Annotated in this window: 54 protein-coding genes (1 of these 54 running past the window's edge); 27 read left to right on the top strand and 27 right to left on the bottom strand. The window is 70.6% G+C overall.

Annotation, left to right across the window (positions count from 1 at the left end; translation table 11 throughout):
* The 7 genes from ACZ470_RS24650 to ACZ470_RS24620 all read right to left on the bottom strand — a co-directional run.
* Window positions 1-5742, bottom strand: the 5' portion of a protein-coding gene (locus tag ACZ470_RS24650; protein ID WP_468430460.1) for a type I polyketide synthase. Its footprint begins 171 nt before the window's first position; 5742 of the gene's 5913 nt are visible here — the first part of the coding sequence; it begins with the start codon at window positions 5740-5742; its stop codon lies beyond the left edge, outside the window.
* Window positions 5739-6806: an enediyne biosynthesis protein gene (locus ACZ470_RS24645; RefSeq protein ID WP_468430458.1), complete on the bottom strand. Its 1068-nt coding sequence runs from the start codon at window positions 6804-6806 to the stop codon at window positions 5739-5741. Before ACZ470_RS24645 ends, ACZ470_RS24650 begins: the two co-directional genes overlap by 4 nt.
* Window positions 6807-6808: 2 nt before the next feature.
* The gene (locus tag ACZ470_RS24640) at window positions 6809-8659 is read right to left on the bottom strand and encodes a CRTAC1 family protein (RefSeq protein ID WP_468430726.1); all 1851 of its coding nucleotides are present in this window, start codon (window positions 8657-8659) and stop codon (window positions 6809-6811) included.
* Window positions 8660-8715: 56 nt separating this feature from the next.
* Window positions 8716-9705, bottom strand: coding sequence for a DUF1702 family protein (locus tag ACZ470_RS24635; protein WP_468430456.1), 990 nt, complete (start codon window positions 9703-9705; stop codon window positions 8716-8718).
* 81 nt (window positions 9706-9786) lie between these two features.
* Window positions 9787-10782 (bottom strand): DUF1702 family protein, encoded by a 996-nt coding sequence (locus tag ACZ470_RS24630; RefSeq protein ID WP_468430454.1) that lies wholly within the window; start codon window positions 10780-10782, stop codon window positions 9787-9789.
* A 102-nt stretch (window positions 10783-10884) separates the two neighbouring features.
* Complete coding sequence (locus ACZ470_RS24625; RefSeq protein WP_468430452.1) at window positions 10885-11328, bottom strand: winged helix-turn-helix transcriptional regulator; 444 nt, start codon at window positions 11326-11328, stop codon at window positions 10885-10887.
* A gap of 87 nt (window positions 11329-11415) precedes the next feature.
* Entirely contained in the window at window positions 11416-12624 is a 1209-nt protein-coding gene (locus ACZ470_RS24620) for an IS701 family transposase (RefSeq protein ID WP_468430450.1), read from the bottom strand.
* Between the two features lie 277 nt (window positions 12625-12901).
* Here ACZ470_RS24620 and ACZ470_RS24615 point away from each other — a divergent pair, with 277 nt between their 5' ends.
* Entirely contained in the window at window positions 12902-13546 is a 645-nt protein-coding gene (locus ACZ470_RS24615) for a TetR family transcriptional regulator (RefSeq protein ID WP_468430448.1), read from the top strand.
* A 478-nt stretch (window positions 13547-14024) separates the two neighbouring features.
* Here the strand turns inward: ACZ470_RS24615 and ACZ470_RS24610 are convergent, their stop codons facing one another.
* Window positions 14025-15005 (bottom strand): NAD-dependent epimerase/dehydratase family protein, encoded by a 981-nt coding sequence (locus ACZ470_RS24610; protein WP_468430447.1) that lies wholly within the window; start codon window positions 15003-15005, stop codon window positions 14025-14027.
* A complete protein-coding gene (locus tag ACZ470_RS24605) occupies window positions 15002-15628 on the bottom strand; it encodes a ScbR family autoregulator-binding transcription factor (protein WP_468430445.1) in 627 nt (208 codons plus the stop codon). Before ACZ470_RS24605 ends, ACZ470_RS24610 begins: the two co-directional genes overlap by 4 nt.
* Before the next feature lie 118 nt (window positions 15629-15746).
* Between ACZ470_RS24605 and ACZ470_RS24600 the strand changes: the two genes are divergently transcribed.
* A complete protein-coding gene (locus tag ACZ470_RS24600) occupies window positions 15747-16688 on the top strand; it encodes a ScbA/BarX family gamma-butyrolactone biosynthesis protein (protein ID WP_468430443.1) in 942 nt (313 codons plus the stop codon).
* 363 nt (window positions 16689-17051) lie between these two features.
* Entirely contained in the window at window positions 17052-18500 is a 1449-nt protein-coding gene (locus tag ACZ470_RS24595) for a hypothetical protein (protein ID WP_468430442.1), read from the top strand.
* Here ACZ470_RS24595 and ACZ470_RS24590 read toward each other — a convergent pair.
* Entirely contained in the window at window positions 18404-19156 is a 753-nt protein-coding gene (locus ACZ470_RS24590; RefSeq protein WP_468430440.1) for a DUF6008 family protein, read from the bottom strand. The two genes, ACZ470_RS24595 and ACZ470_RS24590, sit on opposite strands and share 97 nt — an antisense overlap.
* Window positions 19157-20086: 930 nt before the next feature.
* Here ACZ470_RS24590 and ACZ470_RS24585 point away from each other — a divergent pair.
* Together ACZ470_RS24585 and ACZ470_RS24580 are read left to right on the top strand one after the other, a co-directional pair.
* On the top strand, window positions 20087-20731 hold the full coding sequence (locus ACZ470_RS24585) for a hypothetical protein (protein WP_468430438.1): 645 nt from the start codon (window positions 20087-20089) through the stop codon (window positions 20729-20731).
* A 48-nt stretch (window positions 20732-20779) separates the two neighbouring features.
* On the top strand, window positions 20780-21205 hold the full coding sequence (locus ACZ470_RS24580; protein ID WP_468430436.1) for a hypothetical protein: 426 nt from the start codon (window positions 20780-20782) through the stop codon (window positions 21203-21205).
* A 15-nt stretch (window positions 21206-21220) separates the two neighbouring features.
* Here the strand turns inward: ACZ470_RS24580 and ACZ470_RS24575 are convergent, their stop codons facing one another.
* On the bottom strand, window positions 21221-21820 hold the full coding sequence (locus ACZ470_RS24575) for a hypothetical protein (RefSeq protein ID WP_468430434.1): 600 nt from the start codon (window positions 21818-21820) through the stop codon (window positions 21221-21223).
* A gap of 586 nt (window positions 21821-22406) precedes the next feature.
* Between ACZ470_RS24575 and ACZ470_RS24570 the strand changes: the two genes are divergently transcribed.
* The gene (locus ACZ470_RS24570; protein ID WP_468430432.1) at window positions 22407-23063 is read left to right on the top strand and encodes a hypothetical protein; all 657 of its coding nucleotides are present in this window, start codon (window positions 22407-22409) and stop codon (window positions 23061-23063) included.
* 2 nt (window positions 23064-23065) lie between these two features.
* Complete coding sequence (locus tag ACZ470_RS24565; RefSeq protein ID WP_468430430.1) at window positions 23066-23620, top strand: hypothetical protein; 555 nt, start codon at window positions 23066-23068, stop codon at window positions 23618-23620.
* A 411-nt stretch (window positions 23621-24031) separates the two neighbouring features.
* On the opposite strand, the gene ACZ470_RS24560 is transcribed toward ACZ470_RS24565, so the two are convergent.
* On the bottom strand, window positions 24032-24478 hold the full coding sequence (locus tag ACZ470_RS24560; protein ID WP_468430428.1) for an anthrone oxygenase family protein: 447 nt from the start codon (window positions 24476-24478) through the stop codon (window positions 24032-24034).
* A gap of 91 nt (window positions 24479-24569) precedes the next feature.
* Between ACZ470_RS24560 and ACZ470_RS24555 the strand changes: the two genes are divergently transcribed.
* Window positions 24570-25148 (top strand): TetR/AcrR family transcriptional regulator, encoded by a 579-nt coding sequence (locus ACZ470_RS24555; RefSeq protein WP_468430426.1) that lies wholly within the window; start codon window positions 24570-24572, stop codon window positions 25146-25148.
* A gap of 16 nt (window positions 25149-25164) precedes the next feature.
* Here the strand turns inward: ACZ470_RS24555 and ACZ470_RS24550 are convergent, their stop codons facing one another.
* Complete coding sequence (locus tag ACZ470_RS24550) at window positions 25165-25941, bottom strand: TSUP family transporter (RefSeq protein ID WP_468430424.1); 777 nt, start codon at window positions 25939-25941, stop codon at window positions 25165-25167.
* A 171-nt stretch (window positions 25942-26112) separates the two neighbouring features.
* Between ACZ470_RS24550 and ACZ470_RS24545 the strand changes: the two genes are divergently transcribed.
* Both ACZ470_RS24545 and ACZ470_RS24540 read left to right on the top strand, forming a co-directional pair.
* Window positions 26113-27276: a ParA family protein gene (locus tag ACZ470_RS24545; RefSeq protein WP_468430422.1), complete on the top strand. Its 1164-nt coding sequence runs from the start codon at window positions 26113-26115 to the stop codon at window positions 27274-27276.
* The gene (locus tag ACZ470_RS24540; protein WP_468430420.1) at window positions 27273-28373 is read left to right on the top strand and encodes a ParB/RepB/Spo0J family partition protein; all 1101 of its coding nucleotides are present in this window, start codon (window positions 27273-27275) and stop codon (window positions 28371-28373) included. The genes ACZ470_RS24545 and ACZ470_RS24540 overlap by 4 nt, the downstream gene beginning before the upstream one ends.
* Window positions 28374-28418: 45 nt before the next feature.
* On the opposite strand, the gene ACZ470_RS24535 is transcribed toward ACZ470_RS24540, so the two are convergent.
* Both ACZ470_RS24535 and ACZ470_RS24530 read right to left on the bottom strand, forming a co-directional pair.
* Window positions 28419-29093 (bottom strand): hypothetical protein, encoded by a 675-nt coding sequence (locus ACZ470_RS24535; RefSeq protein WP_468430419.1) that lies wholly within the window; start codon window positions 29091-29093, stop codon window positions 28419-28421.
* A gap of 82 nt (window positions 29094-29175) precedes the next feature.
* Window positions 29176-30120 (bottom strand): helix-turn-helix transcriptional regulator, encoded by a 945-nt coding sequence (locus ACZ470_RS24530; RefSeq protein ID WP_468430417.1) that lies wholly within the window; start codon window positions 30118-30120, stop codon window positions 29176-29178.
* A 97-nt stretch (window positions 30121-30217) separates the two neighbouring features.
* On the opposite strand from ACZ470_RS24530, the gene ACZ470_RS24525 reads away from it, so the two are divergent.
* Window positions 30218-30577 (top strand): VOC family protein, encoded by a 360-nt coding sequence (locus ACZ470_RS24525; RefSeq protein WP_468430415.1) that lies wholly within the window; start codon window positions 30218-30220, stop codon window positions 30575-30577.
* A 44-nt stretch (window positions 30578-30621) separates the two neighbouring features.
* Here the strand turns inward: ACZ470_RS24525 and ACZ470_RS24520 are convergent, their stop codons facing one another.
* The gene (locus tag ACZ470_RS24520) at window positions 30622-31092 is read right to left on the bottom strand and encodes a MarR family winged helix-turn-helix transcriptional regulator (RefSeq protein ID WP_468430414.1); all 471 of its coding nucleotides are present in this window, start codon (window positions 31090-31092) and stop codon (window positions 30622-30624) included.
* Window positions 31093-31216: 124 nt separating this feature from the next.
* Here ACZ470_RS24520 and ACZ470_RS24515 point away from each other — a divergent pair, with 124 nt between their 5' ends.
* Both ACZ470_RS24515 and ACZ470_RS24510 read left to right on the top strand, forming a co-directional pair.
* On the top strand, window positions 31217-32095 hold the full coding sequence (locus tag ACZ470_RS24515) for a dioxygenase family protein (protein ID WP_468430412.1): 879 nt from the start codon (window positions 31217-31219) through the stop codon (window positions 32093-32095).
* 81 nt (window positions 32096-32176) lie between these two features.
* The gene (locus ACZ470_RS24510) at window positions 32177-33112 is read left to right on the top strand and encodes an NADP-dependent oxidoreductase (RefSeq protein WP_468430410.1); all 936 of its coding nucleotides are present in this window, start codon (window positions 32177-32179) and stop codon (window positions 33110-33112) included.
* 4 nt (window positions 33113-33116) lie between these two features.
* Here ACZ470_RS24510 and ACZ470_RS24505 read toward each other — a convergent pair whose 3' ends face one another.
* The gene (locus tag ACZ470_RS24505) at window positions 33117-33950 is read right to left on the bottom strand and encodes an SDR family NAD(P)-dependent oxidoreductase (protein WP_468430408.1); all 834 of its coding nucleotides are present in this window, start codon (window positions 33948-33950) and stop codon (window positions 33117-33119) included.
* Window positions 33951-34047: 97 nt separating this feature from the next.
* Here ACZ470_RS24505 and ACZ470_RS24500 point away from each other — a divergent pair, with 97 nt between their 5' ends.
* Both ACZ470_RS24500 and ACZ470_RS24495 read left to right on the top strand, forming a co-directional pair.
* Window positions 34048-34659 carry a TetR family transcriptional regulator gene (locus ACZ470_RS24500; RefSeq protein WP_468430407.1) on the top strand — a complete coding sequence of 204 codons (612 nt, stop codon included), beginning with the start codon at window positions 34048-34050 and terminating at the stop codon, window positions 34657-34659.
* A gap of 191 nt (window positions 34660-34850) precedes the next feature.
* A complete protein-coding gene (locus ACZ470_RS24495) occupies window positions 34851-35384 on the top strand; it encodes a hypothetical protein (RefSeq protein ID WP_468430405.1) in 534 nt (177 codons plus the stop codon).
* On the opposite strand, the gene ACZ470_RS24490 is transcribed toward ACZ470_RS24495, so the two are convergent.
* Entirely contained in the window at window positions 35360-35803 is a 444-nt protein-coding gene (locus ACZ470_RS24490; protein ID WP_468430403.1) for a hypothetical protein, read from the bottom strand. The genes ACZ470_RS24495 and ACZ470_RS24490 overlap by 25 nt on opposite strands.
* A gap of 141 nt (window positions 35804-35944) precedes the next feature.
* Between ACZ470_RS24490 and ACZ470_RS24485 the strand changes: the two genes are divergently transcribed.
* Window positions 35945-37120, top strand: coding sequence for a tyrosine-type recombinase/integrase (locus tag ACZ470_RS24485; RefSeq protein ID WP_468430401.1), 1176 nt, complete (start codon window positions 35945-35947; stop codon window positions 37118-37120).
* A 33-nt stretch (window positions 37121-37153) separates the two neighbouring features.
* On the opposite strand, the gene ACZ470_RS24480 is transcribed toward ACZ470_RS24485, so the two are convergent.
* Window positions 37154-37795 carry a hypothetical protein gene (locus ACZ470_RS24480; protein ID WP_468430400.1) on the bottom strand — a complete coding sequence of 214 codons (642 nt, stop codon included), beginning with the start codon at window positions 37793-37795 and terminating at the stop codon, window positions 37154-37156.
* Between the two features lie 383 nt (window positions 37796-38178).
* Between ACZ470_RS24480 and ACZ470_RS24475 the strand changes: the two genes are divergently transcribed.
* Together ACZ470_RS24475 and ACZ470_RS24470 are read left to right on the top strand one after the other, a co-directional pair.
* Entirely contained in the window at window positions 38179-39141 is a 963-nt protein-coding gene (locus ACZ470_RS24475) for a C40 family peptidase (RefSeq protein WP_468430398.1), read from the top strand.
* A 215-nt stretch (window positions 39142-39356) separates the two neighbouring features.
* Window positions 39357-40529 carry an RICIN domain-containing protein gene (locus ACZ470_RS24470; RefSeq protein ID WP_468430396.1) on the top strand — a complete coding sequence of 391 codons (1173 nt, stop codon included), beginning with the start codon at window positions 39357-39359 and terminating at the stop codon, window positions 40527-40529.
* Window positions 40530-40557: 28 nt separating this feature from the next.
* Here ACZ470_RS24470 and ACZ470_RS24465 read toward each other — a convergent pair whose 3' ends face one another.
* Together ACZ470_RS24465 and ACZ470_RS24460 are read right to left on the bottom strand one after the other, a co-directional pair.
* A complete protein-coding gene (locus ACZ470_RS24465) occupies window positions 40558-40956 on the bottom strand; it encodes a PIN domain-containing protein (RefSeq protein WP_468430394.1) in 399 nt (132 codons plus the stop codon).
* Entirely contained in the window at window positions 40956-41231 is a 276-nt protein-coding gene (locus tag ACZ470_RS24460; RefSeq protein ID WP_468430392.1) for a hypothetical protein, read from the bottom strand. The genes ACZ470_RS24465 and ACZ470_RS24460 overlap by 1 nt, the downstream gene beginning before the upstream one ends.
* A gap of 271 nt (window positions 41232-41502) precedes the next feature.
* On the opposite strand from ACZ470_RS24460, the gene ACZ470_RS24455 reads away from it, so the two are divergent.
* On the top strand, window positions 41503-42405 hold the full coding sequence (locus tag ACZ470_RS24455) for a hypothetical protein (protein ID WP_468430390.1): 903 nt from the start codon (window positions 41503-41505) through the stop codon (window positions 42403-42405).
* Between the two features lie 51 nt (window positions 42406-42456).
* Here ACZ470_RS24455 and ACZ470_RS24450 read toward each other — a convergent pair whose 3' ends face one another.
* From ACZ470_RS24450 to ACZ470_RS24435, 4 genes are read right to left on the bottom strand one after another with little or no spacing between them, the layout of a single operon-like run.
* Complete coding sequence (locus ACZ470_RS24450; RefSeq protein ID WP_468430388.1) at window positions 42457-42831, bottom strand: PIN domain-containing protein; 375 nt, start codon at window positions 42829-42831, stop codon at window positions 42457-42459.
* A complete protein-coding gene (locus ACZ470_RS24445) occupies window positions 42828-43082 on the bottom strand; it encodes a hypothetical protein (RefSeq protein WP_030834432.1) in 255 nt (84 codons plus the stop codon). The genes ACZ470_RS24450 and ACZ470_RS24445 overlap by 4 nt, the downstream gene beginning before the upstream one ends.
* Before the next feature lie 48 nt (window positions 43083-43130).
* Entirely contained in the window at window positions 43131-44003 is an 873-nt protein-coding gene (locus ACZ470_RS24440) for an NAD(P)-dependent oxidoreductase (protein ID WP_468430386.1), read from the bottom strand.
* The gene (locus ACZ470_RS24435) at window positions 44000-44887 is read right to left on the bottom strand and encodes an NAD(P)-dependent oxidoreductase (RefSeq protein WP_468430384.1); all 888 of its coding nucleotides are present in this window, start codon (window positions 44885-44887) and stop codon (window positions 44000-44002) included. The genes ACZ470_RS24440 and ACZ470_RS24435 overlap by 4 nt, the downstream gene beginning before the upstream one ends.
* A gap of 156 nt (window positions 44888-45043) precedes the next feature.
* Here ACZ470_RS24435 and ACZ470_RS24430 point away from each other — a divergent pair, with 156 nt between their 5' ends.
* The 3 genes from ACZ470_RS24430 to ACZ470_RS24420 all read left to right on the top strand — a co-directional run bounded on the left by ACZ470_RS24430 (window position 45044) and on the right by ACZ470_RS24420 (window position 46481).
* Window positions 45044-45394 carry a winged helix-turn-helix transcriptional regulator gene (locus tag ACZ470_RS24430; RefSeq protein ID WP_468430382.1) on the top strand — a complete coding sequence of 117 codons (351 nt, stop codon included), beginning with the start codon at window positions 45044-45046 and terminating at the stop codon, window positions 45392-45394.
* Window positions 45395-45570: 176 nt separating this feature from the next.
* Window positions 45571-45882: a hypothetical protein gene (locus ACZ470_RS24425; RefSeq protein ID WP_468430380.1), complete on the top strand. Its 312-nt coding sequence runs from the start codon at window positions 45571-45573 to the stop codon at window positions 45880-45882.
* Between the two features lie 41 nt (window positions 45883-45923).
* A complete protein-coding gene (locus tag ACZ470_RS24420) occupies window positions 45924-46481 on the top strand; it encodes a peptidase inhibitor family I36 protein (protein ID WP_468430378.1) in 558 nt (185 codons plus the stop codon).
* A gap of 7 nt (window positions 46482-46488) precedes the next feature.
* On the opposite strand, the gene ACZ470_RS24415 is transcribed toward ACZ470_RS24420, so the two are convergent.
* Window positions 46489-47136 carry a winged helix-turn-helix transcriptional regulator gene (locus tag ACZ470_RS24415; protein WP_468430377.1) on the bottom strand — a complete coding sequence of 216 codons (648 nt, stop codon included), beginning with the start codon at window positions 47134-47136 and terminating at the stop codon, window positions 46489-46491.
* Between the two features lie 125 nt (window positions 47137-47261).
* Between ACZ470_RS24415 and ACZ470_RS24410 the strand changes: the two genes are divergently transcribed.
* Window positions 47262-47549 (top strand): DUF4287 domain-containing protein, encoded by a 288-nt coding sequence (locus ACZ470_RS24410; RefSeq protein WP_468430375.1) that lies wholly within the window; start codon window positions 47262-47264, stop codon window positions 47547-47549.
* A 112-nt stretch (window positions 47550-47661) separates the two neighbouring features.
* Here the strand turns inward: ACZ470_RS24410 and ACZ470_RS24405 are convergent, their stop codons facing one another.
* Window positions 47662-49155: an MFS transporter gene (locus ACZ470_RS24405; protein WP_468430373.1), complete on the bottom strand. Its 1494-nt coding sequence runs from the start codon at window positions 49153-49155 to the stop codon at window positions 47662-47664.
* A gap of 221 nt (window positions 49156-49376) precedes the next feature.
* On the opposite strand from ACZ470_RS24405, the gene ACZ470_RS24400 reads away from it, so the two are divergent.
* From ACZ470_RS24400 to cmdF, 4 genes are all read left to right on the top strand, one after another.
* On the top strand, window positions 49377-50648 hold the full coding sequence (locus ACZ470_RS24400; RefSeq protein WP_468430372.1) for a cytochrome P450: 1272 nt from the start codon (window positions 49377-49379) through the stop codon (window positions 50646-50648).
* A 47-nt stretch (window positions 50649-50695) separates the two neighbouring features.
* A complete protein-coding gene (locus ACZ470_RS24395) occupies window positions 50696-51721 on the top strand; it encodes an FkbO/Hyg5 family chorismatase (RefSeq protein ID WP_468430370.1) in 1026 nt (341 codons plus the stop codon).
* Window positions 51718-53271 carry a class I adenylate-forming enzyme family protein gene (locus ACZ470_RS24390; RefSeq protein ID WP_468430369.1) on the top strand — a complete coding sequence of 518 codons (1554 nt, stop codon included), beginning with the start codon at window positions 51718-51720 and terminating at the stop codon, window positions 53269-53271. Before ACZ470_RS24395 ends, ACZ470_RS24390 begins: the two co-directional genes overlap by 4 nt.
* Window positions 53272-53355: 84 nt before the next feature.
* Window positions 53356-54966: a tyrosine 2,3-aminomutase gene (gene cmdF / locus ACZ470_RS24385; RefSeq protein ID WP_468430367.1), complete on the top strand. Its 1611-nt coding sequence runs from the start codon at window positions 53356-53358 to the stop codon at window positions 54964-54966.
* Window positions 54967-55073 lie beyond the last annotated feature (107 nt).

Here is a 55073-nt window from a genome sequence, read left to right as displayed (position 1 = left end):
GATCCCGGCCTTCTGAAGGCACTCCACGGCGCTCCACACCCGCGTGGCGGCGGTGTCGGGCGCCTCACCCGTCTCCTTGGCGACCAGCTGCGCCACCGGGGCGTGCTCGCCGAGCAGCCCCTGCCATTCGGCCGCCGAGCGCATGCTGACCGCTTCGATGTCGCAGGCCACCTCGGAGCTCGAGACGGCACTGAGAGTCACCCCGAGCCCGTGTGCCGCGGACATCGACAGGTGCCGGTCCGACGGCAGTTCGGGACGACCGTCGGGCCGGTGGCTGACCGTCACCGGGGCGCCCAGGGCGCGGGTCGCCGCGTCCGTCGTGAAACTACGGCGCTGGGTCACCGAGCCGGCGGGCTGTCCGCCGTGCGGCTCGACGGCGACCGCGATGCGGGCGTCCAGGACGTCCTCGAGCGTGCGCTCCAGGTACGGGCCGAGCAGCGGCGCGACCCAGGGTCCTGCCCCGTCGGTGCGGCGCACGGCGTGCAGGGTCAGTCCCTCCCAGCGCTCGACGACGGTGCCGTCCTCGTCCCGTACGGCGATGTCGTAGACGTAGGTGTTGCCGTCGCGGCTGCGCTCGACGGCCGTGTACCTCAGCCGCTCCGGCACGTGGTCGCCGGAGCCGAGCGGATGGATCCGCTCGACGCCGGACGGCAGCAGGGTGGCGTCGGGCACGCAGACCTGGTTGCCGTGCATGAGCGCGTCGCGCATGCCCGGGTCGGCCAGCAGCAGCTGCCCCGGCAGGAATCCGGCGAACCAGCCCTCGGGGTGCCGCCGCACGTCGACGTCGGCGTCGACGTGCCGGGCCGCGGCCCGGTGGAAGCGGCGCAGCCGCTGGAAGCGCTCGCCCTGGAAGAGCAGCCCGCCATACAGGTCGGCGGCCGGGTCGAGCGGGACCGGCACGGTGCCCTCCGGCACCTGCTCGGGCGGTCCGTCCGGGGCCTGGGCCCCACCGAAGACGAGCCGGGCCCGGAAGTGCTCGGCGACGAAGCCGGTGTCCTCGGCGTGCACGGCGACGTCGACGGTGTCGCGGCCGGTGACGGTGGCGGCGACCCGGATCCTGGTGCTGCCGTTCGGCGGCACCACGATGGGCCGCAGGAACTGGGCGCCCTCGATGACGGGGGTGCCGTCCCAGCCGGTCGCGGCGGTCGCCACCTGCGTCATCGCCTCCATTCCCATGACGGCCGGCAGCAGCAGGTTCCCGTCGAGCAGATGGTCGGCCAGGTAGGGGTCGGTGCCCGCGTTCAGTTCCACCTCGGTGACGAGTTCGACGCCGTGGTAGCGCACGAGCGGGTTGCCGGTGAACCGCAGCAGCGGCAGCGGCGGCAGGTCGCGGCGTACGGTCTCGATGCCCTCGGTGCGGCCGCTGACGACCGTGACCACGGGGGCGTCCGGGTCGGAGATCAGGCGCAGCAGGATCTCCACGCCCTGGTCGGGCGAGACGGGCGTGATGCCCTCGCGGGAGAGCGACTCGACGACGGAGAGCTTCTCGCCCATGCCGACGCCGGACCACACCGACCACTCCACGCATCGCGCGCGCAGCCCCGGATGGGTGCGGGCGGTCTCCTCGGTGAGGTCCGCCAGCCACTCGTTCGCGGTGGCGTAGTGGGCCTCGCCGCGCAGTCCCGCCCGGCCGATGATGCTGCCGAAGGAGACCAGCAGCTTCAGCCCGTCGGCCCCCACCGCGTCGAGGACGGTGCGCAGACCGTCGACCTTGGGTGCGAAGGTGCGGCGGAAGTCCTCCGCGTCCAGCTCGGTCAGGGCGGCCGGTTCGTTGCGGCCGGCTCCGTGCAGTACGCCGGTGATCCTGCCGAGGTCCTTCTCCAGCTCGGCGACGGCCGCCGCGGTCCGCTCGGGGTCGGTGACGTCGGCGCGGGCGTACCGCACGGCGACGCCGCTGTCCGCCATCCGGGCCAGGTTCTCGGCGAGTTCGGTGTCGGCGGACGGGTCCGACCGGCCGAGCACGGCCAGCTTCGCGCCGGTCCTCCGGGCGACGGCCAGGGCGCACTCGGCGGAGATGCCCTTGCCGCCGCCGGTCACCAGCAGCACGTCCGTGGCGCCCAGCGGGAGGTCGGTGGTGTCCTGCTCGGCCGGCAGGGCCCGCAGGGTCGGCACGCGCCGCACCCCGGCCGCGTCGTAGTGGGCCTCGCTGAACCGCCCGGTCGCGCGGACCTCGGCGACGACACGTGCCACCGCGCCCTCGTTGAGCGGGGTCTGGACGATCGTGGTGCGCAGGTGCGGGGCCTCCTGGTGCAGGGTCTTGGCCAGGCCCGCCGCGCCGCGTCCGTCCTGCACCAGGACGAACCGCCGCTCCCGCGCGCCCGCCAGGGCGCTCTTGGCGGCGGCGAGCACCTCCTCCACCTCCTGCCGGGAGCATCCCCGGGGCAGGACGGCGAGGACGCCGCTGCCGGTGCCGGCGCCTTCCAGCGCCGTCCTCAGGTCCTGGCCGAAGGTCCCGTCGGCGGCGCCGAACAGTTCCCACGCTCCGTCGGTCCCGTCGGCGCCGGCCGGCGGCGCGGCCACCTCCACCAGGTCCACGGCGAACGGCCGCGCCCAGGGGGCGGCGCCCGCCACGGTGGCGGCGCCGGCGGTGTCCTCGGCCGCCGCGCCGGTGCTGACCAGGGTGTCCAGGGCCTCGGCGAGTTCGGCGAGGCTGGCGGTGGCGAAGTTGGTCGACAGCTGGGTCGGCGCGATCCCGAGGCGGGTCGCCGCGAGGTTGACGATCTGGCCGACGGTGATGGAGCTCAGGTGCAGGTCGTCCAGGAGCCGGCTGTCGGGGTCCACGAGTTCGGCCGGAAGCTCGGCGCGTTCGGCGACCAGGGCCCGCAGCATCTCCAGGGCGGGCTCCCGCTCCTCCGTGGCCGGTTCCGCGACGGCCGGGGACGCCCCGCCCGTGGAGGCCGCCGCGGGCACGGCGGCCGGAGCCGCCTGGGCGGCGGAGGTGCGTGCCGGTGCCGCGGTCGCGCCGGCCGGGACCTGTGCGGCCGCCGGGCGCGGTGCGCGGACGGCGGGCACGACGTCGCGCGGCGCCTGCTCGCACGGGCTGGCCAGGAAGGAGAACTCCTGCCCCACCTCCAGCGGCCGGATCAGCCGGTCCCGGAAGAGGCCCTCGAGCGCGACGGGCGCGCCGATGACGAACGCGGCGCCCGCGACGCCGAGGAGGCCGCGCAGCGACTCGTCGTCGGTGTCCAGCGCGACGGCCGGGACGTCCGTGGCCGCCCGCGCGATGCCGCTGAGCACCCGTCCCGGACCGACCTCGACGAACAGGTCGGTGTGCCGGGCCGCCTCGCGGACCGCCTGGGTGAAGCGGACGGGAGCGGTGATCTGACGGCTCAGCAGCGCCGGTACGTCGGTGTCCTGCTCCAGTTCGGCGCCGGTGACCGTGGAGACCACCCGGCCGCCGACCTGCCCGAGGCGCGCCTCGGCCAGCCAGCTCCCGAACGACTCGGCCGCCGGGGCGACCAGGGGCGAGTGGAAGGCGTGGGAGACGGCGAGCCGGGTGCAGCTCACACCGGCCTCAGCGGCCCGGCGCTCGACGTCCCGGACCGCCTCGACGGTGCCGGCGACCACGGTCTGCTCGGGTCCGTTGTATCCGGCGACGACCACGTCGAGGCCGGTGATGAGGTCCTCCGCCCGCTCGGGGGAGGCGCCCAGGGAGGCCATGGTGCCCGTGGCACTGTGCCGGGCCATCGCCCGGCCCCGCACGCGCGCGGCCTCCAGCAGGGTCTCCTCGTCGAAGGCGCCCGCCCAGTGCAGGGCCGACAGCTCACCGAGGCTGTGCCCGACGGCGACCGTCGCCTCCAGGCGCAGCGTGTCGAGGACCCGCAGGCCGGCGGCGGACCCGGCGGCGATGCGCGGCTGGGCCACCTCGGTGGCGACCGTGTCGCCGCCGCTCGGCAGACCGGCCCGCTCGAAGAGGTCGGCGGCCTGCGTGAATCGGCGGCTCAGCGCGCCTCCGCCGGTTCCCTTCCCGGAGCCCTGCCCCGGGAAGAGGAACCCGATCCGGGCGGGGCCGACGGCCTTGCCCAGGAAGCCGCGCGCGTCCGCGGCGATGTGGGTGCTCTCGCCGTTCTCCAGCAGTCCGGCCAGGTGCCGCAGGCGCCGCTCGGCGTCCTCCGGGGAGGAGACCACCACGGCCGCGCGGTGCGGCCTGCCCCGCAGGTCGCGCTGGAGGGTGGCCGCCAGGTCGGCCACCTGGCCGTAGGACAGACGGGCGACGAAGTCGGCGACCTCGGTGATCCGGGTGCGCAGGTTCCGGGGGGAGTCGGCGTCGAGGACGAGGAGTTCGCAGTCCTGCGGGGCGTGGGCCGGCACGGCGGGCCGGCGGCTCACGGACGGACGGCGCCGGGTGGCGGGTTCGTCGAGGACGACGTGCGTGTTGATGCCGCCGAAGCCCATGGCGGTGATGCCGGCGCGGCGCGGCGCGTCCTCGGGCCACGGCTCCGCCTTGCGCAGCGCCTTGAGGTTGGCCTGCTCGCCGGTGAGCAGCTCGTGCGGGTCGACGGTGCCGATCGACGGCGGGACGGTGTGGTTGTCGAGGGCCAGGGCGGCCTTGATCAGGCCCGCGACGCCGGCGGCGGCCTTGGTGTGGCCGATCATGCCCTTGACGGAGGTGATGGCGGCGACGGGGAGGTCCGGGCCGCCGGCCGCGGCGCGCTCCTCGGTGAGCGCGGTGAGCTCGGTGGCGTCGCCGACGGCGGTGCCGGTGCCGTGGCCCTCGAAGAGGCGAACCGTTTCGATGCCGAAGCCCGCCCGTTCGTAGGCGCGCCGCAGGGCCAGCCGGTAGCCGCTGACCTCGGGGCGGGTGATCCCGCCCTGTCCGTCGGAGGAGACCCCCCAGCCCGCGATGGTGGCGTAGACGCGGTGCCCCGCCGCGAGGGCGTCCTCCTCGCGCATCAGGACGACGATTCCGCAGCCCTCGCCCGGCCAGAAGCCGTTGGAGCCGCGGTCGTAGAGCCTCATCTCCCCCTTGGCGAGGGCGCCCGTCTTCGCGAAGCCGATGATCTCGAACGGGTCGATGGACAGGTCCACGCCGCCGGCGACACCGACGTCGATGTCGCCGGACAGGAGCGCGGTGCCCGCCGTGGTGACCGACAGCAGGGAGGAGGAGCACGCGCCGTCGACGGTGTATCCGCCGCCGCCCAGGTCGAAGTGGTTGCAGATGCGGCCCGCGATGGTGTTGGCGAGCCCTCCGGCGAGGGAGTCCTCGTCGATGGCCGGGAACGGCTCCTTGTACGAGGTCTCCACCTCGGCGAGGAAGTCCGCGATGCGGGCGTCGTCCCAGCCGTCCTGCCCGGCGAGGGCCGAGGCCATCACCCGCCGTACGTAGGGCCAGCGCAGCCGCATGACGTTCGCACGGGAGAACTCGCCGGTGAGCGTGTTGCCCACGACCACTCCGGTGCGTTCGCGGGGCAGCCCCTCGCCGCCGGGGAATCCGGCGTCGGCCAGGGCCCGTCCGGCGGTGTCGAGGGCGAGCCAGTGCGTCATGTCCGTCGAGCGGAAGGTGCTGCCCGCGATGCGGTGGGCGACCCGGTCGAACTCGTAGCCCTCGATGACGGCGGCGTTGCGCGCGTAGAAGGTGTCGGGGGTGGCCGGGTCGGCGTCCCAGTAGTCGTCCAGGTTCATCCGGACGTCGGGCAGCCGGCGGAAGGCACGCCGCCCGGCGACGGCGTTGTCCCACAGTTCCAGGGGTGAGTTGGCGTCGGGGTAGCGGCACGCTATGCCGACGATGGCGATCCTGCTCATGCGGTCACTGGCTCCTTTCGAGTCGGGGCCGAGTCCGCGGTCGGGCAGGCGCAGGCGTCCGCCGGGCAGTCGCACGCCGGGGCGGGCTCGGTGTTCCGGTCCGTGGTCCGCTCGCCCGCGGCGTCCCGGTCCACGGCCTGTTCGACGGCGGCCAGGGCCAGGGCCTCCTCGGCGCGCCGCTTGGCCACGACGTCCGCGATCCACAGGAAGCCGCCGCGGAGGGCGCAGACCAGTGCGGTGGCGAAGAAGAGGCCGTAGGCCACGCTCATGGCGGTCAGGACGCCGTACATCGCCGCGACCCCGCCGCCGAAGGCGATCTGTCCCCACTTGGAGGACGGGGTCGTACCGGGGTCCGTGATCATGTAGTTGGTGAAGAGCACGAACGCGACGCCGGTCATCATCGCCAGGGCCGCCGGGATGGACGTGCCGAACATCAGGCCGCGCACGACGGCCTGGAGGGCGAAGCCGCCGACCCAGGCGAGGATGAGCCACATGCGCTCGGTGAGCTTGGCGTTGAGCATCGTGCCGAGGGTGATGATGATCGCCGGGACGAGCCAGTCGAAGCCGCCGTCGAGGTACTCGGTGAACTGGTACGGCGGTGCGATGGAAGCCCACGGGAACAGCAGCAGGATGACGGCGATGCCGAAGTTCGAGGGGTTCATGATGTGCCGCATACGGCCCTTGACGGGGGCCCTGAGCACCCACTTGGTGCCGACGGCGACGATGACGCCGAAGAGCATGACCTCGATGACGTCGTTGACGTAGGAGAGCATGTTCACCGCGAGTGCGGTGATGTGGGCCGGCAGCAGGAACTCCACCAGGCCCTTGAAGCCGTTGCCGAGGAAGCGGGGGGCGCGGCCCTCGACGCGGGCGCCGATCGTCTCCAGGACGATCTCCAGCGTGTAGGCGGTGGCCAGGGCGATGAAGGGCCAGGTCCAGGGCTGCTCGAAACCGAGCACGGTGTAGCCGAAGACGTTGAGCACGGAGATCGAGATCGCGAATCTCCGCAGCGCCGTGACGACCTTCGTGCTGTGGCGCGGGGTGGCGGTCTGGGACGGGGACATGATCACTTCTCCTTGGCCTGTGTGCCGAGCTCGAAGCCGTGCCGGCCGGGCTCCATGCGCAGCTCCTGCTCATGGACGTCACCGTTGCGGTCGCGCCAGGTCAGCAGGACGGGCAGCGGTCCCTGGACGCCCTTGCCCAGGCCGATGTGCACGTCGGTGCTGCGCTTGCCCGAGTGACCGCCGCCGCCGTCGAGACGGGCGACGCGCTTGGTGCCGTCGGGCAGTTCGACGCAGACCTCGGCGCCGACCACGGGCGCGCCGTCGGGGTGGGTCAGCGCCAGTTCCAGGGAGGAGCCGGGGTTCTCGCTGACGTTGCGGAAGAAGGCCGGCTCGCCCCACTGCCGGGCGACGGCCAGGTCGAGGCGGCCGTCGCCGTCCACGTCGGCGGTGGCGATGCCGCGGGTCGGGACGGGCTCGCCGATGCCGAGCTTCTGGGACAGGTTGGCGTAGCGGCCGGTCTCCTGGTCCTTGGCGAAGAACCGCATCCGCTGGCTGCCGGCCAGGTCGTCGCCGACCTGGACGTTGGGCCACCACTGCGGGTTGGCGACCAGGGCGTCGTTGGCGGTGGCCAGCTCCTGGAGCTGCGGCCAGCGGTTGTGCTTGCCCTTGACGAAGCCGAGGGCCTGGGTGATCTCCAGGTTCCCGTCGTTGTCGAAGTCGCCCATCTTCACGTCCCAGCCCCAGCCGGACCAGGCGAGCCCGAGGGAGGAGGACTTGTCCTCGTAGGGCGCCTCGCCCTCCAGGAAGCTGCCCCGCAGTTCGGGCTTGCTGTCGGCCTGGTTGACGAAGGCGAAGTTGGACTCCTGGATGCCGAACGACGTCGTGATGTTGCTGACGAACATGTCGTACAGGCCGTCGTGGTTCAGGTCGCCGAAGTCGACGCCCATGCCCTTGAAGGAACTGCGGCCCAGCTCCTTGGACTTGGGGATGGTTCCGGAGTGGTCGGACTTGACCTCGCGGAACTTGATCTCACCGGGGCGGGAGACGTTGTGCAGCAGGGCCGAGGTGCCGAAGTCATGGGCGAGGTAGACCTCCGGCAGCCGGTCGCCGTCGAGGTCGGCGGCCGAGGCGCCGAGGGACCAGCCCTTGTCCAGGCCCTGCGGGATGGAGCCATCGGTCTTCTCGTACCCGTCCTCGGTCCAGCGGAAGAAGTGACCGCCGCCGCCGTTCTGGGCGTGCGAGAGGGAGTCGTTCATGGTGACGCCCCCGTCCTTGGAGGGGTCCAGGACGGGGCTCTCGGGGAAGTAGTTGCCGATGTAGATGTCGTTGTGGCCGTCACCGTCGAAGTCGGCGACGGCGGCGGTGTTGGAGTTCCACAGCGGCCCGGTGTACTTCTTGCCGGGCTTGCCGGGCAGCAGTTCGGTGGGCCGGAAGGAGTCCGCCGTCAGCGGCGCGCCCTTCGCGCCCTGGTTCTCGAAGATGACGGGGGTGCGGCCCCAGTAGTAGACGAGGAGGTCCATCGCGCCGTCCTCGTTGTAGTCGCCGGGCACGCAGCCCATCGGCGCCATCGTCGTGCTGACGCCGAGCGGCGCCGGGTCGAGCGCGAAGGCCGCGTAGGCGTCCTTCCGCGTCGGTGCGGGGGTGACCACCGCCTGGTCGATGCGCGGGTCACTGATGCACAGGTCGTTCGGCAGCCCGTCGCGGTCGAGGTCGTTGAGGGCGATGCCCGCGCCGACCGAGGAGATCCAGGCGTCGATGTGCTTGTAGGCCTTGTTGACCTTCCGGACCCCCTGTTTCTCGTATCCGGCCGGCATGGATATGGACAGCGGCTCGAATGCGAAGTTCTTCGCGAGTGCGTCGACCTCGGAAGCCGACGACTCGGGAATCCGCACCCCGTAGAAGGTTCCCACCATCAGGGCGAGGGCGACAATTCCCGGCGAATTCCTGCGCACCCAGTTCTTTGTGACCGTCACTGGTCGGCACCTTTCCGGATCAGCGAAAGAGAAGCGAGTTCCGCGGCGATGTCCCGCCGCCATGTCTCATAGGCCGGGGAGGGGGTCCGCCGGCCGGCCGTACGCGGTCTGAGCTCCCGGCACACACGGGAGGCCCGCTCGGCCGTCGTGCCGCACACGACGCGGGCCGCGAGGTGGGTGTGCTCGATGACGGTGTCCGCCTTGACCCGGGCCTCGACGGCGAACGCGGAGCCCTGCGCGAGCGCCCAGCGGTGTTCGCCGGCCCCCTCGGCGAAGCTCCGCAGCTCGTCCTCGTCCGCCCCGCCCGCGTAGGTGCAGGCGAGTCCGGCGCCCGCGTACAGGTCGCCGTGGCGGTGCTCGGGGTAGGCGCGGATCAGGCCGGTGACGACCTCGGGGTCGGTGCCTCCGACGAACCACAGGGCGCGGCCGATGCCCTGGTCGATGGCGTTCGCCGTGTAGTGGTTGTGCCCGCCGCGCCAGCTGAAGGGGTGCTGGACCTCGGGCGTGCGGACGTAGGAGTCCGTCTTGAAGTACGCCTGGTGGAAGCCGTATCCGTCCAGGGCCAGCCAGCGCAGCAGGGGGTCCGTGGCGCTGATGTCGGGCCACAGCGGCTTGGGCAGCCGCGCCATCGCCCAGCCGATGCCGACGTGGATCATGTAGTCGTGGTGACGTCCCTGACCGGCCAGCAGACCGGCCAGGCGGCCGCTGTGGCCCGGGAGCGCGTCATGGATCACGGCGCCCATGCCGGCGCCCTCGTACGCGAAGCCCCGCACGTCCCGGGGGACGGCCTCCAGCATCGCCTCGGTCTCGTCGGCCGAGGACGCCTCCATCGCGCAGGCGTAGCCCTGGAGGAATATCTCGCCTATTCTCTCCAGCCGCGCCTTGGCTTCCTCGTTCTTCACGTGAAATCCACGCACCTCCATGGTCGTTTCCGAAACAGGAGGTGTGAACAGCTTGCGCCGAATAGCTCCAAACCCAGTGGCCACGGTGATGACCCGCCCCTCTCAGCTCCCTGGAATTTCGCCAGCAAATCAAATTGAGCCAGGGGGCGGGACCGCGCGTCTACTTCAGATGTGCTCAACGAAGGAGACCGCCGCGAGCCGTTCACGCACTCTCGTGCGCCAGGACTCGTAGGCGGGTGCGGTGGTGCTGCGGGCGGTGGCGCCCGGGGCGCAGTCGTCGGCGAGCCGGGCGGCGGCCTCGGCGGACAGTCCGGTGAACGCCTCGACGGCGGCCTCGGTGTGCTCGGGCACGAACCCGGCGTGGTGGCGGGCCTTGGCGGCGAACACCGACCCCTGCGCCAGGTGCCCGAGGGCGGAGCCCGACTCCTCACGCAGCAGGGCCAGCCCGGCCGGGGCGCTCCCGCCGGCGAAGGTGGCGGCGAGACCGACGCCGCTCCACAGGTCCGCCTGCCGGTCTCCGGCGAACGCCCGGACGGCCGCGGCGACTTGCGGAGCTCGGCCGCCGTGGATGAACCACAGGGCACGTCCGACCCCCTGGTCGAAGGCGCGGCGCCAGTAGGAGGGGTCGCCGTCCCAGGCGTACGGGTCGTCCAGCCGCTGGCCGGTCACCCAGGTCTCGGTGTCGAAGTAGGCGCGGTCGAAGCCGTAGCCGTCGACGCACAGCCAGCTCATCTCCGGGTAGTACTCGCGCCCGGTCAGATCGGGGACGAGCTTCTTCCACAGGGGGCGCGGCAACTTGGCCATGGCGAAGCCGATGCCTATGTAGTTCAGGAAGATGTGCGGCCTGCCGCCGCCGGTGAGCAGGTCGCGGGTGCGGTGGCCGCCGGACCGGCCCATCGCGTCGCGGATGGCGCACGCCATGGTGGCGCCCTCGTAGGCGAAACCCCGCTGCTCGGGGTCGACCAGGCTCAGCCGGCGTTCCGTGGTCGCGAGGTCGCGGTCCTCGATGCCCCATTCGAAGCCGGTGACCACGGCCTGGGGAACGGCTTCGAGTCGTCGGGCGCGCTCGTCGTCCGGCACCGCGAAACCCCGGCCCGAGAAGCTCACTTCCTCGAGGGACGGGGCCATGGCCAGCCTGCGCAGGGCTCCCAGTACGGGCATGTGCGTGCCTCCTCCTACGAGCCGCCCCGTTCCGGCGGCCGGGGAGACATCGTGGGCGGTTCGGCCCGCGCCGGGCATCTTCGGCCGTGCCCTGACCGGTGTTCAGCGCATGCTGCGCACCTGAACCTCTTCGTCGTGCACGGCGCGGCCGCAGTGCGCGCAGCGCAGCTCCACGCGGACGGGGCTCTCGCAGCCGATGTGGTCCGCGCGGCGGGGCGGCCCCAGCTCCTGCGGCAGATTGCGGTCGCCCCACTGCATCAGGGCGAGGACGGCACAGGTGAGGTCCTTGCCCGCGGGGGTGAGCCGGTACTCGTACCGAAGGGGCTTGTCCTGGTAGGGGACGCGCTCCATGACACCGTGCTCGACCAGCCGGGTCAGACGGTTGGTCAGGACGTTCCTGGCGATGTCGAGGTTCTCCAGGAACCCCTCGAAGCGGCTGCTGCCGAGCAGCGCCGTGCGGACGATCAGCAGCGTCCAGCGCTCCCCGATCACCTCGAGCGTCCGGGCGAGGTTGCAGTCCTGGCCTTCATACGTATGTTTCAGCATGTGATCACACCGGTGGGGATGGCCTTTCGGCGGTTCCGGGGGTGGTCCGCGACGGGGTTCCGTCGTCGCGGGGGTGGGCGGTGGCGTTCACACCGCCGCCAGGAGGTGGCGTTCGGGCACCGTGACGGCCTGCCGGGTGAACCGGTCGTAGGCGTAGGCCGCCGAGACGAGGGTCATGTGGTGGTGCCAGCCCGGATAGGACCGGCCCTCGAAGTCGAGCAGTCCGAAGCGGTCCTTCATCTCCCGCACGGCCTCCCCCGCGCGCGGCAGCAGCTGCGCGAGCGCGAGCACGGTTTCCGTACGGGCGTGGATGAGGTTGGTCAGCCAGAACTGGACCGGGCGGCGTTCGTTGTCGGACCGGACGGCCAGCAGCCGGTAGGTGCGGTGGGCGTGGGCGCCCGACGAGCCCTGACCGGGCAGGTGGACGAAGCTGGAGACGACCGTCGCGGGGCGGCCGTTGCCGTCCCGGCGGGGCACCGTCTCGGCGCGGTCCGGTATGCCGACGCCCGCCTCCAGCAGGCTCCCCGCCGTGAGGACCAGGCCGTAGCCGTCACCGCTGCGGGGACGCTCCGTCCGCAGGTGGCGGCCGACCATCACGTGCAGGTTGCCGGGGACCGGGACGACGAAGTCCCGTCCGCGCAGGGCGAGTCCGTGCAGCAGGGTCCTGACGCCGAAGCCGGCGGCCGGGTCCAGGCTGCACACGACAGGCAGTGGCGTGCTCCCGGCGGTTCCGGCGAGGGAGTCGATCAGGTCGAGGGCGTGCTGTTCCGCCGTGCGCAGTCCGGCGTCGGAGGGTATGCGGGCCCGCCGGCGGCGCTCGGGGTCCTTGGCCCAGGAGCCCGGCAGCAGCAGCCGCCAGTCGACCGGCACGGCCGTGCCCGCGGAGGCGAGGAAGGCGCCGACGCCGACCTGGCAGGTGACGGACCGTCCGGTGGAGGGCAGGAACCGGCGGTGCACCCCGCAGGAGTGCTCCCCCCGCTTGCGCAGGACGGCCTGGTCGACCACCCAGGCCGTGGGGGACGCCTGCCGCTCCACCCATCTGGCCAGCTCCGTCCGGACCGGGTTCCAGTCCCAGGGACTCGCGTTGACGAACTGGTGCAGCGACTGGGAGGTGGCCGGTGAGGCCGAGATGGTCGCGGCGAGGCGGCGTACCGACTTCTTGCCCGGGGTGGTGAGCAGCCCCCGCACATAGGCGTGTGCCCACCGGCGCTGGTCGGCACGCGGCAGGCACTCGAAGATCTGCTCGGTGAAGACCGGTATCGAGATGTTCGCGTGCGTCAACGTGCGTCCAGCCATGGCAGGTTCCCTCCCCTGGATCGGTCCGCGGCTGCCGACCGCGCTAAAATAATAGCGAACACCCTCTTTTTTTTTCGACTCCGGGGAGTTGACGAATGCACTTCGCCAAGTTGGCCGGCTCGCTGCTCTCTGACCGGCCCGTTTGCCCACCGGCCCCCGTGCCGCCGGGCCGCGGTCCGTCACGGAGGGCTGTCACACGGAGAAGAGCGCCGTCACAAGCAGGACCGCCGGCCCCCCGCCGACGGCCGACGCCCCGTCACATGTTCGAGGAGGCGACATGGTGAAACAGGAGAGGGCCCTGCGCACCCGCGCGGCCGTGATCACGGCGGCCTCCGCGGAGTTCGCCCGCGCCGGGTACGACGGCACGTCGCTGTCCCGTATCAGCCAGTTGGCCGGCATGTCGGTCGGGGCGCTGACCTTCCACTTCCGGACCAAGCAGGAACTGGCCGACGCCGTGCAGGCGGAGGGGCGGTCCGTGACGCTCGCCGCACTCGACGGCCACGCTCCCGCGGACCGCCAGGCGTTGTGCCAGGTGGTCGGTCTCACCCTGGAACTGGCCCGGCTCATGGAGGAGGAGGCGTCGGTCCGTGCGGCCATCCGGCTGAGCCGGGAGCGCCCGGGCTCGACCTCCTGGTCCCAGGCCTGGCTGCCGACCGTGCGCAGGCTCCTCGACGAGGCGCACGCGGCCGGGCAGCTCCGGGAGAGCGCCCCGGCCGCCGACGTGGTGACGCTGGTCGAGCATCTGACCGACGGGGCGGAGGTGTTCCTGCGCGGCACGGTCGAGGACGGGTCGGAGGTCGGGAACGCCGTCGCGCGACTGCGCACCGTCTGGCAGCTCACGCTCACGGGGGTGTCGACCGACGCCGCTCCCGGCCCGGCGCACCCACGGCAGCCGGCGGCTGGGAAATCCGGACAGATGTAGGGGGTGTCGCCCACGTCCCGCCCGCTCCAGGCTGTGCGCGCACGGGAGCCCACGCACCCGGGCGCTGAGCCACGTACCTCCGTACGGGACTCAATGCCCGGTCCCAGCCCGTGAGACCTCCCGAGCACGCACCCCTACCCACCCGGCCCGCGCTGCGGTCGGCCGACGACGGCCTGCATGCTGCCCTGCTCCAGGCTGTGCGCGCACGGGAGCCGCACGCTCCGGGCGCTGAGCCACGTGCATCCGTACGAGGCTCAATGCCCGGCCCCCCCCCGGCCGGAGAGACCTTCAGAGCACGCGCCTGACCCGCGCATCGGCCGGGCAACGACAGTCTGCATGCTGCCCCGCTCCAGGCTGATGCGCGGACGGGAGGTGCCCCCACCGCCGCACGCTCCGGGCGCTTGAGCCACGTGCATCCGTACGAGGCTCATATGCCCGGCCCCGGCCGGGGAGACCTCGCACCAGCCCCGGACCGACCTCAACCACCCTGCCGGGCGGCCACCGCCGACCGGTACCACTCGGCGGCGTCCTCCGCCCACGCCAGCGGCGACGGTCCCGGGTCGCACCCGGCGACCCGCCAGACCTCGTCGCTCCGGTACCAGTGGTCGGTGGCGACCAGGGCGAACTGGCGCTCGCTCACGGGAATCCGCGCGGCTCTCAGCCGCTCCAGGCACTCCTCCCAGGGCAGCTCCGTCGTCACGGCCGGCAGTACGTCGTGCCGCGCGAGGGTGCGCAGCAGGTCGCCCACGCGCACCGGCCGGGGATGGCTCGCGTGCCAGACGCCGCCGCGGCCGTCGGCCCCACCGGGGGCGAGCGCGAGGCGGGCGACGAGCCGTGCCAGGTCGTCCACGGCCACGGCGGACACCCGGCCGCGTCCGCCGTCCCACAGCGCGGGAACAGCGCGCAGGCACTGGGCGAGCAGTGGCACGACCCAGCGGTCCCCCCGGCCGAGGACCAGTCCCGGACGCAGCACGGTGGCGCCCGCGGCCAGGGCACGGGCCTCGCCCGCCAACCGGGTGCGGCTGGCCGGGGACACGGGTGCGGGGACGACCTCGTCCACCCCGATCCCCCGGTGCGGGCCGGGACCGTACACCGCCGCCGTCGACAGGTGCACGATGCGGCTCACGCCGCTGCGGGCCGCCTCCCGCATCAGAGCGGCCGTCCCGTCGACGTTGACCGCGGTGCACTCGGACTCGTCCGGGCTGATGGCGGCGGCCATGTGGAGGAGCACGTCGGCCCCCTCGCACACGCCGCGCAGCGTCCCGGGATCCGCCATGTCCGCCCGGACCCACTCGTCGACCGGCCCGGTGCCCTCCGGCGGCCGCCTGCCGACCGTCCGGACGAGCAGGCGTTCATCCGGGCCGGCACCTTCCGGAGTGCGGTGTCCGGCGAGTTCGCGGAGCACCGCCGAGCCGATGAATCCGGTGGCACCGGTCAGCACCACGCGTAACGGTCTCATGCGGCCATCCGCTGGAGATCCGCCGGGAACGAGAGCTTCGCCCTGGCCTGTGGAGTGGCGATGGCCGGGAGCAGGTAGCGCCACATCGACACGATGCGTTCCGGCAGATCGACGCGTTCGCTGGCGACGTTGGAGAACACCTGGATGCCGCTGTAGGCGCCGACGAGCACGTTGGCGAACTCCACTTCGTGGACGTCGGGGAGGAGTTCGCCCCGTTCCCGGGCCTCACGCAGCAGCGCGTGGAACTCGCTCACCCACTCCTGGTACGCCGTGTCGTCGCGGGCCCCGAACTCGCCCTGCTCGACGGCCAGCCGCACACTGGCCCGGAAAAGCACGTTGTTCTGCAGCTCCCGGGCGAGGAAGAAGGTGAGGTCGATCAACTTCTGGAGCCCGGCCGTCTCCACCGAGAAGTGCACGAACTCCTGCTGGTGGGCCATCACGGCCTGCGCCAGGCTCCTCTTGGACTTGAAGTGGAAGTACATACCACCCTGGGTCACTTCCGCCCGGTTCATGATCTTGCTGATGCTGGCCCCGCTGTAGCCGCACTCGTCGAAGATCTCCGCAGCCGCGTACAGGATCGTCTCCCGGGTCTTCACGGCCCGTTCCTGCTTCGGCTCAGCCATCTCAGTGCCTCGATCGCTCTCGACAAAAAAAACGAACGCCCCTATTTTACAGGGCAACGCCTTCGGCCGGTAGGCAGAAGGCGCCCACTCACGCTGCTTCCGGGGGACAACCATGCTGATGACCGCGGAGAACCCTGCTGCTGCAAGACCGCTCCTCACCACCACCGTCGCCAAGGAATACGTACATCGCGCGGCCCTGGCGGAGGTGTTCCTCACGGAGTGGACGAAGGCGGGACCCGCCTCGTTCACCGTGAAGGCACAGTGGCCGCGAAGCCACAGCTTCTACGAGTGCGAGAACGGCCTGTACGACCCGCTGCTGCTCTGTGAGACCGTCCGCCAGACGTTCCCGCTGCTGGCCCACGTCGCCTACGACGTCCCCTTGGGCCACCAGTTGAGCTGGTCCCGCTTCCAGTACTCGGTCAACATGGACGCGATGGGCCTCGAGCTGAACCCGGCCGAGCTCCAACTGCACGTGACCTGCTCGGACATCCGCTTCTTCCGCTCGATCCCCGCGTCGATGTCCATGCACATCGAGGCGGTGCGCAACGGTGAGCTCCTCGCGGTGGCGGACACGCACTTCGGCTGCCACTCCCCGGCCGTCTACCGACGGCTGCGCGCCGGACGGGCCGGCTTCGACGGCTTCCTGAACGCGCCGGCACCGACCCGGCCCGTCGAGCGGACCGCGGTGAACCGCCACCGGCTGCGGGACATCGTCCTGTCGCCGACCCAGCAGCAACAGCGCTGGCAACTGCGCGTCGACACCGGGCACCCGGTGCTCTTCGACCACCCGGTCGACCACGTGCCCGGCATGCTGCTCCTGGAGTCGGTCCGCCAGGTCGCGCACACCATGCGCCCCTTAACGGCCGGCGGGACGCCCGCGTCGATGGACGCGACGTTCAAGAAGTACGTCGAGTTCGACGAACCCTGCTGGATCGAGGCCGCTCCGACCGCCGAAGCCGCACCGGCGCGCGACGGACGCCGGACGGTCCGGGTCAACGCCTTCCAGGGAGAAGAACTGGCCTTCACCGCGACGACCGAGATGGTCGACACCGCGCCGTAAAAGAGTCACGGCCCGCCTTCGGGCGGGCCGTCCGCGGTTTCCACCGCCACGAAAAGAGTTCCAAGGGCTGGACCCAGTGTGCCACCACTGGGCTCACAGCCATGTGTCATGCCACCCGTCGGGCCGCCTGCCCGATGGGCGAAGGCCCGTTGGATGCCACTCCATCAGGGCCCTCTTCGGTTCCGGTCGAACCTCGAAGCCATGCGGTCGGCTTCGTCATGCCCCCCTTACCAGGAGAACGCCTTCATCATGGAGCAAAGCTGCGGCGTTGGCCAGCCCTCTCCGCCCGGATCCGCAAGTACGCGCCCTTTTGGGCAACTTGCGGCCCCCCATCCCTACGCAAGACAGCGGGTCAAGGTTCCGATGCGGCTGGTGGAGTCGTCGCACTACTCGGACGCCGCTCTCAGCGTCTATGTGAAGGTCAAGGCGCTGGCACAGCGCCCCGAGGGATGCACCGCCGGTGTCGCCACGCTCGCGTCCTACCTGCGGCTGTCGGAGTCGACCGTGCAACGCGGCCTGGCCCAGCTCCGCGCGCCCGGACCCGACGGCCTCGTGGAGTTACCGGAGAGCCGGCGCAGATCCCTCCCCGGTGGATACGGCACGACGGCCCGACGACGCGTCAGACCCATGACCCCGACGGAACGATTCGTCTGGCTTCCGGTGACCGCCAGCGAGTGCCTCCGCCCACGCCTGCTGCGTGCCTTCGCCGTGATCGCCTACGCCGTCGCCCAGAAGCACCCGCTGACCTTCCGCGTGCTCGCCGACGTCCTGCGCCACCACTCGGGGCGCCGGGCGGGCCTCCCCCTCACCACGGGCGCCGTGACCCGTATCGTCGAGCAGCTGGACGCGTCGGGCTGGATCAGCGTCCACCGCCGGGCCGGGGAGCACGGGCGGCACCTGTTCGGGGTCCACGACGGCCGTAGGCCCACCTCTCTTGATGACCGTTCAGGTACCCGGATTGATGAAGGATCGCTCGCGTACAAGGAAGACCGAAGAACTGACCGACCCGATGACGAGGCCGCCCGCGCCTCACCCGCCGTAGGCGAGAGACAGGTGGATGACGAGGCAGCCACCGCGGCCGCACCGCGACAGCCACCGGGCCCCGGCGGTCTCGCGCTGCGCGCGGAGGACACCCGCCCCTACACGGGGCCACAGCTCACCTTCAGCCCCCGGCTCCACTCCGTACTGGAACCCGTACGTTTCCTGCTCAAGGACGTGAACACCTACGTGCAGCGGCGGCTGGGGCAGGAGATCGCCCGGCAGCTCGACGCCGGCATGGGCGTCGAACGCCTGCGGAGCCGTCTCACGCAACGGCTCGCCTCGACCCTCGTGGAGGACATCCGCGATCCCGGACGCTGGCTGCTCGGCGTGGCCCTGCCCCGCTGGGGCTGCGCCGACCCGGACTGCGAGACCGGCACGCTCTGGTCGACCGGCGGACGCTGCCGCGCCTGTCAGGAGGCGGTCGCGGACCGGTATGCCACGCCACGGGACACGGAGACCGCGCCCGCCCCGGCACCGTCTCCACCGTCCCCGCCGAGCCGTTCCGCCGGTGGCCGACCGGACCGTGCGTCGTGGACGCCACCGACGGCGACGGGCGCCATCGTGGTGGACCGCTGCCGGGGCCGTGGCGGCACCTGCACCCGCCAGGCACCCCACGGCCTGTGCTGGAGATGCCGCGTGGAGGCCGTGGGCAACCGTGCTGCCGCGGTGGCGCCTCACTCCCTGCTTGCCAGCACCGGCTCCCGCGGCATGTCCGAGCGGATCCCCTCGCCGGGGACGGGCGCGAGGCCGCTCTCCGACTCCGGGAGATAGGCCGCCCTGACGCTGCGCTTCTCCCGCCACAGGTGGAAGATCGCGAGCCCCAGGATGGCCGTTCCGACGAGGTTGGCCACGAAGTGCCACCACACCCGGTACGTCGTCAGCGCGACCCCCGGCTCGATCGCACCGAACCAGGTGGACAGACCGATGGCCCTGCTGGCGCCCAGAGCCACGGAGACGGTGAGCACGAGGTGCTCCACGCCGTGGATGCCCTGCATCCACACGCCCATCTTGGCCCACTTCCGGGACTTCAGTTCGCCGGTGACCCGCCGGGTGATCTGCACGATGCCGACCAGACCGGCCAGGAAGATGAGGTTGCCGACGAGGTGGAGTATCTCCATGCCGAGCGCCGGCTTGCTCGCGTCGACCTGGCCCATCCCCCGGGCGAAACTGTCCGCCCAGGGAGTCATCCACGCCGGGGAGTACGGGTTGGCGATCCAGTAGCCCGCCTGCGCCACGTGCTCCTGGAAGTGGCCGATCTGCCCGACCACACCCAGGCCGATCAGCCCGACCGCCGTCCTGTACAGCCAGGGCCGCACCGGGCCCCGGTTCGCGTAGGCGAGCACGGCGACCGCTGCCCACATGGCTACGGCCCACCCCGTGAAGAGGACGGCACCCGCGGTGTCCACGGCGGACACCGGGTCGCTCATCTCATGCATTCCAGGCATTCCGGGCTTGTGATCCACAGGGGCTCCTTCAATGGCTCCGGACAGGTGGGGCACGGCACGCCATGCCGACCAGAACGCTAGAAATCCACGCCGGGCGTTCACCACTTCGAACATGCGGGCTTTCCAGAAGACGTCAGTCGCTCTTGCACGTTGGAAACAACGGGGAGTGGCTGGGCTCGCTTCGCGTGCGGCACGGGGGTGCCCTGCGGGTAGTGGACAGCAGCAGCGGGGCCGAGTCTCGGGTGGTTGACGCCGTGACGTTTCAAGACAAGAAGCGTGGCTGGACTGTGTGGGTGGTGCGGGTGCTTCCACCCGTCGAAGGTCATGTTCCTCGCCCATGGGGTCGGCGTTCGGTGGTGCCGGTCAGGGAGGGGCAGGGGACTGAGCCGATGGGGGACGAACACTGAGGGCCTTCGCGGGCGCGCGCCTCTTTAGAAGAGGGGCGCGGAATCTTAACGCTCTGACCTGCGGTTTTGCCGAACCCATGTTGTCCTGGGGAGCACATTTGGGGACCCCAAATGTCAATGTGGCGGACACATTTGGGCTGGAAACTCAAGCTGTGGTTGATTTTTCTGTGGGCCTCGGAGGGGTGGCAACGCCGCAGGTCAGCGAGGTGGGCCTGTCTCCGAGGACGGGGCCGGGCAGCGGGTCGACTGCCGCGAAATGTGCTGCCATCAGGGCACAGGAAATCAAGCAGCGCTTGACTCTTGACGCGGGCGGGCCGAAAAACTCAAGCTGTGTTTGGCTTTCCGGCGGCAGAGTCAGGAGGAGCCTCCCCTGGGCCCTCGCCCGGTGATCCGTTGGCGCAAAAGACAACCACTGCTTGATATTTCGGCTAGCCTCAGGGCGTCTGAGTATCAAGGGGGAGGTCCTGTGACACCTGATCCGCCGGCACGACCCCGACCACGTGTCGTGGCTGACGTTCCATCGGGCGATGAGGGCTTCGAGGACCTTCTCCAGCTCCTCGGAGAGCAACTCGGGGAATCGACGCAGAGCGCCGACCCCCGTGGCCGCCGCAAGCTCAAGAACGTCACGTTCGAGTACGAGCCCGCCCACACGGCCGTGCACGACATGGCCGGCGACGCCGGTTACAGCCTGGCCTCCAACTGGTTCACTCAGCTCCTGGCCCAGCTCTCCGTGGCCAACTCCATCACCAAGTCCCAGTTGTGCGTCTTCCTCTTCGTCGCCGGCGGCCAGCAGCGCGGCACCGGCGTCACCCCGTACACACAGCAGGAGATCACCGACGGCCTCAACAAGCTCGCCGCCCAGAAGAACGGCAAGCGCATCACCCGCTCCACGGTCAACCGCGCGATCAAGGCCCTGGTCGGCTACAAGTGGCTCGAGCAGCTCGGCAACGGCATGATCCAGCTGAACGTCCGTCTGTGGTTCCACGGCAACAGCACCGCCCAGCACACCGTCCTGGAGCAGCTCGCCGTCCAGCACGACCGCGACCCCGAAGCCTTCCCCAACGGGATCGGCCCGGATTCCCAGCAGGAAGAGCAGGACGTCGACCTCACCGGGCACCCGCCCTACGGTATGGGGAGGCGCACAGGGTGATACACATCCACCCGACGCTTCGTCGCACGGCAGGAAGAAGGGATACCGATGGCTGAAGTCATGTCACCGGTCGTGTCCGAACGCATCTGGGCCCTGCCCGTTTCCGGAGCCACCGTGAAGTTCCTCCAGTACCTGCTCTACCGCTCGGACTTCGGGGGCCACCTTCCCGTAAGGCAGAAGGACATGGCCGGTGAGTACCGCGTCACCCCGCAGGCCGTCAGCAACCTCATCGCCCCTCTCTGCGAGCTGAACATCGTCCTGCGTCCCAAGAACGAGGAAGGCAGCCGAGGCAAGGGCAACTCCTACCGCCTCCACCCGCTGGCAGCGAAGTACGCCAGCTCCCAGGACATGGAGGCCTCGTTCCGCGCCGCGATCGCGAACATCAAGGCCGGCGAACTGCCCAACCTGAAGCTCCCCGCGTACGCCACCGTCCCGCCCACGGCGGACGGCCGCCCCAACCTCCAGGTCGCCTGAGCACGCGAGCCGGCGCTACGGAGCGTCCGCGAAGGGCAGCTGGGCGAGGGCGTCGGCGAGCTGGCGCACGGTCACCGAGCCGGTCTCCGGCAGACCGGCGTCGAGCCATGCCTGGCGGGCGGACTCCTTGTCACCCTCGGCCGCGGCCAGCACGTTCTCCTTCGCGCTGTGTTCGTGCACGGGGTCGGTGTCCGGGCCGTAGTCGGCGAGGTGGACCACCGTCCGGACTTGCAGCTTGGCGTTGGAGGCCATCTGCTCGTTGAGCCGGTACACACGCAGCCGGTGTCCGACCAGCGCCCGAGCACGCTCGATCATCGCCCGGCCCGCGTCCGTATCCCCACGGTCGGTGCGCAGGCGCTCCAGCTCGCCGGAAGTGTTGCGGACGACCAGGAGCCCGCGGGTACTCGTGGACTCGATGCGCACGGCGAGCAGAGTGGCCGTGAACTGCTTCGCCGCGTCCAGGCGTTGGAGGTCCTGCCCGACCGTGTCGGCGAGGGTGTAGAGGTGGATGGCCCGGGCCCGGACCTGCTCGGTCCAGGCGGCCTCTTCTCCAGCTGGACAGGGGCCGACAGCACGGGCGGCAGCAAGGGTGAGCTCGAGGTCGCGGGGATTCACGCGCCCATTCTCCTGGGTCCCGCACGGTGCTGCGACGTGCCCTTGTCCTGGGTCGCCCTTGGAAAAGACGAATAGCGTGGCTGATACCGGGACGGGGTTGCTGGAGACATACGCGCGCCTGGTCGTTCGGCCGCCGGCGCCGCTGTGGCTGACTTTCGGTGGTGCGGGTCCAACCGGGGCAGAGGGGGGCGGATCCAGGTCCCTGAGTGACACGCAGGACAGCTGACTCCAAGCCGTCGGCATCAACCGGCATGAGCCACCGGACAGCACACAAACACCGGCCCGCACCCTTATAGAGAATAGAGGCGCTCACATCGTCGCAGGTCAGAGGGCATGACAGCGCCTCAGAACTTGACTCTCAAGTCAATTTGGAACCTCGTAACTTGTGCCTGAAGTCAAGTTGCCCCGTATGCATTGCGACCTATGTGCGCAATCTCGCGGCGGGCTTCTGCAGGATCGTTTACTTGACTCCAAAGTCAACCCAGAGTGGACGCAACGCGCAGATAGGTCGCGTCGTTGCTATCCATATGCGCAATCACTACTGTGCTCTGCGTCTAGGTTTCGATCTTGAGGAGCGCGTAGCGTGATGTCTGCCCAGCCTCAAGGGGACCCTCGCCGGGTCCCTGGCTCGTCCCCGCCTCGTGCGCCGAGTCCCAACAGCCCGTATGCGGGTTCGCTCGGTCCCAGGAAGAATCTCGTAGAGCTGCCCGTCGGCCACACGGCACAGGTCAAGCCCCCGGTCACCGCGGGCGACTTCGTCGGCAAGTACTTCGCCCAGGACAGCCTGGAGTTCCTGCGCTGGGCCGCCAGGTACTTCAGGGACGACAATGTGACCCTGTGCGTGCTGCTCTACATGATGGGAAGTCAGGAAGTAGGAGGAGCCGTTGAGCTCAAACAGACCGAGATCGCCGCTGAGCTGGAGATGGACCCGGCCCAGGTGTCACGGGCCCAGTCCAAGCTGAAGAAGCTGGGGCTGGCCTACTCGCCGAAGAAGGGGTCGATCCAGCTCCAGCCGGCGGTGACCCTCCGCGGGGGCTACCGGCTGGTCGAGAAGCCCGTCCGCGGGTCGGCCGCCAAGAGCGTCAAGGTCCAGGTGGAACAACTGAGCCTGCTCAACGAGCTCATGGTCGACCCCAACGTTCCGGAAGAGTTCAGAGGCATGGCCCTTCCAGGTGCGAAACTACCGAGACCGTCATCAAGGCCGCGCAAGCGCAAGCGTACGGAGAAGAAACCGGAGGCGTGAGGATGAGGACTGCAGCGTCTGCGAACCCGGAGCCGCCGGAGCTGACATACGGAACCTTCAACGGCTTCGCCTACATGCCCGCGATGCCGGGCATCGCCTACCGAGTGCTGTTCCGGCTCCTGGGGACCCAGGAGCCGGGAGGGCGCTGCCTGGTCACTGAGGAGGAACTGGCCGAGGCCCTGGAGGTGCACCGCTCCATGGTGGGCCGGGGCCTTCAGGCCCTGATCCTCGCCAAGCTGGTGTTCCGCCAGGCGAAGGGCATTTACCTCCTCAACCCGATGATCAGTGGTGCGCGCAGCGTCACCGAGCACCTGGAGGCCATCGGGTCACTCGATCCCGCGGATCGTCTCGACGTGGACGACTACCAGGAGCGTTACGACGCCTCCGTCGCCCAGGCCGAGCAGGAGAAGAAGGAGAAGCGGCTGGGCCGCAGCCGTCCGACCCGCCACGCGAAGCCGGCCAAGGCCGTTGCGGAGGACTCGGGCTCGGGCTCGGCGGACGTACTGAGCCTCTCAACGGCCCGTGCCCGGTCGCGGCGGAAGCCGTCCCGTTCCTGACCCGACCGGACGCACACACAAACAGTGAGGCCCCCGCCGGAGCGGGGGCCTCACTGTGTCTAGGTTTCGAGAGAAGCTTACCTTCTCGTCCGATCCCGCACCACAGCAGATCTTGCCGCCCGCCTCACGCAGGCGCCGCGATTATCACGGCGTGATAATTCGGCCCGGGGTCAGGTGTGGCGGTGCTGGTGCGCGCGGGCGCTGTCACACCGGGCGGCGATTATCACGCCGTGATAATCACGTCTGCGGCGTCAGGCGAGACGGTGCCGGTACTCACGGAGGCTGTCACGCCGGGTCCGGATTATCACGCCGTGATAATCCGGACCCGGGGCACCGGGCTTGGCGGTGCTCGTGCTCACGGCGCGGTGACGCCGGGCGGTGATTATCACGGCGTGATAATCCGGCGCGGGCTCAGGCGAGGGCCGTGGCCAGCAGGGTGAAGGCGGCGATGATGACGGCGACGCGGACGTAGTGGTAGCGGTCCCAGCGGTTCGCCTGCTCCTTCCAGTCCTCGGGGCGGTTCTCGGGAGTCCATGTCTTGCCCCGGTTGTTGATCGGGACGAGCAGCAGAAGCGACATGATCACGCTCAGGATCAGCAGCGCGGCGGCGATGACGACGAGCCCGGCGCCGGGGCGCTGCCAACCGGCGACCGCCCAGATGGCGGTGAGGACGAGCGAGCCGATGTACCAGACCGGCATCAGGGCGCCGAGCATCCGGCCCCCGTGGGCGCGGCCGAGCACGCGGCTGTCCTCGGGGAGGCCGTTGAGGATCGGGTTGATGACGAAGGCGACGGAGAACTCCACCCCCACCATCAGGCCGACGACCACGGTGGTGAACACCTCGAGTGCGTTGAGCATGACGACCCCTCCAGGGATCTAGCATTGCTAGCCGATGAGGCAACGCTAGTACTGCTGCCGCTCGATTGTCTAGCAATGCTAGGATCGGAGCATGTCCGTACAGGAACGCAAGGAGCGTGAACGAGCGGTCCGCGAGCGCCTCATCGTGGCCACGGCCCGCGAACTCGCCGAGCAGCAGGGCTGGGACGCGGTCACCACCCGCCGGCTCGCCGAGCGCATCGAGTACAGCCAGCCCGTCCTCTACAGCCACTTCCGCGGCAAGCGGGAGATCATCGGCGCCGTCGCCCTCGAGGGTGCCGCCGAGATGGCCGCGGCCCTGCGCGCCGCGACCTCCGCCGCGGACGGCCCCCGCGCCCGGGTCACCGCCCTGGCCCGCACCTACCTCGACTTCGCCGAACACAACCCGGCGGTCTACGACGCCATGTTCAGGCTCGACGGCGGCCTGGCGTTCGCCCACGAGGACACCCCTGAGCCCTTGAAGGACGCCTTCGCCGCCCTGTTGGAGAACCTCGACGAGGTCGCCGGGGACGGCGTCCACCCGGCACTGTTCACCGAGACGTTCTGGGCGTCCCTGCACGGACTGGCCACCCTGACCCGGGCCCGACGACTCCCACCGGAGGACACCGACCGCAGGGTGGAGCTACTGGTGAACCGCCTCGCCCTGCTCTGACGATCCGATACGCGCCCTAGGTGTGAACCGCGTAGAGCGCGCCGACGCCGGTGGCGAGGGTGCCGAGCAGGAGCCGGAGCGCGGTTTCGGGCAGGCGCGGTTGGAGGTGTGCACCGAGGTATCCGCCGAGAAGTCCTCCGGCTCCACAGGACAGGCCCAGCAGCCAGTCGGGGGCGACATCGCCCGTAGTGGCCAGGGAGAGCAGCGCGTAGGTGGCCGCACCGACGATGGAGGTCACGAAGGTGGAGGCCAGGGCCGCGGGTGCGACGGTGGCGACGGGGATGCCGCGGCCGACGAGGATCGGGCCGAGCAGGGAACCGCCCCCGATTCCGTAGATGCCGCCGGCGACACCGACGGCCAGGGCCAGCGACGTCGTCGCGCGAGGTGAGAACTGGTTTCGGGTGCTCGGCGGTGCCGGGCGCACGGTCCGCAGCCACAGCCACAATCCGAGCGGTAGCAGCAGCGCGGCGACGAGGAGACGGAAGACGCGCGGGCCGGGAACAGCGAATACGCGGATCACGGCGCCGATGACGACGCCGGGCACGGTCCCCGCGATGAGCAGGCGGGTCAGCGGCCCGCCCAGTCGCCCGGCCCGCCGGTAGCGCAGGAGGGCACCGGGGCCGGCCACGACGTTGTAGAGCAGGTTCGTGGGTGTCACGGCCGGGCTCGGCACGCCCAGCACGCTGACCTGAACGGGCAGCAGGAAGACCGCTCCCGAAACGCCCACGGGCGCGGTGGTGACCGATATCAGGAGTCCAGCGGCGAACCCGACCAACGCCAACGACCACTCCACGGCAATCCCCTCAGCACTCGCCGACCGGCGTCCCCGACGGACTCCACGCCGAGCGGAATTATCACGCCGTGATAATTCCGCTCGGCCGGCGGCGCCGCTCATTGGGTGAAACCGCGTCAGAACCTGCAAACCGGTTGCCGTTACACCTTCAGGGGTCAGTATGCTGACGTCATGGCTTCTCCTTACCCCGATGGAGACCGGGAAAAGGTAGCGTCCAAGCTGCCCTCGGCGCTCCAGCAAGCACTCAAGGTCCGCGCCGCCGAACTCAGCCTGGACATCCAGGACGCCGTTGAGGCGGCCATCAACGACTGGCGCGGCAGCACGAGTAGTGGCGCCGAAGTGGACACCGCCGGTGCGAAGTCGTTCTCCACGTGGCTTCCGCCGGGCCTGTACGAGCAGTTCAAGGAGACCTGTACCGATCGCGGCGTCTCCTACACCCAGGGCCTCGCCCAGTCGATCCGTGACTGGCTCGACGCGAACCCCTCTCCCCGGCACGGCGCCCGCGGCACCGATCCCGAGCGGAAGATCGTCGGCAACCAGAAGGGCGGTGTCGGCAAGACCGCCATCTCCGCCGGCATCGGCGAGGCCTACGCCGAGGCGGGCAAGCGCGTCCTCGTCGTGGACTTCGACCCGCAGGGACACCTCAGCGAGCAGCTCGGCGTCCCCCAGATCGAGCCCAACCACGACAGCCTGGTCTCCCACATGTGCGGTGAGGGCAGGGGGGATCTGCGCGACCTGGTCGTGGAGATAGACGATCCGCGGTTCGAGAAGCGCCTGCACGTCCTGCCCGCCTGCTTCGACGGGTTCCTCCTCGACGCGAAGATCGCCGTCGTGGCGACGCAGAAGCGCGGCTTCCAGAAGGAGGCAGCCCTCGAGCTGGCCCTGCGCCCCCTCGAAGCCGACTACGACGTCATCATCGTCGACTGCCCGCCGAGCCTCGGTATCGCCATGGACGCCGCCCTCTACTACGGGCGCCGGCGTCGCGGCGAGGCCTCCGGCGTCTCCGGGGTCATCATCCCCGTACTCGCCGAGGACTCCTCCGCCACCGCGTACGGCATGCTCGCCCAGCAGATCGAGGACCTCTGCGAAGACCTCTCCCTCGAGATCGACTACCTCGGCCTGGTCGTCAACCTCTACGACTCCCGCCGTGGTTACGTCGCCACCTCGTCCCTGGACAACTGGAAGTCGCTCGGCGACCCGAAGGTCCTCGCCGTCATCGGCGACCTGAAGGAGCAGCGCGAAGCGGTCCGCAAGCGCATGCCGTTGCTGACCTACGCGCCCCACAGTGATCAGGCCGAAGCCATGCGGCAAGTAGCGAGGGGAGCAACCCGTTGAGCAAGGCGGACACCCTGGGATCGGCACCCGCGTTCGGCGCGGCGCGCGGCGCACGGTCCTCCCGGCGCAACCTCATCGACCAGACCATCGCCGGCGAGGAGTCGACCACGGCAGCCATCACCGAGCTGCCGGTCACCCTCATCAGCGACAACCCCGACAACCCGCGCAACCACCTGCGCAACCTCGACGAGACGGTCCAGAGCGTCCGTGAGGTCGGCATCATCATCCCCATCGCCGTGGCCACGGTCGACGCCTACCTGCGCAACCGCCCGGACCGCGCCGAGGATCTCGACGACGGAGCGCACTACATCGTCGTCGACGGCCACCGTCGCCTCGAGGCCGCTCGCCGCGTCGGCCTGGCCACCATCCCGGTCCGCGTCGACAACGGACGGGTCGCCACCGACGAGTCCCTCCTCGAGGCCGCGTTCGTCGCGAACTACCACCGCGACGACATGACGGACCTGGAGGAGGCCCACGCCCTCAAGTCCCTGGTCGACTACTACGGTTCCCAGACCAAGGCGGCCAAGCGGCTGGGCATCCCCCAGAACACCATCTCCAGCAAGCTGTCCCTGCTGAAGCTCGCCCCCGAGCTCCAGAAGGACCTGGTGACCGGGGCGCGGAAGGTGGAGCACGTCCGCAACCTCGGCAAGCTGTCTGCCGAGGAGCAGAAGGCCAAGGCCGACGAGCGGGCGGAGGCGGCGCGCAGGAAGGCAGACGCGGACAGCCGGCCGCAGGAGCCCGTCGAGCGCTCGGCCGGCCCCGCCGATTATCACGGCGTGATAATTCCGGAGACGACGCCCACCACCCCGGCCGCTCCGCCGCCCGCTCCCGTCGAGCGCGAGCCGGCTGCTCCCGAGTCCATCCCGGAACCCCGCACTGCCGCGGGACAACCCGAGACGACAGCGGCCGCGGAGCCGGCACAGCCGAAGCAGCCGAAGCGACTCCCTTACGACGACGCCTTCTACTGCGTGCACCACCTCCACCAGAAGATGAAGCCCGAGACGTTCGTGCAAGGCGCCCGGATGTGGATGGACATCCTGCGCGAGCAGCACCCGGACGAGTACAAGGCCCTGCTGGCCGAGCTGGAAGCCCGGTAGCCGAACCGCACATCGGCCCCCCTGTCTCTCACAGGGGGGCGCCGTTCAGTCCTCGGGTTTGATCCTCGAGGACAGGGCGCCCAGCCCTGCCGCCGCCGCGATGAGGACTCCGGCCAGTTCTTCGTAGCCCTGGAAGTAGGCGATGGGGATGGCGATCACGCACGCTGCCGCGGCCAGGCCGATGACGCGTCCGATGAGCCGCTGGATCCTGCCCGGCTGCGGAGGGTAGGGGTTCGACGGGTTTCCCCAGTGGGGGAAGGGACCCGGCCTGGGTTTCCAGCCCTCGTCCACGAGCCGCACGAACTCCGGGTAGTGGCGGGCGTAGCCCAGCCGGTGGGGTGCCAAGCGCTGCCATGGCAGCCGACCATGCCTGATGGCGAGCCAGGTGAGACCCGGCAGGCAGGCCACCGCCGCCCAGACACCCGCGACCGTCCGCTCTCCGGCCGAAGCCGGCAGGATGCCGAGGAGCCGGTCCAGTTGGCCGCTGGCGGCGTAGGCGATCAGCGCGGCCAGGGCGAGCCCCATCGCGGTCAGCTCGATCTGGTGCCCGGTGTGGCAGCGGGCACAGCGGGGCACTTGGACGGCTTCCCGGCGCCATGTGGTGCGCAGGACAACGATCCACGGGGTCATGGTCGTGTCGGCGTCCCGGTGCAGCCCCAGGACACGGTCATGCCACGACGCCGGCGCGGCTTCCCCGCAGAACCAGCACTCCCGCACCACGAGTTCCCTTCCCCCTACGACCGGTCCCGCCGCTGAGGATGCTACCGACGCCGACCCGGAACCGGCCCCGCTCACCCGCGTCTTAGGTGTACCGGTGAAGGGTCCGTGTCGCCAGCTCGCGGATCCGGTCACGGGCTTCGGCAGGCTCGGTCACGGTGAGATCGTCCGCGAAGGGCAGCAACTGGCGTACGTCCTCGATCTCTCGACATGCCACAGTGATCGTGACCTCCGCGCCCTCCTGGGATCGCACGGTCAGACGGGAGCCAAGGAGGCGCCTGGCACGATCGAGCTGGCGGGGGGCGAGCCGTGCGTGAATCCGGACGGCACCGACCGTCTCCCAGCACGAGGTCAGCTCCGTCACCACGCCGGCGAGGGTCGTTCCGGGTCGCAACCGGCGCGGGACACGCATCGGCCGCCAGTCGACGAGCCGTTCGAGGGCGTACAGCCGGGGGACCCCTGAGCGGTCGGCGACGAGATACCACCGGCCTGCCTTGGCCAGGAGACCGTACGGATCGACCACCTGCCAGGCCGGCTCGGCGTCCTCGGAGCGCCGGTAGCGGATACGCAGCCGCACACCGCGGCGTACGTCACCGACGAGGGCGCTCGGATCGGCCCCCTCGGCATCCCGGCCGAACCAGGGCCTGTTGTCGGTGATGACGACAGCGCTGATCGGCAGTTGGGACGTCGTCGTCGGCTGGTGCCGTGCCGCGACCTTCGCACGGGCTCGGCGGCTCTCGGTGCCGGCGCCCAGCTGGTGCCGCTGCTCGTCGTCCAGGCCGTGCAGTGCGAGGTGGTCGCGCTCGGCCGGAGTGAGCCGCGAGGTGTCGAGGGCGCCACCGGGCAGCAACCTCACCCCGCCCCAGCGGCCGCGCTCGACCAGTACCGGAAAGCCTGCCTCCCGCAGCCACCGCAGGTCCCTCAGCACGGTGCGCACCGAGACCCCGACCTGGTCCGCGAGGTCGGCCGTGGTGATGACCTCTCGGGTCTGGAGGGCCAGCAACAGGGAGAAGAAGCGATCCGGGGTCATGACGCCGAGGTTCTCACGGGAACACGACAGGATCTGTCATGTATGACCGGCAGGCTCCTGTCGTCCGGAACAACCGGCCGAACCGAAGGAGCCGCTCATGGCAGTCCCGAACATGGTCATCGTCTACGTCTCCGACGCACCGGCGTCCGCCCGCTTCTACGCGGAACTGTTCGACATCGAGCCGGGCTTCGCATCGCCGCGGTTCGTCTCGTTCCCCCTCGTCGACGGGTTCGAACTGGCCCTGTGGAGCGGGGTGTCGGACCATCTGTCGGCGCCGCGCACCAGTGAACTGTGCGTGACCGTGGACGGCGGTCCCGAACAGATCGACCAGCGGTTCAAGGACTGGACGGCGAAGGGCGTCACGACAGTGCAGGAACCCCACGACGAGGTGTTCGGCCGCACCTTCGTCGTCGCCGACCCCGACGGCAACCTGATCCGGGTGGCACCCGTCGACTGACGTGCCGAGCCGGTGTGAGCGCACTCCGTGCGGGGCGGCGGCGCTCAGCCTCCATCGAGTTCCTGGCGCACGGTGGTGGCGATGCGGGTGAGCGCGGTCCCGAGGTGGCGGCGCTGAGCGGCGGTGAGCGGGTCGAACACGAGCCGCTTCACCTGCGCGACGTGTTCCGGTGCGCTCTCGACGAGCTTCTGCCGGCCGACGTCGGTCAGGGTGGCGAGGGTGTACCGGCCGTCGCCGGGGTCGGGTCGGCGGACGACCCAGTCACGGGCTTCGAAACGGTCCATCACCTTCGACAGCCGGGGCTGGGTGCTGTCGCAGACCCGGGCCAGGTCGCTGAGCCGCATCGTGACGTCGTCGGCCATGGACAGCCGGGCCAGCACCCCGTACTCGAAGTTGGAGATGCCTGCCTCTCGTTGCAGCTGGCGGTCGAGGGCCGCCGGGAGGGCGATGACGACCGTGAGCAGCGCCTGCCACAGGTCCTGCTGGTCGTCGTCGAGCCAGGGTTGGTTGTCCATGAGCCCCATCATACTTGCCCGGGCAACTCACATCACTTGCCTGGGCAACTCATGACCGGCTACCTTCTTACTTGCCTCGGCAAGTGAAAACACTTGCCGAGGCAAGTGAAGGAGCTTGGTTTTGATGACCACCACCAGCAGCCTGACCTCCAGCTTTCCACCGCGCGCACCAGCCGCGGCATATGACGACCTCGTTGCCCGAGTTCTCCCACAGGCGCGCGAGCATCGGGTGTGGGACCCCTCCGACGGGCCCCTGCCCAGCCTCTTCGTCAGCCACGGCGCCCCGTTCACCCTCGACGATCCGCAGTGGCTCGGCGACCTCTTCGACTGGGCCGAGTCGATGCCCAAGCCCCGGGCCGTCGTCGTCGTCTCGGCCCACTGGGAACGGGCCCCGGCCGCGATGTCCGGAGTCGCGGCCGGGACCCCGCTCCACTACGACTTCAGCGGCTTCCACCCCCGCTACAAGACCCTTCCCTACGCGACCCCGGACGCCACCGACCTGGCTCGGCGACTCACGGGCCTGCTGGGCCCGACCCCGGTGCACGAGTTCGCCGACCGCGGCCTCGACCACGGCGCCTTCATCCCGCTCATGGCCATGTACCCTGCCGCCGACGTCCCGGTCGTGCAGGTGTCGATGCCCAGCCTGGACCCCGGAGCTCTGCTCGAGCTCGGGGCACGCCTGCGGCCCCTGCGCGACGAAGGCATCCTCGTTCTCGGCTCGGGGTTCATGACGCACAGCTTCGCCGTCTTCCGCCGGCCGGAGCTCGCCGCCGCGACCGCGGCCTTCGACGAATGGGCCGTTGACGCCCTCGCCCGGGGCGACGTCGACGCCCTCACCGACTACCGCGACAAGGCACCCGGCGCCGCGGTCGCCCATCCGACGGCCGACCACTTCGTCCCGCTGCTGCTCACCGTCGGCGCCGCCGACGACCCCCGCAGTGCCGTGAGCGCCATCGACCGCATGGTGATGGGCAACTCCATCCGGTCGGTCGGGCTGACCTGAGCGCCTTGGCGCACATCCATACCCCCTGATCCATACCCCCTGATCCATACCCCCTGATCAATACCGCTGGAGGACAGTGTCATGAAGGCAATCCGTTTCCACGAGTTCGGCGGCAGCGAGGTCCTGCGCCACGAGGACGTCGACCGTCCGGTCCCCGGCACCGGGCAGGTGCTGGTGCGGGTGGCGGCCACCTCGTTCAACCCGGTCGACGACCACATCCGCGCCGGCGTCCTGGCCGAGATGATCCCGATCACTCTCCCGTATGTGCCGGGGATCGACCTGGCGGGCACCGTCGCCGAACTCGGCGCGGACGTCACGGGCCCGGCAGTCGGTGACCGAGTCGTCGCGATGCTGCCCCTCGACTCGGCCGGCGGGGCCGCCGAGTACGCGCTCGTCCCGGCCGAGTCCCTGGCCCCGGCGCCCCGGACGATCGAGCTGGTCGACGCCGCGGCACTGCCGCTGACCGGCCTTGCGGCCTGGCAGACGGTCTTCGAACTCGCCGAGCTGAAGCCCGGTCAGACCGTCCTGGTCAACGGGGCGGGCGGCGCGGTCGGCAGCCTCGTGGTGCAACTCGCCGTCGACGCGGGAGCGCAGGTGACCGCGGTGGACGCGCCGCAGCACGCCGACCGCCTTCGGGGCTACGGCGCGGACCGGGTCGTCGGCCCCCTCGACCTCGCCGCGGGTCCGGCCGCCGTGGGCGGTCCGTTCCAGGTCGTGGTGAACCATGTGCGCGTCTCCCCGGAGGAACTCGCGCAGCTGGCGGACTACGTCGCCGACGGCGGAGTCGCCGCCAGCACAGCCGGCCCGATACCCGAGAACCCCGCCCGGAAGGTGCGCAGCGCGAGCCTGTGGGTCCGCAGCGACGGAGCCCAGCTGACCGAGCTCGTCACCAAGGTGGACGCCGGCAAGCTCCGGCTCCACATCGCCGCCCACCGCCCGATGGCCGAACTGGCCACCGTGCACGAGGCCGCCGCCACCGGCCGCCTGCCCGGCAAGACCGTCGTACTCGCTCCCTGATCCCCTAGGCCAGCAGCGCTTCGGAGCGTTCCCACAGTCGACGCGCCAGGTCGGTGTCGAGGGCGAGACGGTTGAGGCCTTTCCCGGGCTTGCGCTTGGCGTAGTACTCGCCTGACCGCCAGTCGGTGCCGGGACGGCCCTCGGCGAGCCAGACCAGCTGGTCGGCGCCCTTGTCCGGCGTGGTCAGCAGTGCCGTCCGGGCCGCACGGTTGGTGGCCAGGAACTTCATCAACCGGCTCGTGGTGTCCGAACCGAAGTTGGTCGCGACGTTGCCCGGATAGAACGCGGCAGCGGACACACCCTGCGAGTGAAAGCGCCGATGCAGCTCCTTGGTGAACAGGACGTTCTCCAACTTGGAGGCGTTGTAGGCACGCACCGCGTTGAAGCCGCGCTCCTGGTTGAGGTCGTCGACGTCGAGGGTGCGGACCATGCCTCCGTGGAGGGTCGTCGTCTGGATGACGCCGGCCCTCGAGGCGACCAGCTTGTCCATCAGCAGTCGTGTGAGCAGGAACGGGGCCAGGTGATTGATCTGGAAGGTCTGCTCGAACCCGTCGGCGGTCCGGGTCGGGTCGCCGAACACGCCTCCCGCGTTGTTCGCGAGCACGTCGATGCGCGGATACGAGGCATCCAGGTCGGCCGCCAGCTTCCGTACGTCGTCAAGGCGCGTGAAATCGGCGACGTGGGCGTCCGCCCCGACCTGACGGGCGACGGCCTCGGTCTTGCGAGGGGAGCGCCCGACGATCACCACCCGGTGCCCCTGACTCCCGAGCCGGCGGGCCGCCGCGGCGCCGATGCCGTCGCTGGCGCCCGTGATGACGATGGTCTTGCGCTGTTCCATGATCTTTCCTTCACTGAGGCAACTCGGCCGAGGACAGCATACGCCTAACTTGTCAGCTACTGACATGTTCGACGCCACCTGCTATCCTTGAGATGCCATGAGTGAGAAACAGCCAGGCCTGCGGGAGCGCACCCGCCGCGCGGTGACGGCCGAGATCGCAGACTCAGCCCAAAGGCTTTTCGTCGAGCGCGGCTTCGAGGCCACGACGATCGACGACATCGCCGAGGCCGTCGGCATGTCGCAGCGCAGCGTCTTCCGCTACTTCGCCACGAAGGAAGACATCGTTCTGGGCAAGCTCGACCTGGTGATGGAGGACATGCTCACCGCGCTGCGTCAGCGCCCACCCGGCGAAGAGGTATGGACGTCACTGCGCTACGTCCTCGACGTACTCATCTCCGTCTCCGAGGCTCCCGGCAAGCAGGACCTGGTGGAGCCGATCCATCGGCTGGTCTTCGAAACCCCCACACTGCTTGCCGGTTACCTGCAGAAGCTGCAACACATGCAGGATGCCGTCGTCGTTCTGCTGCATGACCGCGCCGAGACGGCCGGCAGGCCCTACGACACCGCCGATCCGGCACCCCGAGCCCTCACAGCCGCGGCCTTCGGCTGTCTCGTCGCCGCACAGCACTCCTGGCTCGCCTCGGGTGCGAAGAGCACATTCGCCGACGCCGTCGACCGCGCCATGGCCACCATCGGCCCTCGCGCCTGAGCCGGACGCGGGCGCATGACGTTCCGTAACTCCATGGACCGACTCCTCCCCGGACGCATGCCACCAAAGACGCACGCGTTCCCCGCCCTCGGGACGGAGGCGACCGCCCCCCGGGGACGGATGTGGCCGCGCGAGGGTGCGTGACAGCCTCCGGGATGTCGCAAACCATCCGCAGACAGGGAGCCGGTCCCATGGTCACCAGCGCGCTACCACCCACCCCCGCACGTCTTGCGACCACCGCACCCGTCCCCCCGTGGGCCCGGCGCGCCGCAGCCGCGGTCCTGTGGACCTCCATGCCGTCCGCGCTGTGGCGGTTCGCCGTGGTGACCGGTGTTCCACTGGGGCTCGCCGAGTCCGAGTACGACGCGATGCTCGTTCCCGGCTGGGGGTACCTCGTCGTGCCGTTGCTGTCCGTGCTTCAAGAGGCGCTGGCCTTCTTGACCTTGGGACTGGTGCGGCCGTGGGGCGAGGTCTGGCCGCGATGGGTCCCACACCTACGCGGGCGCCGCATCCCCGTGCTCGCCGCGGTCATACCCGCGGCGCTGGGCGCACTCGCCTGCACGGTCTACGGCGTGCTCTTCGTGTGGACGACGCTCCACGCCGACATGGCGATCACGCCGTGGGGGGAGTGGGTGATGACGGTCTGCTATGTGCCGATCGTGGCGTGGGGGCCGCTGTTGGCTGTCGTCACCCTGCACTACTACCGGCGTCGCACACGCACTTGACCGACCTGCTTGTCGTGCCGGTCGATGGCATCGAGGAAGACGTCGACGAGCTCGATGGGCATGGAGTAACCCTTCACCTTTCCGAAGCCGGGCCCCTGCGCCTGGATCGGCGGCCGCATCCCGGCCGGCCACCAGCCCTCGCGGACACCGCGTTCCAGGACGCGTTTGAGAGCGCCGCTGTGGCCGCGGAGGCTGCCGCCGTCGGTGCGGAGCTCGTCGTCGTCGACGAAGCCACCGTTGACAGCGGCCATGCGGACGATGCGGCGCGCCCGAGCGGGCAGGGTTCGGTAGTACCGCACGGCGCGTTCGACGGTCCATGTCGCGTCGACGTCGACGTGCGCGGCGTGCTCCTTGAGGAGTGCGAGGAGCTTGTCCCTGAAGTCGTCGGTGGGATCGTCGACCGTGACGGTGATACGCAACGTGGCTCCCGTACCAACAGACGTGAATTGACGAGGAAACGGTACCAGCGTCGCGCTCGCGCGGCCCGGGTGTCGGAAGCTCGCGAGGAGCATAGCCTCCTATAATTTCCGTTATACGGGGCTGATCTGAGGGAGGGGCACGTGGCCGACTCCGTCGCCGGGGAAGTGGTGGACGCCGAGCTGGTCGACGAGGACGACGACCGAGCGCTCCCCGCCCTCGCGGACGCGCCGGCACACCGGCCCCTCATCGGCCGGCACACGCTGCTCCGGCCGAACGCCCCGGTCCCGACGGCAGCCGACCTGCCGACCTACACCGAAGCCGACTTCCGGATCTCGCGGGAGACGGCCGACCTGATCGACGGGGCGCCGCCCGCCAACACCTCCCGCACCTACGGCTCGGCCCTCCGGCAGTTCACCACCTGGTGCGCGCAGAACGGCCGGGTGCCGATGCCGTGCACCACGGCGACGTTCGTGGAGTACGTCGGGCACCTGGTGCAACGGGACTTGGCACCCGCGTCCGTCCAGGTCCACATGTCCGCGATCCGCTCCGCCCACCCCGACGGCCAACAGCCCGGCACGAAGGAGGCCCGGCAGATCCTCCGCAAGCACGCCCGGGACTGGGCCCGGCGCCGCGCGCCCAGGAAGGCGCCGCCGATTCGTACCGCGGCCCTGTCCGCCATGGTGGCCACGTGCGTCGCGGCCGACGACCGCGAGCGGCCGAAGGCCCTCCGGGACTCCGCGCTGCTCACCCTCGGATGGGGAATGCTGTCCCGCCGCAGCGAGCTCGCGAACCTCCTGATCGAGCACCTGGTCGTCGAGGACGACGGCGTGACCGTGCGCGTGGCGTTCTCCAAGACCGACCAGGCCGCCCACGGCGAGGACACGTTCGTACCGGCCGACCCGGACGACCCCTCCCTCTGCCCCGTGGTCCGCCTGCGCGCGTGGCTGGAGGAACTGCGCCGACAGGGCCTCACCTCCGGCCCGCTGTTCCGGCACATCACCCGCGGCGGCACCATCCGCCCACGCTCCGGGCCACGCGGCGACTTCCTCAGCCCCGACGCGATCGGGAACATCGTCAAGACCCGCGCCCGGCTCGCCGGCGTCAAGGCCCCCGGCGGCCGCGCGGTCACCGCGCACGGCCTGCGCCGGGGGCCGGCCCAGGAGATCTCCGAAGCCGGAGGAGACCCGACCGCCCAGGGCCGCTGGAAGCCCGGCTCTCCCACGGTCCTCAAGCACTACATCGAGCCCGCCCGAGGCAAGACGAACAACCCCCTGCACGCGGCCCGGGCCAAGTCCCGTGCCCAGAGCGGCACTTGACCAGGGCCGCGTGTACGAGCCGTGCCGGAGTGATCAGCGGTAGAGCACCTTCGAGGACGTGTAGTTCATGCTTCCGACGCCGGTGTAGTTGCCGACGTGGGTCCAGCGCTCCTGGCAGTTGGACCAGCGCTGGTAGCGCTTGACCGCCCAAGTCTGCTTCCAGATACCGCGCTTGGCGACGAACATGCTGCGGGCCGGGACGGTGTACGTGATGGCCTCGGCGGTGCTGATGCTGGCGGACAGCTCGAGCTCGAAGCCTTTCATGGCGGAGCTCTTCTGCTTGTTCTTCTTGTTGATCTGCGCCCTTGCCTTCCTCTGCAAGCTGGGCAGGGAGGGCAGGTCGCCGGTGAGCATGCCGCGGGCGGAGTACGTCTGCGTGAAGGTGAACTGGTGCTGCTGCTGGGTGGAGGCGCCGTTGCGCCAGGTGATCTTCTCGGGGGCGCTGTCCCAGCCCTCGCGGATCAGGATGGGCGTGACGCGGTCGACGGGCTGGCAGGTGTCCCCGCCCTTCGCCTTCGTGCCGGCGAGGGCCACCTGGTCGGCGGTGCCGCCCCGTTCGGACGCGGTGGTGAAGGCGTCGGTGACCGAGGTGCCGGTGACGGCGCCGGCCACCAGACCGCCGGCGAGTACGGCGATGATCAGCGGCCGGGCCTTGCGGTTTCTGACAGCGGACATGCGGATGCTCCCTCAAGGAATGAATGAGTGGGTGATGTGGCAGCTGCTCGCCGCGGTCGTCGACACCGGCACATGGCGAGAGAGGACCTGGCGGACCCGGATGCGCCTTCGACGTGTGGCGTCGTCCGGGTGGGCCGGTCGATGGCAAGAGCGTGCCGCGTGGGGTCGACGGCGGGCAACGCTTTACGGCGTCTGGGACAGTCCCGGGTCGTCCATGCAGGTCATAGGCGGTTTACGGGGATCGGACACCGTCCTCTCACCACGGTGCCGCGGGGCGTGGACAGGCCGGGACTGTCCCGGACGCCCGAAGATCTGGCGGGACACCGACACGGCGGAACAGCCTCCTTCCGGGCCCGAAATCCCGGCCCTCGAAGGAGGTTGTGATGACACAGCAGACCCTGCTCCCGCCCCAGCGGCAGACCACCGGGCAGCAGACATCGAAGAAGGAGCCCCGGTCCACGCCGGTGTCGCACCGCAGGCCGCGCACCCCCGGCCCGGGCAGGAGAAGGACCCACCGCCTCGCGGCGGGCGTGGCGGGGCTGGCCGTGGCGTTCGTGCTGTCGCTGCTGGCGGGCGTGCTGCTCGCCGTGCACGGTCCGTCGGGATCACCCACGGAGGCGGACGCGCCGCCGGTCGCGCTCCACCCGGAGACACCGGCCGCGCCGGAGCCCACGCCGGCGAAGCCCGCCGATCCGGCGAAGCCCGCCGAGAAGGGCACGCCAACAGCCAGGCCCGTGAAGGCCAAGAAGGTCGCGCTGCGGTCCGGTGACACGCTCTGGGAACTGGCCCGCACGCACGGCACGAGCGTGAAGGTGCTCCAGCGCCTCAACGACCTCGGCCCGTCCACGTTGATCTACGCCGGGCAGACGCTGGACGTGCCCGCCACGCCGAACTCCGCCGGCCCGGCGCGACAGCCGTCGGCGGCCGCGCCCGCAGCGAATCCCGCCGAGCCCGCCAAGACGGCCAAGTCCACCAAGCCCACCAAGCGGGTCCAGTCCGCGCCGAGCACCGTCATCGCCTACGCCCGGGCGCAGCTCGGCAAGCCCTACGTCTGGGGCGGCACCGGCCCCGGCGGCTTCGACTGTTCCGGCCTGGTGATGCGGGCCTGGGAAAAGGCCAGGGTGAAGCTGCCCCGCACCACCTGGAACCAGATCCATGCCGGCAGCGCCACCACCCGCGACCGCCTGGTGCCCGGCGACCTCGTCCTGTCGTACGGCGGCGGCCACGTCGGGCTGTACATCGGCAACGGACAGATCATCCACGCACCCAGGCCCGGCACCACCGTCACCACCGCCCCCCTGCCCGACCCCGGCGTTGTCACCGCCTACCGCCACATCCATCCGTGAACGAAGCAATACGGCAGTGCAGTTGACGCGACTGCCGCGACCTCGAGCGGCTGACCGCACCCCGTCCGCGCACGGCCGTACGACGATGGAGAACAGCCCTCATGCACATATCAATGACCTTTAAGCTTCCTTGGTACTCACGGGACAAGGGAGTGGTGATGGGACGGGGGCCGGATCCGGCAGCGGCGCACAACCCTGCGGAGTTCATGGAATTCATGCGGCAGTTACGCCGCTGGGCGGACCTGAGCTACCGGCAGCTGGAGCGCAACGCCACCGACGCCGGCGACGTCCTGCCGCGCGCGACCATCTCCGCCGCCCTCGCCCGCGACGAACTGCCCCGCGAGGAACTCCTGACCGCCTACGTGCGTGCCTGCGGCGGTGACGACGACACGGTGTCCGCCTGGCTGGAGGCCCGCCGACGCCTGGCCATGTCCGGCGCCGGAACACCACCGCCCGCCTCGGAGGACGTACCGCGGACCACTGCCCTCCCCGCGGACGACGCCGCCCCGCGGGAAGCACCGCAGGGCGGAGAGGAAGCCGCCGACGAGAAGCAGGCCCCGGACACCGGTGTCCGGGCCGACCCCGCCGACGACAGACCCGGCCCTCCGCACACTCAGTCGAACTGGCGACGGCAGGGCCCGTTGGTCGCGATAGCCGCCTGCACCGTCGCCGGAATACTGACCCTGGCTCTCTGGCCGGACGGCAACGGCTCCCGCGACGACCGCGCGGACAGTACGCCCTCGAGCACCCCGCCGCCCAGCACCGTGCCCAGCGGCGACGCCGAGGCCGAGCAGCCCAGTTCCTCGCCCACCGCGAGCCGTTCGGCCGCCGCCGATCCCGTGACTTCTCCTCTCGCCTCGCCGGTCGAGCACGAGGAGACGATCCCCAGCTCCAGCCGCCCCACCCCCACTCCCACACCCAGGCGGACGAGTGACTCCGCGCGGCTTCCCGCCGCCGGATGGACCAGCATCCACCCCGCCTCCGCGCCCTCCCGGTGCCTGACCGAGGGCCGCGAGCGCAACGGCCGCACCGACCGCGAAATAGCTGTCCAGGACTCCTGCGCCGACGCCCCCCTGCCGCGCGTCTACCTCGAGAAGGCGGGCGGTCAGACCTACCGCATCCAGTGGCACCACCCCGATCACGGCACCGGCTGCCTGGCCGTCGACGGTGGCTCCACCGCCTCCGGCGCCCTGCTCGCTCCGAGGGAGTGCGCGGGCAGCGACAGTCAGACGTTCCGCCTGGAAGCCACCGGCGGCGGCTTCCGGCTACGGCCGCTCCACAGCGGCCTGTGCATCGGTTTCCTCCCGCCGGTCGCCGACGGCGCCGAGGCCGTACAGACCGCGTGCACCGGCGCCTCCGCCCAGGTCTTCACCTTCACCGCAGCCTGAAGTACGGCTCGTGCCGACGGGCGGGTGTCTATTGGTCGGGGTGGACGGCCTGGACGCCGGTTCCCGCGTAGGCCTTGGGTGTGAGGGTGAGGAGGAAGCGTCCGGCGGGGTGGGTGGGGGAGGGGCGGGCGGCGTGGATGGCGTGGACGGCGGCCCAGGTGTGGCCGAAGCGGAGGAGTTCGGTGGCGGTGACTGCGGCGTCGGTGTCGAAGGCTTCGATGCGGATGAAGCGGAGTCCTTTGATGTAGCCGAGGAGTCCGGGGCGTTCGGCGTCGCCGGCCGTGAGGGTCAGTACTGGTGCGTAGAGCGTTCCGAGTCCTCCTGAGGCTTGGACGTAGAACGCCGAGACTGCTTCGTTGAAGGGGTCTTTCGGGTCGTAGAGGGCTGTTGCGGTGGTGTGGTCCAGGACGACGGCGATCGCTGCCACTATGCGGCTGCCTGCGGGTTGTGCTGTGCCTCGCCGAGGCGTTCCAGGAGGGCTCGGGCCTTCTTCTCGGCTTCGGGGCTGGGGGCGGTGCCGAGGGCGGAGGCGAGTTCGGCTCGGGCCAGTTCGGCGCGCTCGGCGTATTCGGCCTGGGTGGGGGTGCCCTGGGCGAGGTCCTCGACGAGGGCGCGGATGGTGGTGCCGTGCTCGGCCGCGAGGGTGGCCAGCCGGTCGCGTGCGGCCACGCTCACCTTGATGCTCGTCTCGTCTGCTGCCATGTCTCTACTGTACCGCGCTCCTCTACCCGTAGTAGAGACGCAAGGAAGGTTGAGGTGCATAACAGCAAAGAGCTGGACCCACTCCGGTGACGGGGCGAGCCGAGGTGGAAGCGCGTGACGGGAGGCCGTGGGGCCGCATTGTCCGTATCGGACCGGCACGTACGATTCGGTTCGACACGAGCCGGAACGATGGGGCAGCTGGACGGGGCGGGAGCTCTGGGGGGTCTGGCTACTTGCTGTTATTTGGAATCAGCGCGCATACTTCGTGTTCATGAGCGTCCCCGCCCACGGCACCACCGCCGTGAACCGGTTCCTGGACACCCTCCGCGCCCAGGCCACCCGGCGCCAGCGCCGCGCCCACCTCGAGGAGTACCTCACCTGGATCGCCGGGCAGCGCCAGTGCGACACCGGCAAGGTCACCACCGAAGACCTCCTCGACGAGGAGAACGCCCTCGCCTGGCTCGCCGCCGCCCAACGCGGCACCACCCGCCGCCGCCCCGGCCTGCACGGCCCCACCGCACCCGCCGCCACCAACTCCATGGCCGCACGCACCAGCTCCCTCAACACCTTCACCCGGTACTACGGACACCCCCTCGAACTACGCCCACCCGCTCCCCAGTTCGCCCAACGGCTCACACCCACCGAAGCCCACCGCACACTCCGGCTCCTCACCGGCTACCACCCCGCCGGCATACTCCAGGCAACCTGGGAACGCTCCGTCGCACTGATCGCCCTCGCCGTCTGCACCGGACACGGCATCAGCACCCTCCACCCCCTACGGCTCACCGACCTGGAACTCGAACGCTCCCTGCCCCGCGCCAAAGCCGCCGGCACCTGGTACCCACTCGACACCGTCTCCCGCAACGCCCTCACCCGCTGGAAAACCACCCACCACGCCCTCACCGCCGGACACCTCAAAGCCCTGCAAGGCGGACGAGTCGAAGAACTCTGGATCACCACCGCACCCGGCCGCCCCCGCAACGGACAACCCGCACTCCCCGCAGGCCTGCCCGCAGCCATACGCACCCTCGAAGCAGCCCACCGCAAACTCACCGCCACCGCCCTCGGCACACCCCTGCTCCTCGAACAGTTCTGCGCGATCGAGGACGACGACGAACCCGAGAACCCGGCCCCCCAGCCCGCCGGACAGGCCCCACTCCCCCCGACCACATGAAGCCGACGACACCTCCCGGGAAAACCGCCTCGCCTTCGCCCAGGACGTGAGTCAGAGGGGGTTCAGCGGAGTGATGCCGGTGCCCGCGTACGACTCGGGTTCCAGCGACAGCACCGTGACAGGCTCCCCAGCCTTGATCGCGTGCCAGGCGATCGCAGCCGCGTGGGCCACCGGCCAGTCCACGCTTCTCCAGTCCATCGCGTCCACGGAGTGCGCAGCGGTGAACGGAATGCTCTCGGCGAATCGCAACGACGCCGCGTGCTTGCCTGCCCCGGGAACCCGCCGCTCGGCGGCGAGGACGGACAGGGACGGGATGATGACACGGCCAGTGCCGCGTGAGGCCTCGATGTAGAGGCCGGTGAAAAACGGGTCGGCCCGGTACAGGGCGGCCAGAGCCGTGTGGTCCAGGACTGCCGTCAGGTTCACGCGGCGGCGCCGCCCTGATGGGCGCGGATCTTCGCCCAGGCGTCCTGGCCGGCCTGCTGGACCTGCTCCGTGTACTGGATGCCGAGCTCACGGGCCGCCTCGGCAGCGCGCTGCTCCCGTTCGGCTTCCGTGAGCTCGCGGGAAGCGAGCTCTTCCAGCAGCTCGGTGATGGTGGTGCCGCGCTCCTCGGCAAGGACACGCAGCCGGTCGCGCACTTCCTCGCTGGTCTTGATGCTCGTCGGCTTGCTCATACCGTCGATTCTACCGGCGGTAGAACCCCGCGATACGCCACCCGGGCCTCATACGGCGGGCTTCTTGAGGACCTCGATCAAGCTGGTCACACTGTCGTCGGCATGGCCGGCTGCCGTGCCTCGGTGGAAGATCTCCAGGACCGCCGCCGGCAACGAGGTGTCGACCCCGGCGCCCCTGGCGGTCCGCAGCACGTGGTCGACGCTCGCCACACCCATCGCGAGCCTCTCGATGTCGCCCGGGTGCTCACCCGCGTCGATCCGCCGCGTGTAGAAGGACAGGAAATCCGGCAGCCCGGCCAGCACGGAGGACGCGGACGGCAGGATCTCCTCCGCCGAGACGCCGTGGGCGTCCGCCAGCGCGAGGGCGTGCAGCCAGCCCAGCACCGTCGTCCAGAACAGGTCCATCCCGACCTGGTAGTACAACGCCGCCAGCCCCGGGTCCTCGCCCCGGTAGTCCGTGGCGGTGAGCACCTCCAGAGCCTCCCGGTGCGCGTCGAACACCTCCTTGGGCCCGCTGTAGAAGGTGGAGGAGCCGGGCTGCCCGATGCCCGGGGGCGAAGCCTGCACGCCTCCGGTGAGGTACTGGGCACCGTGTCCTGACGCCCACCGTGCGGCGCTGCGGGCGCTCTCGGGCGTGTCCGAGCCGAGATTGACGAGGACCCGGCCGGGCAGGGCCTCGACGGCCGGCTCGAGGACGGTGTACATCGCGTGGTGGTCCGTCAGGCTGAGGATCACCAGTTCGCTCGCGGTGAGCGCGTCGTGGACCGTGGCGGCCCGATGGGCTCCCGCGCCCACCAGCTCGTCCGCCTTGCCCGCGGTCCGGTTCCAGACGGTGACCCGGTAGCCCTTGCCGAGGAACGCGCTCGCCATCGCGCGTCCCATGGGCCCGAGCCCGATGACCGTTACGTCGTGCTTGCTCATGACACCCCCCTCACCCTCAGTACTTCGGTCAGGGCCGAGATGCTGTGGTCGCCGTGACCCGCCGCAGCCGCTCGCTCCACCAGGTCGTACAGGGGGGCGAGCCAGGCCACGTCGACGTTCGTCTCCTTGGCCAGTTCCGTGTCATGGGCCGCGCCCGCGAGGAAGAGGTTCACGGAGGAGGCGGGATCGGTGTAGTCACCGCGGTCGATTTCCGTGGCGTAGACGGGCAGCAGCGACTTGATCATGTCGAGCCACTTCCCGGCGAACCGCACCATGCTGCTCGCCTCCAGCCCACGGGCCTGAACGGCCGCGGCCCCCTGGAAGAAGCCGACGAGCGCGGGCAGCAGCATGGCGCCCACGGCCATCTCGTACAGGGCGGCGAGGTCGGTCTCGTCTCCGAGGTGGACGGTGTCGCCGCCCAGTACCTTCAGCGTCGTCCCGTACTGGTCGAACACCGTCCTGTCGCCGCTGTAGTACAACAGCGTGTCCGGCGCTCCCACGGCATCCGGCACGTTCTTGACGGCTCCGGCCAGGAACCGGGCGCCACGGCCGGTCGCCCAGGCATCCATGGCGCGGGCGCCGGCGGGCGAACCGCTGTTCAACGTGACGAGGGCACGCCCGGACAGCGCCGCCGCGGCCGGCTCCAGGGCGGAGCGGGTGTCGTCGAAGGTGGTCAGACAGGTGATGATCAGCGGGCTCGCCTCGACCGCGGCCTCCACCGTCCGGGCGTGGACGGCGCCCTTGGCCACCAGCGGTGCGGCCTTGGCCGGCGTGCGGTTCCACACCGTTGTCGGGTGCCCCACGTCGGCGAACGCGCCGGCGAGCGCCCGGCCCATCGACCCCAGCCCGACGACGGTCACGGGTGTGGGGGCGTCCCTGGTCATGCGTCACTCCAGTCAGCAGTCGGATGGTTGGAAGCCAAGCGATCGCGGATCGGCGCGTCATGCGCGGCTCCGACTGCATTCTGGAAGTCCCACATACATTTGATCAAGTACCTACAATTCTGTTCGGTACCCACACTTTTGTCAGTAGGAGTGCTGATGACCAAGCCCACCAAGCCCACCAAGCGGACCTATGTCTGCGGGCTCGACGCCGCCATCGCCGTCATGGGCGGTAAATGGAAGGGGCTGATCCTGTTTTCGCTCGGTGAGGAGGGGCCGCTGCGTTTCGGAGAGTTGAAGCGGGCAGTGCCCGGCATCAGCGAACGGATTCTGATCCTGCAACTCCGTGAGATGGAGGCCAGCGGCCTGGTGCACCGCGAGGTCTACCACCAGGTCCCGCCCAAGGTGGAGTACTCGCTGACCGATTTCGGCAGCTCCCTCAACACGGCACTCGCACCCCTCGGGGAATGGGGCGAGGAAAATATGGAGCGCATCGAGGCCATCCCCTAGCCATTCCTCCATTCCCCATGGGAGACGCATCGTCAAGAAGCCGGAAACTCAGCGTCAAAGCACTCCCTCGCTCCAGACCTACGCTGAGGACACAACGCTTCTTGGCAGAGCATCTTGGGGTGGGGGATCTCTTGAACAGATGGCTTCGTGCGTCCGTGGTCGGTGCCGCTTCCTTGATGTTCGGAGGAATTGCCTTCGCGGGCACCGCGCACGCGGCGACGAACGGCTTCTTCACCACCAGCGGCGTCGCCATCCGGACGTGCTCGTACGTCTCCTGCACGGCGGTGGGTCAGGGGCAGAGACTCCAGACCTTCCGCGTGGACTGCTGGGCGTACGGGACGAACGTGGACGGGATCAACGTGTGGGTGCGTGGCCGCAACGCCGAGACCGGTGTCTACGGCTATTCCTCCGCCCGGTACGTGCAGTCCGCCGGAAACGGTACGCCGGGACCCGGGGACAGATGGCGGTACTACGTCCCGCGCTGCTGACCGGCGGACCGACAGATTCGTACACCGAAGGGGAGAGACAGATGCGCAAGTTGCACGGCACGCTGGCGGTGGTCGCGGCGTTGCTTCTCACCGGCGGAACGGCCGTTGCCGCCGACGCGAACGGCGACCGGGGTTCCCTGGCGAAGTACAACGGTCGCACCATCGACCTCGCCGAGGGATGGCAGGGTGCCACCATCTGCGTCGAACAGACCGACGCCGGCTTCCGTTGCTACGACGACGAAGCCGCTTACCGAGCGGCGGAGCAGCCCGACGGCTCGGCCGCGGGGATCGGCACGCTCGCCGACACCGATTGCCCGCCCGGGTATTTCTGCCTGTGGGACGACAGGAAGTATTCGTCCCAGTCACGGCGTGTGCAGTACAGGACGCTGGGCTCGCACAACCTGGCGAACGTGGACTTCGAGAACCGCGCCAACAGCGTCTACAACCGTCGTGCGGGGTGGACCGTCGCCTACGACGACACGTGCAGCAGCGAATATCTCTGGGTCGAGACGATGATCCCGGAACTCAGCCTGCGGAACCGCCAGCACTGCAGCGGAAGCTGGAACAACAAGATCGACCGCGTCACTCTGCGCGCATAGGACCCCGTCAGAGGCGGAACATCTCGGCGAAGCGGGTGAGCAGGGGTTCGGGGCCCTTGATGTCGATGCTGCCGGTGGCGAGGGCCTCGGCGGGGGTCAGGGTGCCGCGCATGAGGTCGAGGACGGGGTGGCCGGACCGGGTCTCGACGACCAGGTCCGGTTCCGGGTGGGGGCCGTGGGCGACGGTGAGGCGGTCGCCGTCGACGGACAGGGCGAAGGTCGCGTCGGACATGCGCACCTCGTAGCCGAGGGTCGCTCCCGCGGCGGCCTCGGGGCGGAAGGCCGTGTGGAAGGACAGGGCGCGGCTTTCCGTGGTGGTGATCTCGCCGGGGCGGGGCTCGGTCATGGTCCGGGCGCCCCAGCGGCCGAGGGCGGTCACGGCCGGCTGGAGTTCGTGGCCGTGGTCGGTGAGTTCGTAGACGACACCGCGGTCGGGGTGGGGCAGGGCGCGGCGGACGGCGACGCCGTGGGCCTCGAGCTGCTTGAGACGTGCCGCGAGGATGTTGGTGGGGATGTTCGGCAGGCCGTTGCGCAGGTCGGTGTAGCGCTTGGGGCCGAGCAGGAGGTCCCGGACGATCAGCAGGGTCCAGCGCTCACCGACGACCTCCATCGCGCGGGCGAGGCCGCAGAACTGGCCGTACTCCTTCACCGTCATGGTTCACATTCTAGTTCCCGCGCCATTGGGCGAACAGAGCTTGCGATTTACAAGTAGACTTCAGTCTGCTTAGTTGGTTCCAGTGGCACGACTGGCACGATCGGCAGAGGAAGCGGGAGAAGACCATGTCCTTTCAGGCATACCTGGACAAGATCGAGGACAAGACGGGCCTGACGCCCCGGCAGTTCATCGCGCTCGCGCAGGAGCGCGGCTACGACAGCGCGGACACCAAGGCCGGCACCATCCTGGAGTGGCTCAAGCAGGACTACGACCTGGGCCGCGGCCACGGGATGGCGCTCGTGCACGTCATCAAGAACGGCGCGAAGATCTCCACCAAGCACGTCGGCTCGGACGGCACCCACCGGGACGAGTCGGACACGCTCTGGCTCGACGGCAAGGCGAACCGTCCCTGAGCCGGGCGCGGGGCCCTTCCGGCAGGTCGGTGCCCGCGGCCCGAGGACGTCCACGAGAAGACCGCCGCTCTCCACCGGGAGCGGCGGTCTTCTCACGTCCGGCCGGCTCCCCTCAGCCGGCGGTCGGCCGTCGTCGGGCGGCGGCCGTCAGGAGGGCCGCGACGACGACGCCGAGGATCGCCAGGGCCGTACCGGCCCACATGGCCTCGGCGTAGCGCAGCGTCGTTCCCGTCGCCGGGTAGAGGAAGGCGCCCACCACGGCGATCCCGGCGGCGGCGCCCAGCTGCTGAGCGGTGCTGAGGACGCCCGAGCCGGCGCCGGCGTCCCGGGGCGGCACCTGGGAGAGGACGACCCCGGTGAGCAGCGGGACGATCATGCCGTTGCCGAGCCCGTACACCGCGAAGCCGGCCATCAGCGGCAGGACGGCGGCGTCCGGCGCGCCCAGGCCGACGGTCGCGAGCGCCCCGGCGAGACCGGCCGCGGTCAGGGCGGCGGCGACGACGAGCACCCGGATGCCGTAGCGCTTCTGGAGGGCGGGGCTGACGCGTGATCCCACGGCGATGGCGACGGCCGCCGGGGTGAAGACGAGGCCCGCGGCGGCCGGGCTCAGGTGCGACTCGTCCTGGAGGTAGAGGCCGAGCATGACGGCGAACGGCACGCTCGACATGTACAGCAGGAAGTTCAGCAGGACGCCCAGGCTGAATGTCCGGCTGTGAAAGAACCGGACGGGGAGCAGCACGGTGTGGTTTTTCGTGGCGCGCCGCGTCTGGTGTCCGACGAAGACGGTGAGGAGCAGAGCGGCGGCACCGAGGAGGACCGGGCCGAGGGGCAGGAAACCCCATTCCTGCAAGGCCGCGAGAGGCAGCAGAAGCAGGGCGAAACCGGTGGCGCTCAGGGCGATGCCGACGCCGTCGATTCCCTCTCCGGTGCGCGGTGTCCGGTCGGCCGGCGTGGTCCGGGCAATGGCGATGCAGGCGAATGCGCACAGGGGTACCGCGACGAGGAAGACGGGACGCCATCCCAGGTCCAGAAGATTCCAGGAGGGAATCGCGCCGCCGAGTATCTGTCCGCAGACCATGCCCAGGCTCATGGAGACGCCGTACCAGGACAGGGCCTTGGCGCGCTCGGCGGGCGGGAACTGGACCCGGATGAGTGCCAGCACCTGGGGCTGGAGCACGGCCGCGGAGGCGCCCTGGGCGAGGCGCGCGGCGATGAGGACCGCCGGTGACCAGGCCAGCGCGCACGCCAGCGAGGTGAGGGTGAACATCACGAGGCCGAGGCGGTACATGCGGCGGCGGCCGAAGAGGTCGCCGAGCCGTCCGCCGGTGATCAGGCCCAGCCCGTAGACCAGTCCGTAGCCGCCGACGACGGCCTGGAACTCGAAGGGCGACAGCGTGAACGACTGGTTGATCGAGGGCGCCGCGAGGTTGACGCAGAACTGGTCGAACAGGGAGAGGAAGGGGCCGATGGCCAGCACGGCGAGTGCCTGCCACCGGCGGGGGTTCAGCGGTGCCTCGTCCGCCTCCGCGGGCGGGGCGGGGGCGCCGGTCGGAGTCGGTGCGCGTCCGGTGGTGCGGGGGGCGAGAACCGTACGGCCCGGTTTCACGAGACTTTTCTCCTAACGCGGCCGGCCATGGCTGCCGATTCGAGGAGCGGGACGGATCGGCGGTTCATCCAATCCACCGCATGCGGCGGTCACAAGCGGACTTGGCGAAGTCTCCCCGGCGGGCGTTGTTCGCGGCAGCTTGCGCAACTCCGCATGGACAGCGTCGGGCCGGCGCCAACATTCTTCCCGTGGCGGCATCCCCCTTTCAGGAAGGCTGTGCCATGGAAAGCCATCGCTCGGCGTCCCTCCTTTTCGGGGAGAAGGATCGGCAGGAAGAAGCCCGCTCGCTGTTGCTGCGCGTTCTCGACGGCTCCGTGCGTTCCGATCCGTATCCGGTGTTCGACCGGATACGTGAGGCCGGGCCTTTGTGGTGGGACGGGTCGACCGTCGTCTTTTCCTCGTACCGCCATTGCTCGGCCGTGCTGCGGGCTCCGGAAGCCGTCTCCCGGCGGGCCGACGCGTGTCCCGCCGGGCACGGCGGCGGGCCGGAGGCGCTGGCCGTCGCCGTCGCGGGCTCGGCGGAACACGTACGGCTGCGCCGGCTGGTGGCGCGGCTGCTCACGCCGGAGCGGATGCGCGCCCTCGTGCCCTTCGTGCGCGGTCTCGTGGACGACCTCCTCGACGGGGTGGCGGCGCGCGGGCGGCTCGAAGTGGTCACGGACCTGGCGTATCCGCTGCCGGCGGCCGTGCTCTGCCGACTGCTGGGCCTGCCGCAGGAGGACGCGTCCTGGCTGCACCGGCAGGCGCTGCTGCTCTCTCCCGCGCTGGACCCGCATCCGTTGCTGACCGGTGCCGCCCCGCCGGGGGGCGAGGCCCGCCGCCGGGCGGAGGAGGAACTGGCCGCCTATCTCGACGACCTGGTGCGGTCGCGTGCCGCGCGGAGCGGCGAGGAGCCGCTGTGGGCGCCGGAGGACGCGGACGGGCCGCCCTCGGCGGCGCAGCTCGCCGCCGCGTGCCGGGCCCTGCTCGTCGCGGGGCACGAGACGAGCGTCGACCTGGTCTCGGGCGGCGTCCTGGCGCTACTGCGGGCCCCGCACGTGCGGGAGGCGGTACGGCGGGACGCGCGGTACGCGAGCCAGGTGGTCGAGGAGGTCCTGCGCCTGGATCCGCCGGTGCAGCTGCTGCACCGTCACGCCGTCGCCGATCTCGACGTCTGCGGCACGCGGGTGCCCGCCGGGACCACCCTGCTGCTCCTGCTGGCCGCGGCGCACCGGGATCCCGAGGTGTGGGACAGCCCCGAGGTCTTCTCCCCGGACGGGGCCGGGGCGCCGCACGCCGCCTTCGGGCTGGGGCCGCACGCGTGTCCGGGTGAACCGGTGGCCCGGCTGATCGCCGAAACGGTTCTCACCCGGTTCGCCCAGCGGGTCACCGGTGCCCGCTTCGCCACCGGCACCCCGTCCTACCGACCGAACGTCACCCTGCGCGGCCTGCGGGCGCTGTGGGTCGATTCCGACGGCTTCGGCGACCGCGGTCTGCCGTGGCCGCCCGCGTGACGCACCCGCCGCTTCGCTTCGCAGCGCTCACCCATGGGAGCAAACTCGTGACAGTCCTTCACACCGTTCCACGCACGCTGACGCTGGACTGCGTGTTCGACAGGCCCGCCGGCGAGGACCGGGACGTCCTGGCCGGACGGCACGTCCTGGCCCGCATCGTGTACGGGCACCACGGCGAGCGGCCGACGCTGTACCGGGGTTCCCCGCGGCTCGACGTCCACATGACGGCCGCGGACGACGTCCCGTTCACGGAGGCCTGGGTCACCGACCGTCCCGTGCGCTCCGGGCTCCAGGACAACCTGGTCTACGCGGAGGACGGCGAGCACTTCTTCTGCGCGGTGCGCGTGGAGGAGAGCGGCGTGTACCGCGAGGCGGTGCGCGACGCCTACGGCGCCGCGTTCCGGATGGCCTGGCAGCAGGGGTACACCGATCTGTTCCGCATGTGGAACCTGGTCGGCGACATCACGGGCGACAACGCCGAGGGCACCGAGATCTACCAGGACTTCTGCGCCGGCCGGGCCCTGGCCTTCGACGAGTGGTCCGGGCGCTTCGAGGGGATACCCGCGGCGACCGGCATCGGTTCCCTGGGCACGGGCATCGACCTGTACTTCCTGGCCTGCCGCCCCGGACGCACGACCCATCTGGAGAACCCGCGGCAGACTCCGGCCAACCGTTACCCCGACCGGTACGGGACCCTGTCGCCGAGTTTCGCGCGCGGCACCCATCTGGCGTCCGAGGGGTACGGAACGGGCGCCCTGTACGTGTCGGGCACGGCCAGCATCCTCGGGGACGACACCGTGCACCCGGGCGACATCGAGCGACAGCTGGACGTCACGCTGGCCAACATCGAGACGCTGGTGAGCGGGGAGAACCTGCGTCAGCACGCCGTCGACGCCGGGTACGGGCTGACGGAGCTGGACCACGTCAAGGTCTACGTCCGTGACGCGGCACATCTGCCGACGGTGCGGGCCCGGTGCGCCGAGGTCTTCTCCGGCGCGGCGGACGTGGTGTTCCTGAACGTCGGTATCTGCCGGCCGGACCTGCTCGTCGAGATCGAGGGGATCTGCCGATGACCACCGCCCCGCCGCGACCCGCCGGCGCCACGACCGCCCCCGTCTCCGTTGTCCACACCCGCAGCGGCAACCTGGTCGAGCTGCTGGAGGAGTCCGCACGCGCGCACGGCCGGCTGGACCGTACCGCCTACCTCGACGAGGACGGCGAGCACTCCTTCCGCTCGGTGTACGAGGGGGCGGCGCGGGCCGCCGCGGCGTTCACGGCGCACGGACTGGGCCCCGGCTCACGCATCCTCATCGCGCTGCCCGACGGCATCGACTTCGTACGGGCCTTCCTGGGCGCCATGCGCATCGGTGCCGTGGCGATCCCCGTCAACTCGATGTTCCACCCGGACGAGATGGCGCGGGCGGGGCGCATCGCCGAGCCGGCGGCCGTGGTGGCCTCGCCGGAGTTCGACGGGCTGTTCACGGCGCCGGTGCTGACGGCGGACCGGCTGACGCGGGAGGGCGGCGCGGTGCCGCCGTACGCGGACTGCGCGCCGGACACACCGGCGTTCGCCGCGTTCACGTCGGGCACGACCGGCGGCCCCAAGCTCTGCTTCCACACGCACGCGGACGCGGAGGTCCTCGACCGTGCGGCCGGCGAGGCGATCGGGGTGACCGAGGACGACGTCTGCTACTCGGTGCCGCGGATGAACTTCGCCTACGGACTGGGCAATTCGCTGTTCTTCCCGCTGCTGCGGGGTGCCGCCACCGTGCTCACCGGCCGGCGGCTTGCCCCGGCCGACTGTCTCGCCCTCATCGCCCGGCACGGCGTGAGCGTCTACTACAGCCAGCCCACCTTCTTCGCGCACATGCTCGCCCACCCCGACGCGGAGGGTGTCCTCGGCCGCCTGCGCGTGGCGGTCGTCGCCGGGGAGGTACTGCCCCAGGCGCTGGAGCGGCGGCTGCGCGGCATCATGGGCGAGCGCCTGCTCAACGTGTACGGAACGACCGAGATCGGGCACGCCCTGCTGGCCAACGGGGCAGGTTCGTACCGGGAGTTCACCCTCGGCAGGGTGCTGGCGCCCTACCGGCTGCGCGTCGTCGACGAACAGGGACGCCCGGTGCCCGCCGGCACCGAGGGCCGCCTCGAGCTGGCCGGGCCCACCATCGGTCCCGGGGTCGCCCGGGGCGGCGACACCCCCCTGCGGACGGCGCCGGAGGAATGGTACGCCACCAGCGACGCGGCGACGGTCGACGCCGACGGGTTCGTGCGGGTGCACGGGCGCCTCGACGACGTCGAGATCGTCGGCGGCATCAACGTGCACCCCACCGAGATCGAGGACCGGCTCATGGAGCACCCGGCCGTGAAGGAGGCGGCGGTGTGCGCGGTGCGGCGCGACGACGGCGTCTCGGTGCTGCGTGCCTACGCCGTCCTCCAGTCCGGGTACGACGACACCGCACAGGAGGTGCGGCAGGCCCTGCTCGCCACCTGCCGCACGGCGCTGACCTGGTACAAGGTCCCCGAGGACATCGTCTTCGTGGCCTCCCTGCCCCGTAACCACGTCGGCAAGCTGCTGCGCCGCGCCCTGCGCGCGCAGGCCGCCGACGGTTCGATCCGGCCCTGATCCCTGCCGCACCTCCCCGCCCCGCCCCCGCCTGCCCGCCGGTTCCTCACCCGAGGCCGGCCCCGTCCACCTGGAGTGAGAGCGTTGACAACAGCCGACACGACCACCACCACGGTCACCTTCGACGGTGAGAGCCTCACCACCGACGCGGTCAGCCGTGTCGCCGAACAGGGAACGCCGGTGGGGGTGTGCCCCGGTGCCGTCGCCAAGGCGCTCAAGAGCCGCGCGATGCTCGAGGACCTGGCGGAGCAGAACATCCCCATCTACGGCGTGACCACGGGTTACGGCGAGATGATCTACATGCAGATCGACAAGTCGAAGGAGGTCGAACTCCAGACGAACCTGGTGCGCAGCCACAGCGCCGGGGTGGGGCCGCTGTTCGCCGAGGACGAGGCCCGGGCCATCATGGCGGCCCGTCTGAACACGCTCGCCAAGGGGCACTCCGCGGTCCGTCCGGAGATCCTGGACCGCCTGGCGCTGTATCTGAACGAGGGGATCATCCCGGCGATACCGGAGATCGGTTCGCTCGGCGCCAGCGGTGACCTGGTGCCGCTCTCGCACCTCGCCGGCACGCTCATCGGCGAGGGCCAGGTGCTGCGCGACGGCAAGCGGCGGGAGACGGGGAAGGTGCTGCGCGAGCTGGGCATCACCCCGCTGCAACTGCGCTTCAAGGAGGGCCTGGCGCTGATCAACGGGACCTCCGCCATGACGGGTCTCGGCTCCCTCGTCGTGGAGCGGGCGTTCACCCAGGTCCGCCAGGTGGAGATGGTCTCGGGCCTGCTCAACGACGTACTGCGCGGGTCCACGAGTCCGTTCCTGGCCGAGGGCCACGACGTCGCCCGGCCGCACCCGGGACAGATCGACTCGGCGGCCAACATGCGGACCCTGCTCGCGGGCAGCCGTCTGGCCCTGGACCACGCGGACCTGCGCCGCGAACTGGAGAAGGCCAGGGAGGGCGGTGGTGACGTCCAGCGCACCGACGTGTACCTCCAGAAGGCGTACACCCTGCGTGCCGTGCCGCAGATCCTCGGCGCGGTGCGGGACACCCTCGGGCACGCGCGGGAGCGGCTGGAGACCGAGCTCAACTCCGCCAACGACAACCCCCTGTTCTTCGAGGGCGAGGAGATCTTCCACGGGGCGAACTTCCACGGCCAGCCCATCGCGTTCGTCATGGACTTCACCACGATCGCGCTCACCCAGCTCGGTGTGCTCGCCGAGCGGCAGGTCAACCGACTGCTCAACCGGCACCTCAGCTACGGTCTGCCCGAGTTCCTCGTCGCCGCCGACCCGGGCCTGCACTGCGGTTTCGCCGGCGCGAACTACCCGGCGACGGCCCTGGTGGCGGAGAACCGGACCATCGGCCCCGCCAGCACGCAGAGCGTGCCGTCCAACGGCGACAACCAGGACGTCGTCAGCATGGGCCTGATCGCGGCCCGCAACGCCCGCCGGGTGATGCAGAACAACAACCGCATCCTCGCGGTGGAGTTCCTCGCCGCCGCCCAGGCCGTGGACGTCTCCCGGCGGTACGACGACCTGAGTCCGGCGAGCCGGGCCACGTACGACGCGGTGCGGTCCCTGGTGCCCACCCTGGGCGTGGACCGCTACATGGCCGACGACATCGAGCTGATCGCCGCGGCGCTGTCGCGGGGCGAGTTCCTGCGGTCCCTGGCCCAGGAGGGAATCGCGCTGCGCTGACCCGACGTACGGCGGTGGGGGGGGGGGGGGGGGGGGGGGGGGGGGGGGGGGGGGGGGGGGGGGGGGGGAGGGGGTGGGGGGGGGGGGGGGGGAGAGGAGGAAGAAAA

The organism is Streptomyces sp. NPDC031111, from assembly GCF_055570675.1.
Note: the sequence above shows the minus strand (reverse complement) of the source record. Positions and strands in the feature narration are given on the sequence as shown.

Coding starts and splice junctions, on each gene's coding strand:
- ACZ470_RS24645 (WP_468430458.1), bottom strand. CDS start 6,806: ATGTCCCCGTCCCAGACCGCCACCCCGCGCCACAGCACGAAGGTCGTC.
- ACZ470_RS24640 (WP_468430726.1), bottom strand. CDS start 8,659: ATGGTGGGAACCTTCTACGGGGTGCGGATTCCCGAGTCGTCGGCTTCC.
- ACZ470_RS24630 (WP_468430454.1), bottom strand. CDS start 10,782: ATGCCCGTACTGGGAGCCCTGCGCAGGCTGGCCATGGCCCCGTCCCTC.
- ACZ470_RS24625 (WP_468430452.1), bottom strand. CDS start 11,328: ATGCTGAAACATACGTATGAAGGCCAGGACTGCAACCTCGCCCGGACG.
- ACZ470_RS24620 (WP_468430450.1), bottom strand. CDS start 12,624: ATGGCTGGACGCACGTTGACGCACGCGAACATCTCGATACCGGTCTTC.
- ACZ470_RS24615 (WP_468430448.1), top strand. CDS start 12,902: ATGGTGAAACAGGAGAGGGCCCTGCGCACCCGCGCGGCCGTGATCACG.
- ACZ470_RS24610 (WP_468430447.1), bottom strand. CDS start 15,005: ATGAGACCGTTACGCGTGGTGCTGACCGGTGCCACCGGATTCATCGGC.
- ACZ470_RS24605 (WP_468430445.1), bottom strand. CDS start 15,628: ATGGCTGAGCCGAAGCAGGAACGGGCCGTGAAGACCCGGGAGACGATC.
- ACZ470_RS24600 (WP_468430443.1), top strand. CDS start 15,747: ATGACCGCGGAGAACCCTGCTGCTGCAAGACCGCTCCTCACCACCACC.
- ACZ470_RS24595 (WP_468430442.1), top strand. CDS start 17,052: ATGCGGCTGGTGGAGTCGTCGCACTACTCGGACGCCGCTCTCAGCGTC.
- ACZ470_RS24590 (WP_468430440.1), bottom strand. CDS start 19,156: ATGAGCGACCCGGTGTCCGCCGTGGACACCGCGGGTGCCGTCCTCTTC.
- ACZ470_RS24580 (WP_468430436.1), top strand. CDS start 20,780: ATGGCTGAAGTCATGTCACCGGTCGTGTCCGAACGCATCTGGGCCCTG.
- ACZ470_RS24570 (WP_468430432.1), top strand. CDS start 22,407: ATGTCTGCCCAGCCTCAAGGGGACCCTCGCCGGGTCCCTGGCTCGTCC.
- ACZ470_RS24565 (WP_468430430.1), top strand. CDS start 23,066: ATGAGGACTGCAGCGTCTGCGAACCCGGAGCCGCCGGAGCTGACATAC.
- ACZ470_RS24560 (WP_468430428.1), bottom strand. CDS start 24,478: ATGCTCAACGCACTCGAGGTGTTCACCACCGTGGTCGTCGGCCTGATG.
- ACZ470_RS24555 (WP_468430426.1), top strand. CDS start 24,570: ATGTCCGTACAGGAACGCAAGGAGCGTGAACGAGCGGTCCGCGAGCGC.
- ACZ470_RS24545 (WP_468430422.1), top strand. CDS start 26,113: ATGGCTTCTCCTTACCCCGATGGAGACCGGGAAAAGGTAGCGTCCAAG.
- ACZ470_RS24530 (WP_468430417.1), bottom strand. CDS start 30,120: ATGACCCCGGATCGCTTCTTCTCCCTGTTGCTGGCCCTCCAGACCCGA.
- ACZ470_RS24525 (WP_468430415.1), top strand. CDS start 30,218: ATGGCAGTCCCGAACATGGTCATCGTCTACGTCTCCGACGCACCGGCG.
- ACZ470_RS24520 (WP_468430414.1), bottom strand. CDS start 31,092: ATGGACAACCAACCCTGGCTCGACGACGACCAGCAGGACCTGTGGCAG.
- ACZ470_RS24515 (WP_468430412.1), top strand. CDS start 31,217: ATGACCACCACCAGCAGCCTGACCTCCAGCTTTCCACCGCGCGCACCA.
- ACZ470_RS24510 (WP_468430410.1), top strand. CDS start 32,177: ATGAAGGCAATCCGTTTCCACGAGTTCGGCGGCAGCGAGGTCCTGCGC.
- ACZ470_RS24505 (WP_468430408.1), bottom strand. CDS start 33,950: ATGGAACAGCGCAAGACCATCGTCATCACGGGCGCCAGCGACGGCATC.
- ACZ470_RS24500 (WP_468430407.1), top strand. CDS start 34,048: ATGAGTGAGAAACAGCCAGGCCTGCGGGAGCGCACCCGCCGCGCGGTG.
- ACZ470_RS24495 (WP_468430405.1), top strand. CDS start 34,851: ATGGTCACCAGCGCGCTACCACCCACCCCCGCACGTCTTGCGACCACC.
- ACZ470_RS24480 (WP_468430400.1), bottom strand. CDS start 37,795: ATGTCCGCTGTCAGAAACCGCAAGGCCCGGCCGCTGATCATCGCCGTA.
- ACZ470_RS24475 (WP_468430398.1), top strand. CDS start 38,179: ATGACACAGCAGACCCTGCTCCCGCCCCAGCGGCAGACCACCGGGCAG.
- ACZ470_RS24470 (WP_468430396.1), top strand. CDS start 39,357: ATGCGGCAGTTACGCCGCTGGGCGGACCTGAGCTACCGGCAGCTGGAG.
- ACZ470_RS24460 (WP_468430392.1), bottom strand. CDS start 41,231: ATGGCAGCAGACGAGACGAGCATCAAGGTGAGCGTGGCCGCACGCGAC.
- ACZ470_RS24455 (WP_468430390.1), top strand. CDS start 41,503: ATGAGCGTCCCCGCCCACGGCACCACCGCCGTGAACCGGTTCCTGGAC.
- ACZ470_RS24445 (WP_030834432.1), bottom strand. CDS start 43,082: ATGAGCAAGCCGACGAGCATCAAGACCAGCGAGGAAGTGCGCGACCGG.
- ACZ470_RS24440 (WP_468430386.1), bottom strand. CDS start 44,003: ATGAGCAAGCACGACGTAACGGTCATCGGGCTCGGGCCCATGGGACGC.
- ACZ470_RS24435 (WP_468430384.1), bottom strand. CDS start 44,887: ATGACCAGGGACGCCCCCACACCCGTGACCGTCGTCGGGCTGGGGTCG.
- ACZ470_RS24430 (WP_468430382.1), top strand. CDS start 45,044: ATGACCAAGCCCACCAAGCCCACCAAGCGGACCTATGTCTGCGGGCTC.
- ACZ470_RS24425 (WP_468430380.1), top strand. CDS start 45,571: ATGTTCGGAGGAATTGCCTTCGCGGGCACCGCGCACGCGGCGACGAAC.
- ACZ470_RS24420 (WP_468430378.1), top strand. CDS start 45,924: ATGCGCAAGTTGCACGGCACGCTGGCGGTGGTCGCGGCGTTGCTTCTC.
- ACZ470_RS24415 (WP_468430377.1), bottom strand. CDS start 47,136: ATGACGGTGAAGGAGTACGGCCAGTTCTGCGGCCTCGCCCGCGCGATG.
- ACZ470_RS24410 (WP_468430375.1), top strand. CDS start 47,262: ATGTCCTTTCAGGCATACCTGGACAAGATCGAGGACAAGACGGGCCTG.
- ACZ470_RS24400 (WP_468430372.1), top strand. CDS start 49,377: ATGGAAAGCCATCGCTCGGCGTCCCTCCTTTTCGGGGAGAAGGATCGG.
- ACZ470_RS24390 (WP_468430369.1), top strand. CDS start 51,718: ATGACCACCGCCCCGCCGCGACCCGCCGGCGCCACGACCGCCCCCGTC.